This is a genomic window from Pseudomonas sp. S12(2018), from assembly GCF_024355235.1.
GTDB lineage: Bacteria > Pseudomonadota > Gammaproteobacteria > Pseudomonadales > Pseudomonadaceae > Aquipseudomonas > Aquipseudomonas palmensis.
The window spans coordinates 47,637-90,608 of record NZ_QLAD01000013.1; the positions used below are offsets into that span (position 1 = coordinate 47,637).

At 66.6% G+C, this 42,972-nt stretch carries 31 protein-coding genes; 20 read left to right on the forward strand and 11 right to left on the reverse strand.

Annotated features, from left to right (window positions below):
- Window positions 1-439: 439 nt before the first annotated feature.
- A complete protein-coding gene (gene pbpC / locus DN388_RS24300) occupies window positions 440-2,782 on the reverse strand; it encodes a peptidoglycan glycosyltransferase PbpC (RefSeq protein WP_255002560.1) in 2,343 nt (780 codons plus the stop codon).
- A 104-nt stretch (window positions 2,783-2,886) separates the two neighbouring features.
- On the opposite strand from pbpC, the gene DN388_RS24305 reads away from it, so the two are divergent.
- A complete protein-coding gene (locus tag DN388_RS24305) occupies window positions 2,887-3,180 on the forward strand; it encodes a hypothetical protein (protein WP_043860925.1) in 294 nt (97 codons plus the stop codon).
- Between the two features lie 80 nt (window positions 3,181-3,260).
- Here DN388_RS24305 and DN388_RS24310 read toward each other — a convergent pair whose 3' ends face one another.
- Window positions 3,261-8,210, reverse strand: coding sequence for an alpha-2-macroglobulin (locus DN388_RS24310; RefSeq protein ID WP_054916713.1), 4,950 nt, complete (start codon window positions 8,208-8,210; stop codon window positions 3,261-3,263).
- Window positions 8,211-8,357: 147 nt separating this feature from the next.
- Between DN388_RS24310 and DN388_RS24315 the strand changes: the two genes are divergently transcribed.
- Window positions 8,358-9,698 (forward strand): MATE family efflux transporter, encoded by a 1,341-nt coding sequence (locus DN388_RS24315; RefSeq protein ID WP_054916714.1) that lies wholly within the window; start codon window positions 8,358-8,360, stop codon window positions 9,696-9,698.
- A 100-nt stretch (window positions 9,699-9,798) separates the two neighbouring features.
- Here the strand turns inward: DN388_RS24315 and speA are convergent, their stop codons facing one another.
- The 4 genes from speA to DN388_RS24335 all read right to left on the reverse strand — a co-directional run bounded on the left by speA (window position 9,799) and on the right by DN388_RS24335 (window position 14,037).
- Window positions 9,799-11,712, reverse strand: coding sequence for an arginine decarboxylase (gene speA, locus DN388_RS24320; protein ID WP_043860454.1), 1,914 nt, complete (start codon window positions 11,710-11,712; stop codon window positions 9,799-9,801).
- Between the two features lie 149 nt (window positions 11,713-11,861).
- Entirely contained in the window at window positions 11,862-12,233 is a 372-nt protein-coding gene (locus DN388_RS24325) for a translation initiation factor Sui1 (protein WP_043860455.1), read from the reverse strand.
- A gap of 194 nt (window positions 12,234-12,427) precedes the next feature.
- Window positions 12,428-12,964 carry an NUDIX hydrolase gene (locus DN388_RS24330; RefSeq protein WP_255002564.1) on the reverse strand — a complete coding sequence of 179 codons (537 nt, stop codon included), beginning with the start codon at window positions 12,962-12,964 and terminating at the stop codon, window positions 12,428-12,430.
- Entirely contained in the window at window positions 12,964-14,037 is a 1,074-nt protein-coding gene (locus DN388_RS24335; RefSeq protein ID WP_043860457.1) for a DUF2333 family protein, read from the reverse strand. The genes DN388_RS24330 and DN388_RS24335 overlap by 1 nt, the downstream gene beginning before the upstream one ends.
- 278 nt (window positions 14,038-14,315) lie before the next feature.
- Between DN388_RS24335 and DN388_RS24340 the strand changes: the two genes are divergently transcribed.
- The 6 genes from DN388_RS24340 (at window position 14,316) to accC (ending at window position 22,537) form a co-directional block, all read left to right on the forward strand.
- Complete coding sequence (locus tag DN388_RS24340; protein ID WP_043860458.1) at window positions 14,316-15,932, forward strand: PleD family two-component system response regulator; 1,617 nt, start codon at window positions 14,316-14,318, stop codon at window positions 15,930-15,932.
- Window positions 15,933-16,095: 163 nt separating this feature from the next.
- Window positions 16,096-18,057: a methyl-accepting chemotaxis protein gene (locus DN388_RS24345; protein ID WP_255002573.1), complete on the forward strand. Its 1,962-nt coding sequence runs from the start codon at window positions 16,096-16,098 to the stop codon at window positions 18,055-18,057.
- Window positions 18,058-18,222: 165 nt separating this feature from the next.
- Window positions 18,223-19,989 carry a protein-disulfide reductase DsbD gene (locus DN388_RS24350; protein ID WP_255002577.1) on the forward strand — a complete coding sequence of 589 codons (1,767 nt, stop codon included), beginning with the start codon at window positions 18,223-18,225 and terminating at the stop codon, window positions 19,987-19,989.
- A 172-nt stretch (window positions 19,990-20,161) separates the two neighbouring features.
- Window positions 20,162-20,614 carry a type II 3-dehydroquinate dehydratase gene (gene aroQ, locus DN388_RS24355; RefSeq protein WP_043860461.1) on the forward strand — a complete coding sequence of 151 codons (453 nt, stop codon included), beginning with the start codon at window positions 20,162-20,164 and terminating at the stop codon, window positions 20,612-20,614.
- A 91-nt stretch (window positions 20,615-20,705) separates the two neighbouring features.
- Window positions 20,706-21,164, forward strand: a complete 459-nt coding sequence (accB, locus tag DN388_RS24360; protein WP_043860462.1) for an acetyl-CoA carboxylase biotin carboxyl carrier protein — start codon at window positions 20,706-20,708, stop codon at window positions 21,162-21,164.
- Window positions 21,165-21,181: 17 nt separating this feature from the next.
- Window positions 21,182-22,537 (forward strand): acetyl-CoA carboxylase biotin carboxylase subunit, encoded by a 1,356-nt coding sequence (gene accC / locus DN388_RS24365; RefSeq protein ID WP_043860463.1) that lies wholly within the window; start codon window positions 21,182-21,184, stop codon window positions 22,535-22,537.
- 162 nt (window positions 22,538-22,699) lie between these two features.
- Here the strand turns inward: accC and DN388_RS24370 are convergent, their stop codons facing one another.
- Window positions 22,700-24,565 (reverse strand): sigma-54-dependent Fis family transcriptional regulator, encoded by a 1,866-nt coding sequence (locus tag DN388_RS24370; RefSeq protein WP_255002589.1) that lies wholly within the window; start codon window positions 24,563-24,565, stop codon window positions 22,700-22,702.
- A gap of 268 nt (window positions 24,566-24,833) precedes the next feature.
- Between DN388_RS24370 and DN388_RS24375 the strand changes: the two genes are divergently transcribed.
- The 12 genes from DN388_RS24375 (at window position 24,834) to DN388_RS24430 (ending at window position 39,740) form a co-directional block, all read left to right on the forward strand.
- Window positions 24,834-25,892, forward strand: coding sequence for an ATP-NAD kinase family protein (locus DN388_RS24375; RefSeq protein ID WP_255002593.1), 1,059 nt, complete (start codon window positions 24,834-24,836; stop codon window positions 25,890-25,892).
- A gap of 22 nt (window positions 25,893-25,914) precedes the next feature.
- The gene (locus DN388_RS24380) at window positions 25,915-26,892 is read left to right on the forward strand and encodes a thiamine pyrophosphate-dependent dehydrogenase E1 component subunit alpha (RefSeq protein ID WP_043860466.1); all 978 of its coding nucleotides are present in this window, start codon (window positions 25,915-25,917) and stop codon (window positions 26,890-26,892) included.
- Window positions 26,893-26,931: 39 nt separating this feature from the next.
- Entirely contained in the window at window positions 26,932-27,951 is a 1,020-nt protein-coding gene (locus tag DN388_RS24385; RefSeq protein WP_255002600.1) for an alpha-ketoacid dehydrogenase subunit beta, read from the forward strand.
- Window positions 27,948-29,054, forward strand: coding sequence for an acetoin dehydrogenase dihydrolipoyllysine-residue acetyltransferase subunit (locus DN388_RS24390; protein ID WP_116052632.1), 1,107 nt, complete (start codon window positions 27,948-27,950; stop codon window positions 29,052-29,054). The genes DN388_RS24385 and DN388_RS24390 overlap by 4 nt, the downstream gene beginning before the upstream one ends.
- 224 nt (window positions 29,055-29,278) lie before the next feature.
- A complete protein-coding gene (prmA, locus tag DN388_RS24395; protein ID WP_043860469.1) occupies window positions 29,279-30,157 on the forward strand; it encodes a 50S ribosomal protein L11 methyltransferase in 879 nt (292 codons plus the stop codon).
- A 40-nt stretch (window positions 30,158-30,197) separates the two neighbouring features.
- On the forward strand, window positions 30,198-31,529 hold the full coding sequence (locus tag DN388_RS24400) for a DUF3426 domain-containing protein (protein ID WP_255002617.1): 1,332 nt from the start codon (window positions 30,198-30,200) through the stop codon (window positions 31,527-31,529).
- 207 nt (window positions 31,530-31,736) lie between these two features.
- Window positions 31,737-32,750 (forward strand): tRNA dihydrouridine synthase DusB, encoded by a 1,014-nt coding sequence (dusB, locus tag DN388_RS24405; RefSeq protein ID WP_043860471.1) that lies wholly within the window; start codon window positions 31,737-31,739, stop codon window positions 32,748-32,750.
- Window positions 32,747-33,067, forward strand: a complete 321-nt coding sequence (gene fis / locus DN388_RS24410; RefSeq protein WP_003186237.1) for a DNA-binding transcriptional regulator Fis — start codon at window positions 32,747-32,749, stop codon at window positions 33,065-33,067. Before dusB ends, fis begins: the two co-directional genes overlap by 4 nt.
- Window positions 33,068-33,149: 82 nt before the next feature.
- Entirely contained in the window at window positions 33,150-34,757 is a 1,608-nt protein-coding gene (gene purH, locus DN388_RS24415; RefSeq protein WP_255002647.1) for a bifunctional phosphoribosylaminoimidazolecarboxamide formyltransferase/IMP cyclohydrolase, read from the forward strand.
- Window positions 34,758-34,938: 181 nt separating this feature from the next.
- The gene (gene purD, locus DN388_RS24420) at window positions 34,939-36,234 is read left to right on the forward strand and encodes a phosphoribosylamine--glycine ligase (protein WP_043860473.1); all 1,296 of its coding nucleotides are present in this window, start codon (window positions 34,939-34,941) and stop codon (window positions 36,232-36,234) included.
- A 92-nt stretch (window positions 36,235-36,326) separates the two neighbouring features.
- The gene (locus tag DN388_RS24425) at window positions 36,327-39,104 is read left to right on the forward strand and encodes a hybrid sensor histidine kinase/response regulator (RefSeq protein WP_043860474.1); all 2,778 of its coding nucleotides are present in this window, start codon (window positions 36,327-36,329) and stop codon (window positions 39,102-39,104) included.
- Window positions 39,105-39,143: 39 nt separating this feature from the next.
- Window positions 39,144-39,740 (forward strand): MarC family protein, encoded by a 597-nt coding sequence (locus DN388_RS24430; protein WP_043860475.1) that lies wholly within the window; start codon window positions 39,144-39,146, stop codon window positions 39,738-39,740.
- Window positions 39,741-39,743: 3 nt separating this feature from the next.
- On the opposite strand, the gene DN388_RS24435 is transcribed toward DN388_RS24430, so the two are convergent.
- The 4 genes from DN388_RS24435 to cobJ form a co-directional block, all read right to left on the reverse strand.
- Window positions 39,744-40,397 carry a hypothetical protein gene (locus tag DN388_RS24435; protein WP_043860476.1) on the reverse strand — a complete coding sequence of 218 codons (654 nt, stop codon included), beginning with the start codon at window positions 40,395-40,397 and terminating at the stop codon, window positions 39,744-39,746.
- Window positions 40,384-41,109: a hypothetical protein gene (locus tag DN388_RS24440; RefSeq protein ID WP_255002667.1), complete on the reverse strand. Its 726-nt coding sequence runs from the start codon at window positions 41,107-41,109 to the stop codon at window positions 40,384-40,386. The genes DN388_RS24435 and DN388_RS24440 overlap by 14 nt, the downstream gene beginning before the upstream one ends.
- A 55-nt stretch (window positions 41,110-41,164) precedes the next feature.
- Window positions 41,165-41,956: a hypothetical protein gene (locus DN388_RS24445; protein ID WP_043860478.1), complete on the reverse strand. Its 792-nt coding sequence runs from the start codon at window positions 41,954-41,956 to the stop codon at window positions 41,165-41,167.
- 128 nt (window positions 41,957-42,084) lie between these two features.
- Window positions 42,085-42,972, reverse strand: an 888-nt coding sequence (cobJ, locus tag DN388_RS24450) for a precorrin-3B C(17)-methyltransferase (protein WP_255002668.1), incomplete at its 5' end; no start/stop codon positions are given.

A 42,972-nucleotide genomic window follows, 5' to 3' on the forward strand; every position in this document is an offset into this window, starting at 1 on the left:
ACCTGTGCCGCCACCACCGTCAGTACCGCCGCCGGTACCGCCACCACCACTGCCGCCATCGGTACCCGAATCGGGTGTGGAACTGCTTACGTGACTCTTGTGACCGCCACCGCCGCTGCTGCAACCGGCCAGGCTCACGGTCAAGATCAACATCACTGCCGTACTTGCTTTGATCCACGCTTGAGTTTTCATGGCGACTCCCTGCTACTGCTGCCGCTGCTTTTATAGGTGTGAAGCACCGGGTTTCCGGCCACTCCACGTCCGTTGCAGCTATCTGAGCGCGCAGGCGCAAGGGGAACAATTCTGAGCTTGGTATTAACCCGATATATACAGTCGCAGCACCAGCAAAAGCCCTTTTTCTTCAGGCACTTGAAAGCAAGGGGAAGGTGCTTTGGCAGCCCTTCCCCTTTCGCGTTATATCCATCTTACGGGTGCGCGGTCAGTCGTTGACCTGGAACTCGACCCGCGCGGTCTGCCCGCTGGCATCCAGCACGCTGAGCTCGTAGCGCCCCACCTCCTCCAGGTTCACGGCCAGCGCCGCCTGGGCTGTGGTCTCGCCCAGGGGTGCGCCGTTGAGGAACCACCAGCGCTGGCCTTCGCCACCCAGCGCCGAAACGCTCAGGTGCAGGGCATCGCGGCTGGTGGCGGGACGACGCAACTGGTCGCCCGGGCGTATCCCCACCACCGACAACGGCGCGGCACTGGCCGGTACCTGCGGCGGGCAGTTCGGGTCGATGGCCGGCAAACGCGCCTCGCGCCGCTCCAGGCGCGGCAACCACGGGTCCAGTGGTGCCGGCCACAGCGCGATGTCGCGCGGCGCGGCCCCCGCACAGGCTGCATCCACCCGCAGGCCCCGGGCATTCACCCACACCTTCTCCAGCAGGCCGACACCCAGGGGCTGGTCCTGCGCGAGCAGGGTCGGCGGCGTGGTGTTGTCCAGGGTCCAGGCAAAGCGCTGGCGCCGGCAGTTGGGGTCGGTGCGTGCCATCGGCTGGCCCAGCGGCCAGCAGATCGCGGCCACCCCGACGTTGCCCGGCACTGCCGGCACCGGGGCGGCAATGCCGCGCTGGCTGTCGCGGTTGCTCAGCACGTCATGCACCTGCAGCATCAGCGGCGCGGCCGAGGCCAGGCCGAACTGCCCCGGCACCGGGGTGCCGTCGGGGCGGCCGATCCAGATGCCGATCAGGTAGCGCGGCCCCACGCCGATCGACCAGGCATCGCGAAAGCCGTAGCTGGTGCCGGTCTTCCAGGCCAGCTGCGGGCGCTGCACCAGTTCGGCGTGCGGGTCGCGGTCGGGACGCGCCTGGCCACTGAGGATGCGCCGGATGATCCACGCCGAGCCCGGCGACAGCAGCCGGCGCTCGACCAGCGGCGCATCCGGTTGCAGGCGCAGCGGCGCGCTCATGCCGTCGCGGGCGAACGCACTGTAGCCACTGACCAGGTCTTCGAGGCGGCTGCCGGCGCCGCCCAGGATCAGCGACAGGTTCGGCTCGGCCGCCGTCGGCAGGCTCAGCGGCATGCCGCCCATGCGCATCTGCGCGGCAAAGCGCTTGGGCCCGTAGGCTTCGAGCAACTGCACCGCCGGCAGGTTGAGCGACAACGCCAATGCCGAGCTGGCCGCCACCGGGCCACTGAAACCCATCGAGAAATTGCCGGGGCGATAGTCGCCATAGCGGCGTGGCACATCCTGCAGCAACGACTCCGAATGGATCAGGCCGTCATCCATGGCCATGCCGTACAGGAACGGCTTGAGGGTCGAGCCCGGCGAACGCAGGGCAGTGATCATGTCGACGTGGCCGAAACGGCGCTCATCGCCAAGGTCCACCGACCCCAGGTAGGCGCGCACTGCCATGGTCTGCGACTCCACCACCAGGATCGCCGCCGAAGTGCGCTCGGGCAGGCGTGCGCGCCAGCCCAGCAGCAGGTCTTCCAGGCGCCGTTGCAGCGCAGCGTCGAGGGTGGTGTGGATCAGCGGCGGGCTGTCGGCACGGTTCAGCCGGCGAGCCAGCAGCGGAGCCAACGCCGGCTCCTGGCGTGGTGCCAGCAGCAGCGGTTCTTCCTGCGCTTCGGCGATGCGCTGCTGCGGCCACACCTGGTACTCGCCCAGGCGTTGCAGCACCTTGTCCCGGGCCAGGCGCGCGCGCTCCGGGTGGCGGTCGGGGCGCAGACGGCTGGGCGCCTGGGGCAGAACCGCCAGCAGCGCGGCCTCGGCCGGGGTCAGTTGCAAGGGCGACTTGCCCAGGTACGCCCAGCTGGCTGCCGCCACACCCTGCAGGGTGCCGCCGAACGGTGCGCGGTTGAGGTACAGCTCCAGGATCTGGCGTTTGGACAGGTGCCATTCCAGCTGCGCGGTGCGCCACACCTGGCGCAATTTGCCCGGCAGCGTGCGCGAGTGCGGGTCGAGCAGGCGCGCCACCTGCATCGACAGCGTGCTGCCGCCCGACAGCACGCGCCCGCCCGTGAGGTTCTGCCAGGCGGCACGGCCCAGGGCCAGCGGGTTGACCCCGGGGTGCCGGTAGAACCAGCGGTCCTCGTAAGTGAGCAAGGCTTCGAGGTAGTAAGGCGACACCTGATCGAGGGTGACCGGGTAGCGCCACACGCCCTCGGCATCGGCAAAGCGCCACAGCGGCGTGCCGTCTTCGGCCAGCACCACCCGCGCCAGATCGTCGGCCGGCATCGGCAATGGCCACAGGCGATCAGCCAGCCACAGCAACAGCACGCAGACAAAGGCGGCGCACAGCAGCCGGGCGATGCGCGAGCGGGGTCGGGCTAAGCTGAACATCAGGCGCGGACACCTTTTTGCATGGGTGAGGAACCGAGCCGGCAGGATGATGGCCAAAGCTCTGGGCACGGCGACTGCGCCGTAGCGTCGATCAGGAAGCGATTATGCATGTAGAAGGTTTTTTCGAATGGCTGGGGCAAGCGCTTGGCGCGGTGATCCGCTTCGTGGTGGATGCCCTGAGCGGGTTGTTCAATCTGCTGGCCAATGCCGGCGGCAACTTCATCGACGGCCTGGCACGCACACTGGGCATGGACACCTCGCTGGTCAGCATCCTGATGCTGGTGATCGGCCTGCTGTTGCTGTACTCGGCGGTGCGCGCGTTCATGCGCGCCTCGATCATCATGGGGATCATCTGGCTGATGCTGGGGTTGTGGGTGTTGAGCTGGGTGGTGCGGTGACAGCATCGCGGGTCAAGCCCGCTCCCACAGGGATTACTGCGACCCTTGTGGGAGCGGGCTTGACCCGCGATGGGGCCTGACTAGCGCCCCAGAATCACCATGTCACCCGGGCTTTCGCCCACCGCCTGCCAGTTGGGCCGGTACATCGACTCCACCTGCACCGGCGGCACGCGGTAGGTGCCCGGCGTGACCGCACGGGCCAGGTACAGCAGGTGCGTCACGCCGTACGGGTCGACGTTCATCGCCGCCACGTAGCGGTCATCGCGAAACTCCTGGTGCACCACGTTGGCGTTCTGCATTGCTTCACGCCATTCCTTCACTGCACTGCTGGCGTTGTCCAGGCTGGCGGCACTTTGCGCCAGGTTCTGGTTTTCCAGCTCCAGGCCCGCCGGCAGCAGGTCGACGATCAGCGCGTCCGGCACCCGCTCGTTGGCGCGGATACCAATGTGCACCAGCACCAGGTCGCCACTCTTGAGCGACTTGATGTTCAGTGCCCGGCCATTCATGCCCAGGTACTCGCGGTAGATGCTCATGTTGGTGCCCACCGCACGGGGTGCGAAGCGCGGGTAACCCGACACGGTCAACTGCTGGTACACGGTCTTGTCGCTGGTGTTGGTCACGGTCAGCGGCGAGGCCAGCAACGGCCCCTCCAGCTTGAGCCCGGCCTGGGTCGGGCCCAGGTCGCGCAGCTCGCCCGCGCTGTCCAGGCGTGCACTCCAGCGGCCTTCAGGCTGCTTGAGCATGCCACGCCCGGCCATGAACAGCGCATTGCGTTCCTGGGTGGACAGGTACGAGCTGCTGGCCATCTTGTCCGACAGCTCGAACAGGCGCTGGTCGAGCTGGTCGGTGGCCAGCTTGTTCTCTTCGAGCAGGGCCAGGATCAGCGCCTCGTCACGTACCGGGCTGCCATAGTCGCTCAGCCACACGTCCTGACGCTTGACCGCCAGGCCCGCCTGCAGGGCCTGCGCCGAGCGCGGCTTGTCGCCCATCTTGTCCAGTGCGATCGACAGCTGTACCAGCGGCAGGCCCGAGCGTGCATCGGCGCGGCGCTCGAACAGGCTGCGCAGGGCACCCAGCGGGGCCTGCTGGGTACGCGCCAGCACCAGCGCCGCATACGCCTGTACTGCGAAGCGGCTGTGCTCGGCGTTGCTGGTGTAGTACGGCTCGATCAGGTTGCGTTCCTGCAGGTAGCGCAGCAGGCGTTCGTTGGCCTTTTTCAGCGCCTCGGGCGGCACCGCGTAGCCTTGCTCGCGAGCACGCTGCAGGAAGTCGGTGACGTAGGCGGTCAGCCAGTACTCCTCGCTGTCGTCCGCGCTCCACAGGCCGAAGCTGCCGTTGTAGCGCTGCATGCCGAGCAGGTGCTCGATGCCCATCTCGATCTTGCGCTGGCGCACCTTGGGCTCTTCACCCTTGATGCCCAGGCGCTTGAGCGTCTCGGCATCGGCGTACAGCGACGGGTACAGCCCGCTGGTGGTCTGCTCCAGGCAGCCATAGGGGTAGGCCTCGAGGGCACGGATCTGCTCGGCGATGTTCAGCGGCGGGCGGCTCGACAGCGACAGCATCGCCTCCAGGCCCTGGGGTTCGAACGCGGCCAGGTCCTCGGCGGGCAAGGTCCATGGCTGGTCCTTGAGCGCGGCGCGGTAGTGCCTGAGCTGCGCCGGGTAGGCCGGGCGAATGCCCAGGGTCCACTCGCGGGTGAAGGCGGTGTTCGGTTCGCCAGGCAGCACCAGGCCGCTGACCTGCACCTTGACCTTGCCCTGGCCCAGGCCACCCACGGCCTGCACGCCCAGCAGCGAGGTCACGCGCTGGCCGTCACGCAGGCTCAGTGGCTGCTCGGACGGGGTCAGCAGGTTCAACTGGCCCTCGGTGGTCACCTTGACCGTGAACTTCTGCGCCTTACCCGACAGGTTGGACAGGTCCAGCGCCAGCTCGGTACGGTCGCCGCCGGCCAGAAAACGCGGGGCCGACAGTTCGGCGATCAGCGGCGCGGCGACCACGGTCTTGGCCTCGGCCATGCCGAAGCGCTCGTCGGTCCAGGCCTGGGCCATCACCCGAAGCTCGCCGTTGAAGTCGGGGATGTCCACCGTCGCCTGACCTTCGCCCTTGGCGTCCAGGGTCACCGGGGCGCTCTGCAGGGCCACGATGGTCACGCTGGTGCTGGGACGCTTGCCGCCCTTGGCCATGGCCGCGTCACCGCCGAATGCCAGGCTGGCCAGGCGGCCCTGCCCGGCTTCGATCAGCTGGCCGTAGATATCCAGCTGGTCGGCGCCGTAGGCCTTGCGGCCGAACATGCCGGTGAACGGGTCGGGGGTGGCGTAGCTGGTGATGTTGAGAATGCCCACGTCCACCGCGGCCAGCAGCACCTGCACCTGCTTGGGGATGCTGCCATCGGCATTGCGCGCCTGCACCTTGACGGTGAGCGGCTGCTTGGGACGCATCTTTTCCGGGGCCTTGAGGGTCAGCGCCAGCTTGCGTTCGGCGCGATCCAGCGGCAGGTGCAGCACGCCCACGGCACGTTTTGGCGTGGCATTGGCCTTGCGCTCGCCGGGGCGGATCACCAGGGCGCTGACGTACAGGTCGTGGCGGGCCCATTTGGGGTCGAGCTTGACCGCGTAGGTCTTGCCCTCGGCAGGCACGTCGATTTCTTCCCACCACAGCGGGCCGTCATTGCCCTCGACGATCAGGTAACCCTTGCCGGCAGCCGGCGGGGTCACGGTGATCTGCGCGGTGGCGCCATCGGCGTAGGCCGGCTTGTCCAGCGCCAGCTTGACCTGGTCGGGGCGCACGGCGCCGCCGTCGGTGTTGTCCTGGGCACGCCAGCCAGCCCAGAAGCGCACGCTGCTGGTCACGCCGGTGCTCGGGTCTTCGACCTCGACACGGTACGGGCCCCATTCCACCGGGAAGCTCAGCTTGGCAGTGCTGCCGGCCTTGATGCTGACCGGCTGCTCGGACTGCAGCAGGAATTTCTCGTTGTAGTTGTAATCCCAGCCGTCACTGGAGGAATAGTTCCAGTAGTAGTCGCGGCGCTCCTGAATCAGGCGCACCTTGAGGTTGTCGGCGGCCAGCTTGTGGCCGTCACGGTCGGCCATCAGCAGTTCGAACTCGACCGGGGTGTTGCCGTCGACCTCTTCGCCGTCGAACAGCCCACGCAGGCCGGGCATGCGCTCGGCCGGCCAGATCGGCTGCTCCAGGCGCCGGGTGATCGGCCGGCCACCGGACTCCTGCAGGCTGGCCTGCACGCTCAGTTGCAGCGGCGAATGCGCCTCGGACCAGCGACTTTCGATCTGCAGCGTGGCATCGCCCGACGCGTCCAGGGTGGTTTCGTCCAGTTCCAGGTCGTGGCTCAGGTCTTCCTCGGTGATCGAGCCGAACTGGTAGCCCGGCAAGGCCGGCACCGCTTCGCGCAGCGGGCGCACGTAGGCCTGGCCGCTGAGGCGGTTGCCCGAGGCCGGGGCGCCGTAGAGGTAGCGGCCATTGACATGGATTTCAGCGGTTTCACCCGGGCTCAGCGGGGTCGCGCTGCCCTTGAGTTCCAGGGCCAGGCGCTCGGGCATGAAGTCTTCGACAAGGAACTCGAACACCTGCTTCTTGCCGCCGCCCAGGTCGAACACCAGTTGCCAGCGCCCGGTCGGGGCTTCGCTGGCCAGTTGCAACTGGTACTGGTAGAAACCATTGGCATCGGCCTCCCACACGAACTTGCGGCTGACCTGTTCATCCGGACGACGCACCTCGACACTGACCGGCTGGGCTTTCACCGGCTTGCCGTCCTGGTCGCGCAGCAGGCCGTTGAGCAGCACGGTTTCACCCGGGCGATAGAGGTCGCGCGGGCCGAACACGAAAAACTGCAGCGGGTTGGCCTGCGGCCCGGTCAGCGCGAATTCGGAGAGGTCGAGCGCGGCGCTGTTCAGGCGCAGCAAGGTGGTGTGCACGCCCTGCTTGGCCAGCAGTACGTCGGCCTTGGGCGGCATCGGCAATTGCGCATGGCCATCGCCGTCGGTCTTGGCCTGGGCCAGCAGCTTGCCTTCGCGGTCGAGCAGTTCGAGGTTGACCCCGTCCAGGGCCTTGCCGCCGTCCAGCGCCTGGGTGAACACGTCCAGGCGGTTGGTGTAGCGATGCGCCGACAGCCCGATGTCACTCAGGGTGAACAGGGTGGCCGGCTGCGAATAGTTGTAGCGGCCCGAGGCGCGCATCACCGCCAGGTACACCCCAGGTTCCTGCAACGGCTTGATCCCGGCAATCGGTAGCAACAGGGTTTCGCGGGTGTTGCGCACCGGGTTCAGGTCGAAGCGGCCGGCATACACCAGGTCGGCCTTGCTCAACAGCTCTTCGGAGTTGTAGTACTCGAGCGAGGTGTTGCGGCCCCAGCTGGCCAGGAAGCTGGACATCGACTCGGGCTTGATGCGGAAGAACTCGACGTCCACCTTGTCGATGTTCAGCGCGATCACCGGCAGGCCTTCGGCCAGGCGCGTGGGCAGCAGCGAGCCGCGGCTGGCGAAGCCCACGGTGGGCTGCATGTCGCGGGTTTCGAGGCGGCTGACGTATTCGCTGGGGAGCTTCTTGCCGTTCACCCCGAGCAGGCCGGCATCCACGGTCAGCACCAGCTTGCGCTGCGGCTCCAGGTGACGCAGGCGCAGCTCCATCTGGTTTTCGCTGAGCTCCCACGCGCCGTCGAGCTTGCCCCGGGTGGTGTCCACCAGGTGCACGCGCTCGGCAAGGTTCTGGTCCTTGTCCAGCGGCACCGAGAAGGTCACCGACAAGGCGCTGGCACCGTCGACCTGCACTTCGGAAACGTCTACCACCGTCAGCTCGCGACCGGCGTAGCGCTCGCCCAGGCTCGCCTGGGTGGGCGCCGGGGTCGCCGCCGGGGCCGGTGCAGCTGCGGGCGCGGCCGGTTCGGCGGGGGCCGGCGCCGGGGCTACCGGGGCGGCCTGTTCCGTTGGCGCGGGGGCCGGGGCCGGTTTATCAGTAGACGAGTCGCAAGCACTGAGCAGCGCCATGGCGCACGCCAGCCACAATCCTTTGTTGAGCATGGAGGGTAACTCTTCCGGTAGCAGGGTCTGAGACGAGCACTATATAGCAAGCTCGCGGGCATCGCTGATCGAGGCGCCCGGCGTGAGACAGCGTTCACCAGTTTTAGTGCCGGGGGCGGCTACAATGCCGGTTCTCAAGGAGCCTGCATGTCCCGACTACTCAGCGACTGGCGCGACCGCCCGACCCACCACAGGGTCTGGGCGCTGGCCGCGCCGATGATTCTTTCCAACATTTCCGTGCCCATGGTGGCGCTGGTGGACAGCGCCGTGATCGGCCACCTGCCCCACGCGCACCAGCTCGGCGCCGTGGCGGTGGGCGCCAGCCTGTATACCTTCCTGGCGTTTCTGATGGGCTTCCTGCGCATGGGCTCCACCGGCTTTGCCGCCCAGGCGGCCGGACGCGCCGACGGCGCCGCGCTGCGCCAGGTGCTGGTGCAGGGGCTGCTGCTGGCGTTGCTGTTCGCCGTGCTGCTAGGGGCACTGGCGATTCCCTTCAGCCACCTGGCACTGGGCCTGATGCAACCGAGTGCCGCGCTGCAGGAAAACACCCTGGCGTTCTTCCACACGCGCTTGCTCGGCCTGCCGGCAGCGCTGGCCAGCTTTGCCCTGGTGGGGTGGTTTCTGGGTACGCAGAACGCCCGTGCCCCGCTGGCGATCCTGCTGACCACCAACCTGCTCAACATCGTGCTCAACCTGTGGTTCGTGCTGGGGCTGGACTGGGGTGTGCTGGGCTCGGCGCGGGCGTCGGTGATCGCCGAATGGTCGGCCGCACTGCTCGGCCTGGCGCTCACGCGCCCGGCCCTGCGCGCCTACCCCGGGCAGGTGGCCTGGGCGCTGCTCAGGCGCTGGCAGAGCTGGCGCCCGCTGCTGAGCGTGAACCGCGACATCTTCATTCGCAGCCTGGCGTTGCAGGGGGTGTTCTTCCTGATCACCGTGCAGGGTGCGCGCCTGGGCGAAGCGACGGTGGCGGCCAATGCGCTGCTGCTCAACGGCCTGCTGCTGACCGCGTATGCACTGGACGGCCTGGCGCATGCGGTGGAGGCACTGTGCGGGCATGCGATCGGCGCCGGGGACCGCGGCGCATTGCGCCGTTCGATGACGGTGGCGTGTGGCTGGTCGTTGATCGTCAGCCTGGGGTTTGCCGGGGTGTTCCTGCTGGGCGGGCACTGGTTCATCCAGTTGCAGACGGATATCCCCAGCGTGCGCGAGACGGCGTTCGAGTACCTGCCATACCTGGCGCTGTTGCCACTGGTGGCGGTGTGGAGCTACCTGCTCGACGGGTTGTTCATCGGCGCGACAAGGGCACGGGAGATGCGCAACGGCATGCTGCTGAGCGTGGCGATAGCACTGCCGTTCGCCTATGCGGCCAGCGGGCTGGGCAACCACGGGCTGTGGCTGGGCTTTCTGCTGTTCATGGGGCTGCGGGCGGTGACGCTGGGGGTGATGGGGTGGCGGTTGCAGCGGCGTGACGGGTGGTTTGTGGTGTAAGTGCCGGCCCTATCGCGGGTCAAGCCCGCTCCCACAGGTACTGCATCAGCTTCAAGGATGATGAAAAACCTGTGGGAGCGGGCTTGACCCGCGATTACGGTCAGGAGGACAGGTAGGACGAGCGGGTCAGCCCAAGGCGCAAGGCATCCAGGAACTGGGTACGCTCACGCGCCGTGATCTTCGCGCTGGCGCATTTGTCGCGGTAGTGGGTCATCAGCTCTTCGGGCGACAGGTGCACGTAGCGCAGCATGTCCTCGATGGTGTCGTGGGTCTCGATGCCGGCGTGGTACACGCTGCCGTTGGGGTTCTGGTAGATGTTCACCGAGTCGGTGTCACCGAACAGGTTGTGCATGTCCCCGAGGATTTCCTGGTACGCGCCCACCAGGAAGATCCCCAGCAGGTAGTCCTCGCCCTCGTTGATGGCGTGTACCGGCAGGCTGGTCTCGATGCTCTGCTCGTCGACGTACTGGTTGATCTTGCCGTCCGAGTCGCAGGTCAGGTCCTGCAGCACCGCACGGCGCAGCGGCTCTTCGCCCAGGCGATGCAGCGGCAGGATCGGCAACACCTGGCCGATGGCCCAGGTGTCGGGCAGGCTCTGGAACACCGAGAAGTTGCAGATGTACTTGTCGGCCAGCTTGTCGTTGAGTTCGTCCAGCACCTGGCGGTGCGAGCGCTGGCGCGCCTTGAGCGAGTTGTGCAACCGGCGGCACACGGCAAAGTAGCACTGCTCGGCCAGGGCCTTCTGCGCGAGGGTGATCTTGCCGTCGGCGTATTGCGCGGCCACGTCGCTCATGTAGTGGGTGGCACGCCAGTAGGTCTCGGTGACCATCTCGATGTCGGTCGGGCCCAGCAGGTCGGCCAGCCACTGCACGGTTTCGGGCAGGCTCTGCTTGTCCTCGATCTCGGGTACTTCGTCGTTGTGCTTCTCGACGTCGGTTACCTGCACCACCAGCATCGCGTGGTGCGCGGTCAGCGCGCGGCCGCTCTCGGAGAAGATGTGCGGGTGCGGCAGGCCCTGCGCGTCGCAGAACTCCTTGAGCATGCCCACCACCACGCCGGCGTAGTCGTCCATGTCGTAGTTGATCGAGCTGGCATTGCGCGAGTGGGTGCCGTCGTAGTCCACGCCCAGGCCGCCGCCCACGTCGATGTGGTCCACTGGCAGGCCCAGCGCACGCAGCTCGCCGTAGTAGCGGATGGCTTCCTTGAAGCCGTGCTGGTAGTCCGCCAGGTTGGCGATCTGCGAGCCCATGTGAAAGTGCAGCAGGCGAATGCCCTGGTCCAGGCCGGCATCGCGAAAGCGCTGCACTACCGAAATCAGCTGCGCAGCCGACAGGCCGAACTTGGACTTCTCGCCGCCGGTATCGGCCCACTTGCTCGAAGCCAGCGACGACAGGCGCACGCGCAGGCCGACCTGCGGCTTGACCTTGAGGTCGGCGGCTTCCTCGATCACCAGTGCCACTTCGGATTCTTTCTCGATCACGATGAACACGTTGTGACCCAGTTTCTGCCCCATCAGCGCCAGGCGGATGAACTCGCGGTCCTTGTAGCCGTTGCAGACGATGGTGCCGCCCTTGGGCGCCAGCGCCAGCACCGCCAGCAACTCGGGCTTGGAACCGGCCTCAAGGCCGATGGACACGTTCTGCGTGGCGATGATGTTCTCCACCACCGCTTCCTGCTGGTTGACCTTGATCGGGTACAGCGCGGTGTACTGGCTCTGGTACTCCAGGCGCGCGATGTTGGCGTCGAATGCGCCGGTCAGCTGGCGCACGCGGTGTTGCAGGATGTCGGGGAAACGTACCAGCAGCGGCAGCGACAGGCCGCTCTGGCGCAGCTCGTCGACCTGCTCGTACAGGTCGATCGGCGCACTGTCCGGCCCGTTGGGGCGTACTTCGACGCGCCCGGCCTCGTTGATCGCGAAGTAACCCGCGCCCCAATGGCGAATGCCGTAAACACTGCGGCTGTCGGCCACGGTCCATTGGCTGCCATCGTCTTTGCGTGTGCGTCGTACGGACATCGAAGTCCCCTATAAAGAAAGTCGTGAACACCGGCCAGGGCGTGCTGGCCAGTGTAGAAAATGAAGATGACGATTCTCCCTGTTCAGGCATAGACCCCTGCCCAGGGAACGAGTTTAGAAGTGCTGCAGGAAAAACCTCGCAGCGGCCATCAGCCGCCGGACTTTTTCGCCTTGAAGCCTTGCTTGATCAGCTCGGCCAGCAACAACTCGACGTGGTCGCCCTGGATCTCGATGACGCCGTCTTTCAACGCGCCGCCCGTACCACAACGCCGCTTGAGCGTGGTGGCCAGTTCCTTGAGTTGATCCAGGGGGAGCGGTACGCCACTGATGGTGGTCACCGTCTTGCCGCCACGGCCTTTGCTTTCACGACGCACACGGGCAATGCCGTCGCCTTCGGGGATGAGTGTCTGCTTGCAGATGCAGGCATCGACGGGTTTGCTGCAGTCCGGGCAATGCCGGCCTGCATCGGTGGAGAACACCAGGCCACCGAGGGCGGCGAATGATGCGGCTTTCTTGGCCACTTTTGATCCTCTGCGTTGAGGACAAAAACTGGTCGATGCCCCGGGGCGAGGTACCGACCGCGAAGCCCCACTCTGGCAGGGGCAGCGCACCTGCCGCGGCAAGCCGTGGCAGGGTGAAAAGGCCGCGCAGTGTAACCACAATTGCGCCGAATGCTAAGTGCAAAACTGCGCCATTTTGCTTGGCTTTCGCGACGTCAGCCGCGCCGCGCCACGAAACGGTTCAGCGCCGCCAGCGAGTCGGGGCAATAGGGGGTAGTCAGGCTGTCGTCCAGGGCTGCCTGCAAGGGCATGAAGCGGGCCTGGCTGACCTCCTCGGGCTGCAGGCGCAAAGGCCCGTCCCAGACCGCCGAGAACACCGCGCACCAGAGCCGGTTGCCAGGCTGGTCGAAGAAGAAGCGCTCGTGGAAGCTCAGCGACACGCCGCTCACCCCCAGCTCCTCGGCCAGCTCGCGCGCGGCGCAGCGCTCGTAGCTTTCGTGCTCGTCGACCATGCCGCCGGCGGCCACATCCCAGTAGCCGGGGTAGATCGCCTTGCTCAGGGTACGCTGGTGCACGCACAGCTCGCCGGCACTGTTGAACAGCAGGATGTAGGTGCCCCGCCCGATCAGCCCCTGCTCGCGCAGCTCGGCCCGCGGCTTGGCGCCGAGCAGGTTGTCCTGCTCGTCGACCCAGGCGATGCGCTCGGCATCCGAGGCGGCGCGGTGCGCCGCCTCGCTCTGGCTGAACAGCATCAGCCCTGGGACAGCAGCTGGCGCAGGTCGATCACTGCGGCGTTGGCACGGGAAATGTAGTTGGCCATCACCAGCGAGTGGTTGGCCCACATGCCGAAGCCGCTGCCGTTGAGTACCATCGGGCTCCACAGCGGCTCCTGCGAGGCTTCCAGCTCACGGATGATCTGGCGCACGCTGACGGTGGCGTTCTTCTTGGCCAGCACGTCGGCGAAGTCGACCTCGATGGCGCGCAGCAGGTGCGACAGCGCCCAGGCCTGGCCACGGGCTTCATAGAACACGTTGTCGATCTGCAGCCACGGCGTCTCGACCACTTCCTCGTCCAGCTGCGGCACCTGGCCCGGCACCACCGATTCGGTCTTGAGGGTGGTGTTGAGCTTGACCCGGCCCACGCTGGCCGACAGGCGCTGGGACAGCGAGCCCAGGCGCGTGGCCACGTCGCCCAGCCAGTTGTTGAGGTTGTCGGCACGGGTATAGAACAGCGCGCCCTGCTGGTCTGGCGAAGCCAGGCGCTTCTGGTAGCGGTTCAGCGAATTGATGCCTTCCTGGTACTCCGACTCGCTCGACGGCAGGATCCAGCTCTTGTTGTCGAAGTTGAAGCGCGGCTCGGCCTTGGCAAGATCGGCGTCTTCGGCCGACTGCGACTGCGAACGGGCGAAGTCCTTGCGCAGGGCACGGCTGAGGTCACGTACCTGCACCAGCACGCCATATTCCCAGCTGGGCATGTTGTCCATCCACAGGCCCGGCGGGAAGCGGTCGTTGGAGATGTAGCCGCCTGGCTTGTCGAGCAGGGTGGCAACCACGGTCTTGAGGGTTTCGACGGTGGTGTAGCCGACGACCATCTGCTGGCCATTGCGCTCGGCGGCGGCCTGGGCGTTCTGCTGCACCGGGAACAGGTCGGGCTCCTGGCTCCAGTACCAGCCCAGGGCGATGGTCACCAGCAGGTACAGACCGATCAGGGTGCCCAGCGCCCGGCTGAACAACAGCCCGCCAAAGTAGCTGCGGGTGCCCGAGCCACGGGCGTCCACCCGCTCGCGTGCCTCGGCTTTGCCTGTACGGTTTTTCCAGTCCAGCATGGCGTTGTCCTTTCTGTCAGGTCGTGTCCAGGGTTCGACCGCGCGGCCCCCGCTTCGTGCCCACGCCGGCCAGCATTGTGTGCCAGCGTGCGCGGCCGGGGCGCCAGCCAAGCCTGCACTATAAATCAAGCGCGCCGCTTCGCATAAGTGACTAACGGGTCAGGAAAGGAATTTAGCGCCACCCCAGTTAATTGATGCAGCACACTCGATTGCCGGAAAAGTGGTGCTAGCATAGAGCCATCACTCGAATTGCCTCACCCCTTACAAGTAGTCAGGACATGACCGAGCCAGAAGACCCGAATCGTGCGCGCCTCAAGCAACACTTTGCCCAGCGGGTCATTCACCAGGCCCGGCAAATTCTCGAGATCTGGCAGCGCCTGCAGCGCAGCGAGTGGACCAGTTGCGACCTGAGCGAGCTGGGCGAGGCCAACCTGCGCCTGCAGCGCTACGCCGAACGCTTCGAGCAGCCCGAGCACAGCCTGCTGGCCGATGCCATCGGCCAGACCCTGGCGGCGGTGGAGGCCAACAGCGCGCGCCTGAGCAGCAGCCTGATCAACGAACTCAACCGCCTGATGCAGCGCCTGTCGCGTACCGGGCTGCGCCAGGGCGACCAGCTCGAGCGCACCCCGCTGCCGCCGCTGCGCAAGCCCATCTACGTGATGCTGCAGGACCACGAGCGCGCCGAGCGCCTGGCCAAGCAGCTGGAGTTCTTCGGCCTGGGGGTCGAGCCGCTGTACAGCCCCGAGGCGTTCCAGGCCTCGATGGCCGAGCGCCTGCCGGCGGCGATCGTCATGGATGTCGACTTCGGCGGCCAGGGCCAGGGCCTGCAGCTGGCTGCCCAGGCCCAGCAGGGCCTGGAGCAGCGCGTGCCGCTGCTGTTCTTCAGCCTGCACGAAACCGACACCCCCACCCGGCTTGCCGCGGTACGCGCCGGCGGCCAGGAATTTCTCACCGGTACCCTGGAGGCCTCCAGCCTGCTGGAAAAGGTCGAGCTGCTCACCAGCGTGACCCAGTACGAACCGTTCAAGGTGCTGGTGATCGACGACTCGCGGGCCCAGGCACTGCACACCGAGCGTCTGCTCAACAATGCCGGCATCGTCACCCGCACCCTCACCGATCCGATCCAGACCATGGCCGAGCTGGCCGACTTTCAGCCCGACCTGATCATCCTCGACATGTACATGCCCGCCTGCACCGGCACCGAGCTGGCCAAGGTGATCCGCCACAACGACCGCTATGTGAGCGTGCCGATCATCTACCTGTCGGCCGAGGACGACCTGGACAAGCAGCTCGATGCCATGAGCGAGGGTGGCGACGACTTCCTCACCAAGCCGATCCGTTCGCGCCACCTGATCACCACCGTGCGCAACCGTGCGGCCAGGGCGCGCAACCTCAAGGCGCGCATGGTGCGCGACAGCCTCACCGGGCTGTACAACCACACGCACATCCTGCAACTGCTCGAAGACTGCAGCTTCCGGGCGCGGCGCGAAGACCGCCCGCTGAGCTTTGCCATGCTCGACATCGACCACTTCAAGAAGGTCAACGACAGCCACGGCCACCCCATGGGCGACCGGGTGATCAAGAGCCTGGCGCTGTTTCTCAAGCAGCGCCTGCGCAAGACCGACTTCATCGGCCGTTATGGCGGCGAAGAGTTCGCCATCGTGATGCCCAACACCGACCTGCACGCGGCGCACAAGGTACTGGACGAGATTCGCCGGCGCTTTGCCGAGATCCACTACCCGGCGCAGCCGCGTGACCTGTCGTGCACCTTCAGTGCCGGGGTGGTGCAACTGAGCGACGGGCTGGATGCGCTGAGCATGGCCACCGCAGCGGACGAGGCGCTGTACCTGGCCAAGGGTGCGGGGCGCAACTGCGTACAGCGGGTCGAGGCCTGAGCCTTTTCGCCAGCAACCAGGCCCGTGTAGGAGCCGGCGTTGCCGGCGAAAGGGCCACCATATAGCCACTTTATTTCGCAACACCCCTGCCATCGTCATAACCACGTCATAAAAACGCAATAACTTCAGGCACTTGCCATCCCGCCGTTGGTAGAGCCCGCTCATGCGCCTGAAGTTGCTGACCAATCTGAACACCCTGCTGCTGGTAACCGTGTGCCTGGCCCTGGGGGCGACCCTGTGGTGGTCGCAACGTGCCCTGGAACAGCCCTACCTGTTGATGGAGCGTTACCTGGCGCTGTCCCAGCAGTTCCAGAACCAGGTGGCCCGCAACACCCAGGATTACCTGAACAGTGGCGATGCCCTGCGCCACGCCACTGCCCTGCAGAGCACCCAGGACCTGCAACAGGAACTGGCCCAGCTGCCCGATGAGCTGGCCGCGCAACTGCGCCCCAGCCTCGACACCCTGCAGGCATTCACCGCCAATGAGCTGCTGGCCGCCGGCAAGCTCGCTGGCGACCCCCAGGCCCTGTTGCTGCAGGCCGAACGCGAACTGGGCGCCAACCTCGAACAGCTCGCCCGCTACGCCCACGACAGCGGCCACCCCGAGGCGGCGCACTACCAGTCGGCACTGCTGGAAGCCAGCCTGCACCTGGGCCGCCTGTCGCTGGCGCGTGACAAGCTGGTGAGCAGCGGGCGCAGCGAGCTGGCCGACGAGGTGGAGCGCGAACTGCAACTGATCATCACCCAGGCCAAAGCCCTCGACGCCCTGCCATTGCTGGGCGTGACCGCGGCGGTGGAATCCGGCGCCGACGACTTCGCCGCGATGATGGGCCTGCAGAGCGAGGCCACCACCAGCGCCGAAGACGTCGGCGTGGCCCTCAAGCGCGAGCTGGGCAGTTTGCTGGCGCGCTACCCGGCAGAACTGCAGCGCACCCGCGCGCAGATCGAGCGCCGTACCGAACTGGCCACCACCACCCAGGCGCGCATGGCCGCCGTGCAGCAGGCCATCGCCGACCTGGAACCGGGGGTGCGCGCGCAGCATGGGCAGATCCAGGGCGAAGTGCGGGTGATCCAGGGCCTGATGATCGGGTTGATCCTGCTGATCGCCCTGCTCATCGACACCTTGCAGCGGCGCCTGGCGCGGGTGCTGGGCAACCTGGCGCCGGCGCTCTCGCAGTGGGCCGGCGGCGACTTCAGCCAGGCCATTGCGCTGGGGCGCAGCAACCGCGAAATGCACGACATCCAGGACTCGCTCAACCGCCTGCGTGCCTACCTGGTAGACCTGGTGGGCACCATCCGCAGCAACGCCGAGCAGGTGGCCGGCAGCAGCCACGCCCTGGCCGGCATGAGCAGCGCGCTGCACGACGGCGCCGAGCGCCAGGCTGGCGACACCGCGCAGATCCGCGATGCGCTGGGCGAACTGGAGGCCACCATCACCCAGGTGGCCGGCGATGCCAGCCAGGCCGCCGACGCCAGCCGCCACGCGGGGCTGGCGGTGGAACAGGGCCAGGCGGTGATCGGCCAGAGCCTGAGCGGGCTGCGCCTGCTGGTGGACGAGGTGCAGGGCAATGCACAGATGATCGAGGGCCTGGCCCAGGAGTCGGCGACCATTGGCGGCGTGCTCACGGTGATCCGCTCGATTGCCGAACAGACCAACCTGCTGGCCCTGAATGCGGCCATCGAGGCGGCAAGGGCCGGCGAGATGGGCCGCGGCTTTGCCGTGGTGGCCGAGGAGGTGCGTTCGCTGGCCCAGCGCACCACCGGAGCCACCGGCGAAATCCAGACCCTGATCGCGCGCCTGCAGCAGGCGGCACGCGATTCGGTGGAAGGCATGCGCGCGCAACTGGAGCACGCCGAGGCCACTGCCCAGCAGGCGCAGTCTGCCGATGGAGCGCTGGACGAGATTGTCGCGGCGATCCAGACCATTGCGCAGACCGCCGTACGCATCGCCGACGTGACCGCGCAGCAGAGCGGTGCGGTGAGCGAGATTCGCGACCATAGCGAACGGATCCACGAACTGGGCGCGGACAACCTGGAGCGCATTGGCGAGGGGCGCGAGCAGGGTGAGCATCTGCTGCGCCTGGGCGGGGAGCTGAACACCGCCGTGCAGGCGTTCCGGGTCTGATCCAGGGGACTCTCGCGGGTCAAGCCCGCTCCCACAGGTATGCATCCTGATTGAGCCAGATGCATTGTCTGTGGGAGCGGGCTTGACCCGCGATGGGTTCAACTCGATTGCTCCTGCTCAAACTCCGTTATCATTGCCCCCACGTTCCCCCCAGCGAGACCGCTCATGCGTCGCCTGCTTTGCCTCCTGCTTCTGGTCCTGGCCCTGCCCGCCATGGGCGCCGGGCTGCTCGACAACCGCCCCAGCGCCACCCTCGGCGCACCGGGCCTGAACAACAGCGCCGACTTCCTGCCCGTGCGCGAAGCCTTCAAGCTCAACCTGATCCAGGGCGACGCCCAGGCCATCAAGCTGCGCTTCGTCACCACCGAGGGTTACTACCTCTATCGCCACCGCTTCCAGTTCCGTACCGAACCTGCCGACATCGCCCTGGGCACCGCGCAGCTACCTGCCGGCGAGGCCAAGCACGACGAGTACTTCGGCGACGTCGAGGTGTACCACGGCATCCTCGACATCGACCTGCCACGCACTGCCGACCAGCGCCCCTTCACCCTGGTGGTGAGCTATCAGGGCTGCGCCGACAAGGGCCTGTGCTACCCGCCGGAAACCGAGCGCCTGAGCATCGACGGCGTCGGCGCCGCGTCCACCGCCGCCGCCCCGGCCAGCAACGCCTGGGGCTGGAAGGAAATGCTGCTGTTCTTTCTTGCCGGCGTCGGCCTGACCTTCACCCCGTGCGTGCTGCCGATGCTGCCGATCCTTTCCGGGGTGGTGCTGCGTGGCCAGGTCGGCGGCGGTCGCGGCCTGGCCCTGTCGCTGGCCTACGTGCTGCCGATGGCCGCCTGCTTCGCCCTGCTCGGCGCGCTGATGGGCCTGTTCGGCGCCCAGCTCAACTTGCAGGCACGCCTGCAATCGGCCTGGGTGCTGGTGCCCTTCGCGGCATTCTTCGTGGTATTCGCCCTGGCCATGTTCGGCCTGTTCGAACTGAAGCTGCCGCAGTTCATCAGCAGCCGCCTGGACCGCGTGGCCGGGCAGACCAAGGGCGGCTCGCTGCTGGGCGCCGCCGTACTCGGGGTGGTTTCCAGCCTGCTGGTCTCGCCCTGCGTGTCGGCGCCACTGGCCGGTGCGCTGCTATATATAAGCGCCAGCGGCGATGCCATCGGCGGGGCGCTGAAACTCTTCGCGCTGGGCCTGGGCATGGGCGCGCCGCTGCTGCTAGTGGCCACCGGCGGTGCGGCCTGGCTGCCCAAAAGCGGGCCGTGGCTGGTCACGGTGAAGAACGCCATCGGCGTGCTGCTGCTGGGCCTGGCCATCGGCCTGCTCAGCCGCGTGCTGCCCGGCCCGCTCACCCTGCTGCTGATCGGCCTGCTGGCAGCCGGCGTGGCGCTGTTCCTCGGCGCCCTGGAGTTCGGCGTGAAGACCACCGGCCAGCGCCTGGCGCAGCTGCTCGGCCTGTTGCTGCTGGCCTACGCGCTGGCCTGCTGGTACGGCGCCTTCAGTGGCCAGGCCGACCCGCTGCGGCCACTCCCCGCCCCCGCCAGCCCCCCCTCGGCCGCACCGGTCAGCGCCTGGCAGACGGTGAACACCCCCGCCGCCCTGGATGGCCTGCTGGCCGAAGCCAGGGCGGCCGGGCAACCGCTGCTGCTGGACTGGTACGCCGACTGGTGCATCAGTTGCAAGGTGATCGAGCATGACGTACTCGGCGATCCGGCCGTGCAGGCGCAACTGCAGGGCTACCGCCTGGTACGGTTCGACATCACCCAAAGCAACACCGAGCAACGCGCGCTGCTGGACCGCTACCAGCTGTTCGGCCCGCCGGGCTTCCTGGTGTTTGCCGCGAACGGCAGCGAAAAAACCGACAGCAGGGTGATAGGCGAGGTAAAAGCCGGCGAATTTGCCGAACACCTGGCGCGCATTCGCAGCGAAGTGGGTCTATAACTGCTGGGGCCGCTTGAAAAGCGCCACGGATGACCGAAATTGGCAAGATAGTCATAAATTTCGCGCGAATCTCGGTCATCGTGCTGGCTATTGCAGGTAACTGGACAGTGCTCGGCAGTTTGCGGCATAGTCGCCGCGCTACGTTTTTGCCCGACAATAAAAGGAACCGCAGATGGCAACGCTACTGGTGCTGCATGGCCCCAACCTGAACCTGCTAGGCACCCGCGAACCGGGCGTCTACGGGGCCGTGACCCTGGCCCAGATCAACCAGGACCTGGAGCAGCGTGCACGCGCCGCCGGCCACCATCTGCAATACCTGCAAAGCAATGCCGAGTACGAACTGATCGATCGCATCCACGCCGCACGCAACGAAGGGGTGGACTTCATCCTGATCAATCCGGCGGCTTTCACGCACACAAGCGTCGCATTACGTGACGCATTGCTGGCGGTGAGCATCCCATTCATCGAAGTGCATCTGTCCAACGTGCACAAGCGCGAGCCGTTTCGCCACCACTCCTACTTTTCAGACGTCGCCGTAGGGGTGATCTGCGGCCTGGGCGCCACCGGCTATCGCCTGGCCCTGGAGTCCGCCCTGGAACACCTGGCAGCGCACGCCAAACCCTGAATAACCGAAGCCTGGCCGCAGGCCGGGCCGTGTACGAACGTTAACATTCACGTTTATACGACCCTGACCGACCCTTGGGAGTTGATGATTAATGGATATCCGTAAAGTCAAGAAACTGATCGAACTGCTGGAAGAGTCTGGCATCGACGAGCTGGAGATCAAGGAAGGCGAAGAGTCCGTCCGTATCAGCCGCCACAGCAAGACCCCGGCCCAGCAGTACTACGCGCCAGCCCCCATGGCTGCCGCACCGGCCGCCGCCCCTGTGGCCGCCGCTGCCCCGGCTGCCGCCGAAGCGCCAGCCGCGCCGAAGCTCAACGGCACCGTGGCCCGCTCGCCAATGGTCGGTACCTTCTACCGCAAAGCCTCGCCTACCTCGCCTGCCTTCGTCGAAGTCGGCCAGACCGTGAAGAAAGGCGACACCCTGTGCATCGTCGAAGCCATGAAAATGATGAACCACATCGAAGCTGAAACCAGCGGTGTGATCGAATCCATTCTGGTAGAAGACGGCCAGCCGGTTGAGTACGACCAGCCGCTGTTCACCATCGTTTGAACCGCGGAGAACCAACGATGCCAGCCAAGTTGGAAAAAGTCCTGATCGCCAACCGCGGGGAAATTGCCCTGCGGATCCTGCGCGCCTGCAAAGAGATGGGCATCAAGACCGTCGCCGTGCACTCCACCGCCGACCGCGAGCTGATGCACCTGGGCCTGGCCGACGAATCGGTATGCATTGGCCCGGCTTCGGCCACCCACTCCTACCTGCACATCCCGGCGATCATCGCAGCCGCTGAAGTGACCGGCGCCACCGCCATTCACCCAGGCTACGGTTTCCTCGCGGAAAACGCCGATTTCGCCGAGCAGGTCGAGAACTCCGGCTTCGCCTTCATCGGCCCCAAGGCCGACACCATCCGCCTGATGGGCGACAAGGTGTCGGCCAAGGACGCGATGATCAAGGCCGGCGTACCGACCGTTCCGGGTTCCGACGGCCCGCTGCCGGAAGACGAGGAAGAAGCCCTGCGCATCGGCCGTGAAGTCGGCTACCCGGTGATCATCAAGGCCGCCGGTGGCGGTGGTGGTCGCGGCATGCGCGTGGTGCACAAGGAAGAGGACCTGATCGCCTCGGCCAAGCTGACCCGCAGCGAAGCCGGCGCCGCCTTCGGCAACCCGATGGTGTACCTGGAGAAGTTCCTGACCAACCCGCGTCACGTGGAAGTCCAGGTACTGTCCGACGGCCAGGGCAACGCCGTGCACCTGGGTGACCGCGACTGCTCGCTGCAGCGCCGCCACCAGAAGGTACTGGAAGAAGCGCCAGCCCCGGGTATCGACGAAAAGGCCCGCCAGGAAGTCTTCGCCCGCTGCGTCAAGGCGTGCATCGACATCGGCTACCGTGGTGCCGGCACCTTCGAGTTCCTCTACGAGAACGGCGCGTTCTACTTCATCGAAATGAACACCCGTGTTCAGGTGGAGCACCCGGTTTCGGAGATGGTCACCGGTATCGACATCGTCAAGGAGATGCTCAGCATCGCCGCTGGCAACAAGCTGTCGTTCACCCAGGATGACGTGGTGATTCGCGGTCACTCGCTGGAGTGCCGGATCAACGCCGAAGACCCGAAGAAGTTCATTCCGAGCCCGGGTACCGTCAAGCATTTCCACGCACCGGGCGGCAACGGCGTTCGCGTCGATTCGCACCTGTACAGTGGCTATGCGGTACCGCCGAACTACGACTCGCTGATCGGCAAGCTGATCACCTACGGCAAGGACCGTGACGAAGCCATGGCGCGCATGCGCAATGCGCTGGACGAGATCGTCGTCGACGGCATCAAGACCAACATCCCGCTGCACCGCGAACTGGTGCGCGATGAAGGTTTCTGCAAAGGTGGCGTGAACATTCACTACCTGGAACACAAGCTCGCCAACGACGAGTGATGCAGGTGTGATGTGAAAAAGACCCCGGCCTGGTGCCGGGGTCTTTTTTTTGGACTGCGGTACGCCCATCGCGGGTCAAGCCCGCTCCCACAGGAACGCCATTGATCTCAGGATCACCGCTGTACCGGTGGGAGCGGGCTTGACCCGCGATGAATGCGCCGCCTAGTCCCGCCCCATGCGCGGCATCTCGATGCCATGCGCATGCACCCGCCGGTACAAGGTGGCCCGCGAAATACCCAGCGCCTTGGCCGCCTCCCCCGGTTTCCAGCGATGGCGTACCAGCGCCTCCAGCAGCACCTGGCGCTGCGGGCTCATGCTGGCCTGCACCTCGCCCTGCACCTGCGCCCCGCGCACATCCGCCGGCAGGTCCTGCAACTGCAGCGTGCCAGCGGCACACACCGCGCAGGCGTAACGCAGCACCTGGCGCAACTGGCGCAGGTTACCCGGCCAGCGATACCCCAGCAGGCACTCCAGCGCTGCCTCGCTCAAGCCCACGTCCACCCCGCAACCGGCTGCCTCCTCGGCCAGCAAGCGGTTGATCAAGGCCAGCCGGTCACTGCGCTCGCGCAGCGGCGGCAGCTCGAAGCGCGCATTGGCCAGGCGAAAGTACAGGTCTTCGCGAAAGCGCCCGTCGGCCACCCGCGCCGCCAGGTCGCGGTGCGTGGCGCAGATCACCTGGATATCCACACGCTCGCGCCTGGCCGCACCCAGCGGCGCCACCTCGCCTTCGGCCAGCACCCGCAGCAGGCGGGTCTGCAAGGCCAGCGGCATGTCGCCGATCTCGTCGAGAAACAGCGTGCCGCCATCGGCCTGCTGCAGCAGCCCGCGCATGCCCTTGCTGGAGGCCCCGGTAAACGCCCCGGCCACATAGCCGAACAGCTCGCTCTCGATCAGGCTCTCGGGAATCGCCGCGCAGTTGAGCGCCACGAACGGCTTGCCGGCCCGCGCGCTGCGTTCATGCAGCTGGCGCGCGAACACCTCCTTGCCCGCACCGGTCTCGCCCACCACCAGCACCGCCAGGTTGCAGTTCTTGACCCGCACCGCCAGGCGCAGGCTTTCCTCCACCCGTGCATCCACCCCGCCCGGCACCGGCACCACCCGCGCCGGACGCTGTGGCGAGCTGACCCGCACATGCAGCGCATCGCCATCGGCGCTCCAGCTCAGGCGCTGGGCCGACTCGTCGGTCACCGCGCGCAACTGGTCCAGGTCGAACAGCTGGCCGATATGCGCCGGCAGCTCGCCGTAGCGCGAGAGCAATGCCGAGCGCGCCAGGCTGTTGAGCGCCTGCAGGCGTCCGTCGGCATCCCAGGCCAGCAGAAAGTCCGGCTGGCTGTCCACATACCCCGGCGCGCTGTGCGCCCGCAGCACCCAATGCGCCTGGGCGTTGTGCATGAAAAACGCGTTCTCGATCTCCCGCGCGGTCTGCACCACCAGTTGGCGGATCAGGTGCTGGCTGCGCCGGTCGTCCGGCGACTGCAGTGCCGACACGTCGACCACCCCCAGCAGCTTGCCCTGCGGGTCGAACACCGGCGCCGCCGAGCAGGTCAGGCCGATGAACGCGGCGCGAAAGTGATCGCGCTTGTGCACCGTGACCGGCACCTGGCTGGTCAGTACCGCCGCCACCCCGCAGGTGCCCTCCTCGCCTTCCGACCAGCAGGTGCCCAGGTACAGGCCGGCCTTGCGGCAGTCGTTGCGCAGCGCGGCGTCGACGCGATAGTCGATGGTGCGACCCTGCGCGTCGGTCAGCAGCACGCAGTAGTCGGCACCGCGCACCCGCTCGTGCAGGCGCGCCACCGCATCGCTGGCAATGCGCATGAACAGCTCGGCGCGTTCGCGGCATTCGTTGAGCAGGGTTTGCGACAGGATGCGCGGCCCTTGCTGCGAGGAAGGGTCGAGGCGGTGCTGCTCCATCGAGCGGCGCCAGGAGTCGAGGATCAACGGCGGTACCGGCGCCTGGGGCTGGCGGTCGGCATTCTTGAGCACACGGCTGACACAGTCGACGTGGGCTCTGGAGTTCGCGGCAAGCATGGGGCCTCCGGTTCTCGTGTTCTTGTCGTTATGCGGCCCATTAAGCGCCGTTTGCCAGGCCCCGACAAGCACCGCCTGGGCAAGCGGCGCCGTGAGACGCAGCGTCTCGGCGTCTCGCCGCGGCGCTGCCCGCACTGCAACGCAGCGTCTTGCCGACGCCCCGCGAGTACGCCCCTGCAATGCTGCGCAAAGGCTCTGGGTCAAGCCTTTCACCCAACCTGGCACCACCCTTGCTCCAACCCTGGTACACAAGAACCAGAGGTGCGCCATGAGCCATCCCGCCCCCACCGTGGGCATCATCGTCAACCCGGCCTCGGGCCGCGACCTGCGCAGGCTTACCGCCAGCGCCGGCCTGTACTCCAGCACCGACAAGGCCTCGGCCGTGCAACGCTTGCTGGCCGCCTTCGCCGCCACCGGCATCCAGCGCGTGCTGCTGCCGCCGGACATGACCGGCATCGCCGCCGCCGTGCTCAAGGCCAGCAACGGCCCACAGGCCGCCGGCCAGCGCTGGCCGCAACTGGACATCCTCGACATGCCGCTGCGCCAGACCGTGGAGGACACCCGCCTGGCCGCGCGCCAGATGCTCGCCCGCGGGGTCGCACTGATCGCCGTGCTCGGCGGCGACGGCACCCACAAGGCGGTGGCCGCCGAGGTCGGCGACATTCCGCTGCTGACCCTTTCCACCGGTACCAACAACGCCTTCCCCGAATTGCGCGAGGCCACCAGCGCCGGGCTGGCCGGCGGGCTGTTCGCCGCCGGGCGCATCCCGGCCCAGGTGGGCCTGCGCCGCAACAAGCGCCTGCTGGTGCGCGACCCGGCGCGGGAGCTGTGCGAATGGGCGCTGGTGGAAGTCGCGGTGTCGCCGCAGCGCTTCATCGGCGCCCGCGCCCTGAGCCGCGCCGAAGACCTTGCCGAAGTCTTCGCCACCTTCGCCGAACCCCACGCCATCGGCCTCTCGGCGCTGTGCGGGCTGTGGTGCCCGGTGTCGCGCCACGCCGCCGAAGGGGCCTGGGTGCGTCTTAACGGCCAGGCCGAACAGGCGCTGCTGGCGCCGCTGGCCCCCGGCCTGGTGCAAGGCTGCGGCATCACGGCCGCCGGCCCGCTGGCACCGGGCGTCGCCTACTCCCTGAGCCTGTCCAGCGGCACCCTGGCGCTGGACGGCGAGCGCGAGATCGAGTTCAGCGAGCACGACCGCCCCACCGTCACCCTCGACGCCCACGGCCCCCTGAGCATCGACGTGGAGGCCGTACTGGCCTTCGCCGCCCGCCATCGCCTGCTGGCGGTAGGCCGCGAACACCCGCAACACCCTGCGCACCCTCAGTGCTGAGACAACCCTGGAGAACAACAAGATGTCCACTCACCTGAACACCGAGCAACTCCTGCATGCCTACCGGGTCATGCGCACCATCCGCGCCTTCGAAGAGCGCCTGCACATCGAGTTCGCCACCGGCGAGATCCCAGGCTTCGTGCACCTGTATGCCGGCGAAGAGGCGTCGGCCGCCGGGGTCATGGCGCACCTGCGCGACAGCGACTGCATCGCCTCCAACCACCGCGGCCACGGCCACTGCATCGCCAAGGGCGTGGACGTGCACGGCATGATGGCCGAGATCTACGGCAAGAAGACCGGCGTGTGCGGCGGCAAGGGCGGCTCGATGCATATCGCCGACCTGGAAAAGGGCATGCTCGGCGCCAACGGCATCGTCGGCGCCGGCGCGCCCCTGGTGGCCGGCGCTGCCCTGGCGGCCAAGCTCAAGGGCACCGATGACGTGGCCGTGGTGTTCTTCGGCGACGGCGGCTCCAACGAGGGTGCGGTGTTCGAGGCCATGAACCTGGCCGCGATCATGAACCTGCCGTGCATCTTCGTGGCCGAGAACAACGGCTACGCCGAGGCCACCGCCTCCAACTGGTCGGTGGCGTGCGACCACATCGCCGACCGCGCCGCCGGCTTCGGCATGCCCGGGGTGACCATCGACGGCTACGACTTCTTTGCCGTGCACGAGGCGGCCGGCGCCGCCATCGAGCGTGCCCGCAGCGGCCAGGGCCCGTCGCTGGTGGAGGTCAAGCTGACCCGCTACTACGGCCACTTCGAAGGCGACGCGCAAACCTACCGCGCCCCGGACGAGGTGAAGAACCTGCGCGAAACCCGCGACTGCCTGATGCAGTTCCGCCAGCGCACCACCCGCGCCGGGCTGCTCGGCGACGCCCAGCTGGACCTAGTGGATGCCCAGGTCGAGGACCTGATCGAAGACGCCGTGCGCCGCGCCAAGTCCGACCCCAAGCCCCAGCCTGCCGACCTGCTCAGCGACGTGTACGTCGCCTACCCCTGAGCACGCTGCCCTTACAACAAGAACAATCGGAGAATCATCATGGCGAGAAAAATCAGCTACCAGCAGGCCATCAACGAAGCCCTGGCCCAGGAAATGCGCCGCGACCCCACGGTGTTCATCATTGGCGAGGACGTCGCCGGCGGTGCCGGTGCACCGGGCGAGAATGACGCCTGGGGCGGTGTGCTCGGCGTCACCAAGGGCCTTTACGGGCAGTTCCCCGGCCGCGTGCTGGACGCGCCGCTATCGGAAATCGGCTATGTGGGCGCAGCGGTCGGCGCCGCCACCCAGGGCCTGCGCCCGGTGTGCGAACTGATGTTCGTCGACTTTGCCGGCTGCTGCCTGGACCAGATCCTCAACCAGGCAGCCAAGTTTCGCTACATGTACGGCGGCAAGGCGGTCACCCCGCTGGTGATGCGCACCATGGTCGGCGCCGGCCTGCGCGCCGCCGCCCAGCACTCGCAGATGCTCACCTCGCTGTGGACCCACATCCCGGGCCTGAAGGTGGTGTGCCCGTCGTCGCCGTATGACGCCAAGGGCCTGCTGATCCAAGCGATCCGCGACAACGACCCGGTGATCTTCTGCGAGCACAAGCTGCTCTACAGCCTGCAGGGCGAAGTGCCGGAAGAGGTCTACACCGTGCCGTTCGGCGAGGCCAACTTCTTGCGTGACGGCGACGACATCACCCTGGTGACCTACGGGCGCATGGTCCACCTGGCCATGGAGGCGGCGGCCAACCTGGCGCGCCAGGGCATCGACTGCGAGGTGCTCGACCTGCGCACCACCAGCCCGATGGATGAAGACAGCATTCTCGAAAGCGTGGAAAAGACCGGCCGCCTGGTGGTGATCGACGAAGCCAACCCGCGCTGCTCGATGGCCACCGACATCAGTGCGCTGGTGGCGCAGAAAGCCTTCGGCGCACTCAAGGGCCCGATCGAGATGGTCACTGCGCCGCACACCCCGGTGCCGTTCTCCGACGCGCTGGAAGACCTCTACATCCCCACCGCCGCCAAGATCGAGGCTGCCGTGCACACAGTGATGAAAGAGAGGAACGCGGCATGAGCCAGATCCATACCCTGACCATGCCCAAGTGGGGCCTGTCGATGACCGAGGGGCGCATCGACACCTGGCTCAAGCAGGAAGGCGAGCACATCAGCAAGGGCGACGAGGTGCTGGACGTGGAGACCGACAAGATCTCCAGCAGCGTCGAGGCCCCGTTCAGCGGCGTGCTGCGCCGTCAGATCGCCAGGCCCGACGAGACCCTGGCAGTGGGGGCGCTGCTGGCCGTGGTGGTCGAGGGCGAGGCCAGCGACGCGCAGATCGATGCGGTGGTGCAGCGCTTTCAGGCCGAGTTCGTGCCCGGTGACAGCGCCGAGCAGGACAGCGGCCCGGCGCCGCAGAAAGTCGAGCTGGACGGGCACCGGGTGCGCTACTTCGACCTCGGCGAAGGCGGTACGCCGCTGGTGTTGATCCACGGCTTCTGCGGCGACCTGAACAACTGGATGTTCAACCACCCGGCGCTGGCCGCCGAGCGCCGGGTGATCGCCCTCGACCTGCCCGGGCATGGCGAGTCGGGCAAGCACCTGCAACGCGGCGACCTGGATGAGCTGAGCCAGAGCGTGCTGGCCCTGCTCGATCACCTGGACCTGGGGCGCGTGCACCTGGCCGGGCACTCCATGGGTGGTGCGGTGGCCTTGAACCTGGCGCGGCTGGCACCTGCGCGGGTGCAGTCGCTGAGCCTGATCGCCAGCGCCGGGCTGGGGCGCGAGATCAATGGCGGCTACCTGCAGGGCATCGTTGCGGCGGCCAACCGCAACGCCCTGAAGCCGCAGATGACGCAGCTGTTCTCCGACCCCGGGCTGGTGACCCGGCAGATGCTCGAGGACATGCTCAGGTTCAAGCGCCTGGAGGGGGTGGACGAGGCCCTGCGACAACTGGCCGACGCACTGGCCAGCGACGGCGTGCAACGTCACGATCTGCGCCCGGTGGTGGCGCAGCAGCCGACGCTGGTGCTGTGGGGCAGCGATGACGCGATCATCCCGGCCACCCATGTGGACGGCCTGCCAGCCGAGGTGGCGATACTGCCGGGCCAGGGGCACATGGTGCAGTTGGAAGCGGCCGAGCAGGTCAATGCGCGGCTGCTGGCGTTTTTGCGCGGGCACTGACCAGCACCGGTTTGTGTCTCGAGGGCTGCTCTGCAGCCCGATCGCGGGTCAAGCCCGCTCCCACAGGGATCACTGCCGTCTCTGTGGGAGCGGGCTTGACCCGCGATCACGCCAGTACAGACACTGCAGCGCCCCCGATACAAACCCCTCGCACTCAAGTAAACTGGCGCGCTTCGCGCAGTCCCCAGCGGCTGCCCTCCACGAATTACCCAAAGGTGCCCGCCATGCCCTGGCTGCAAGTACGTCTGGCCATCAGCCCGGAACAAGCCGAAACCTACGAAGATGCCCTGCTCGAAGTCGGCGCCGTCTCCGTCACCTTCATGGACGCCGAAGACCAGCCGATCTTCGAACCGGACCTCAACACCACCCCGCTGTGGTCGCACACCCACCTGCTGGCCCTGTTCGAAGCCGACGCCGAACCCGAGGCAGTGTTTGCCCACCTGCAACTGCTGACCGGGGCCGCCCTGCCCGAGCACCAGGCCGAAGTGATCGAAGACCAGGACTGGGAACGCAGCTGGATGGACAACTTCCAGCCCATGCGCTTCGGCCAGCGCCTGTGGATCGTGCCCAGCTGGCACGCCGCCCCCGAGCCGGACGCCGTCAACCTGCTGCTCGACCCGGGCCTGGCGTTCGGCACGGGCACCCACCCGACCACCGCCCTGTGCCTGGAATGGCTCGACGGCCAGGACCTGAACGGCACTGAAGTACTCGACTTCGGCTGCGGCTCGGGCATCCTCGCCATCGCCGCGCTGCTGCTGGGCGCACGCAAGGCGGTGGGCACCGACATCGACGTGCAGGCCATCGAGGCCTCGCGCGACAATGCCGGGCGCAACGGCATCGCCGACGCGCTGTTCGACCTGTACCTGCCCCAGGACATGCCGGCCATGCAGGCCGACGTGCTGGTAGCCAACATCCTCGCCGGCCCGCTGGTCTCGCTGGCCCCGCAGCTGTCCGGCCTGGTACGCCCCGGCGGCCTGCTGGCGCTGTCGGGCATCCTCGCCGAACAGGGCGATGAAGTGGCCGCCGCCTACGCCAAGGACTTCGACCTGGACCCGATCGCCGTGCGCGATGGCTGGGTACGCATCAGTGGTCGCCGGCGCTAACTGCGCCTAGACTACAACTCTGCACAACCCGGACCGCCGCATGACCGACAGTTTCGTCACCCAGTGCCCGCATTGCCAGACCAGCTTTCGCGTCAGCCACACTCAATTGAGTGTGGCCCGCGGGGTAGTGCGCTGCGGCAATTGCCTGCAGGTATTCAACGCCGCCAAGCAGCTGCTGGAGCAGAGTGCAGCGCAACAGGCGCTGCAGGTGGCCCCCGCGCTGCCGCCGGCAATGCCGTTGCCTGCGCCGGTGGCCGAACCCGAACATGCACCGCAGCCAGCGCCGCCGGCCGCCGCGCCGATCAGCCAGCGCGAATGGACGGCCAGCGCGCTGGACGTCGACCTCGACCAACTGGACCTCGACCAGGAACTCGCCCGCCTGGAGCAACGCGAAATCCAGCCGATCAGCGAGTTCAAGCGCAGCCAGGCCGAAGACTTCGACCTGGCGCCACGCCGCGAGGACAGCCTCAGCGCCCAGCGCGACGGCCCGGACGACACCTCGTACACCGACAGCCTGTTCAGCAGCCCCGCCGACGAACGCGAAACCCAGGCAACGCCGCAGCCGCCGCTGGTCGACGAACCCGTCCCGGCTGTCGTGGCGCTGCCGGGCGAGCGCACCGAACCCTCGCTGTCGCTGGACCTGGACGGCCTGGATGACGAGCCCCCGCTGCGCGAGCAGCCCCTCCACGACCCCGACGTGGTGGCCGAGCACCTGTCGGCACGCGACCCGGGCGATGAGCCCGACGCGCCGGACCCGGCGCTCGACGACGCCCCGAATACCCGCCACGAACCCGACCTTGGCCCGATGGCCGCACGCTCGCCGCGCAAGCCGGCGCTGGTCGACATCGTCGACGACCCGCTGCAGCTCGACTGGCAGAAGCCGCGCAGCCACTGGGGCCGGCGCCTGCTGTGGGCGTTGCTGACTCTGTTGGCTGGCGCGGCACTGGCTGGCCAGTACATTGCCTATCACTTCGACGAACTGGCCCGCCAGGACCAGTACCGCCCCTGGTTCCAGCAGCTGTGCCCGCAACTGGGCTGCGAAGTGCCTTCCAAGGTCGACATCGCCCGCATCAAGAGCAGCAACCTGGTGGTCCGCAGCCACCCGGACTTTGCCGGCGCGTTGATCGTGGACGCGATCATCTACAATCGTGCGCCCTTCTCGCAGCCATTCCCGCTGCTGGAGCTGCGGTTTGCCGACCTCAACGGCCAACTGATCGCCAGCCGTCGCTTCAAGCCCGGCGAGTACCTGAGCGGCGAGCTGGCCGGCAAGGCCGAAATGCCCAGCCAGACCCCGATCCACATCGCCCTGGACATCCTCGATCCGGGCCCGAAGGCGGTCAACTACAGCCTGAGCTTCCGCTCGCCGGAGTAAACCCAGCGACCAGCGGCAAGCTTCAGGCGGCAAGAGAAAAGCGCGGTATCACGCCACTCCTGCTTTTGGCTGGGGCTTGAAGCTTGTCGCTTGCCGCTCAAACTGTTCATATTTTATCCAGATCGACCTTTATCCGGTCACCGAGAGCGGGTATCATGCCCACCCTTTTTCGAACTCTAAGATCGGCCCCCACAACAGGGAACTCCTATGTCGGCGGTACGCATCGGCCCATACACACTGCAGAACGCCCTGATCCTTGCCCCGATGGCCGGGGTCACGGACCAGCCTTTTCGTCAGCTGTGCCGACGAATGGGCGCAGGCCTGGTGGTGTCCGAAATGGTCAGCAGCGACATGAGCCTGTGGAACAGCCGCAAGTCGCGCCTGCGCATGATTCACGATGGCGATCCCGAGCCCCGCTCGGTGCAGATCGCCGGCGGTGACGCGCAGATGCTCGCGGCCGCAGCCCGGGCCAATGTCGAGGCCGGCGCGCAGATCATCGATATCAACATGGGCTGCCCGGCAAAAAAAGTCTGCAACAAAGCTGCAGGCTCTGCTTTATTGAAGGATGAAGTGCTGGTCAACGAGATCCTCCAGGCGGTGGTCGCCGCCGTGGACGTACCCGTTACCCTCAAGATCCGCACCGGCTGGGACCGGGACAACAAGAATGGCCTGACCGTGGCGAAGATCGCCGAGCAGGCAGGCATTCAGGCACTGGCCGTACATGGCCGCACCCGTGCCGACCTGTACACCGGCGACGCCGAGTACGACACCATCGCCGCCATCAAGCAGGCGGTGTCGATACCGGTATTTGCCAATGGCGACATCACGTCGCCGCAAAAGGCCCGACAGGTGCTCGACGCCACCGGCGCCGACGGCCTGCTGATCGGCCGCGCCGCCCAGGGGCGGCCGTGGATCTTTCGCGAGGTCGAGCACTACCTGCGCACCGGCGAGCTGTTGCCGGCACCGCAGTTGGCTGAAGTGGAACGAATTCTGCTGGAGCACCTGGCCGCGCTGCACGCCTTCTATGGCGATGTGATGGGTGTGCGTATCGCCCGCAAGCATGTGGGCTGGTACCTGGCAACGTTACCGGGCGCCAGGGAGTTTCGCGCCCGCTTCAATGGTTTGGAAGAAACACACGCGCAGTGCGCCGACGTTCGCGAGTTTTTCCGCGAACGTGAACAGAGCCTTGAGACAGAGGACGGACAAGGGGTGGCCGCATGACGATGATGACCGAGACTTTAGTGAGTGGAACAACGCCCGTGAGCGACAACGTCAACCTGAAACAGCACCTGAACACCCCGAGCGAAGAGGGCCAGACCCTTCGCGGGAGCGTGGAGAAGGCGCTGCACAACTACTTTGCGCACCTCGAGGGCGCTGCTGTCACGGACGTGTACAACCTGGTGCTCTCTGAAGTCGAGGCACCCTTGCTCGAAAGCGTGATGAACTACGTCAAGGGCAACCAGACCAAGGCCAGCGAGCTGCTGGGGCTCAACCGGGGCACCTTGCGCAAGAAGCTCAAGCAGTACGATCTGCTGTAACAACGAATCCACACCAGAAAAGGCGGCTCCCATTCGATGAGGTCGCCTTTTTTGCTGACTCCACCGCGTTATGGAATCTGAAATGACCGACCAGACTACCCGCCTGCCGATCCGCCGCGCCTTGATCAGCGTTTCCGACAAGACCGGAATCCTCGAATTCGCCCGTGAGCTGCAACAGCTCGGCGTCGAGATCCTGTCCACCGGTGGCACCTTCAAGTTGCTCCAGGACAATGGCGTCGCCGCGGTGGAAGTTGCCGACTACACCGGCTTTGCCGAAATGATGGACGGCCGGGTCAAGACCCTGCACCCCAAGATCCACGGTGGCATCCTCGGCCGTCGCGGTACCGATGACGCCATCATGGCCGAGCACGGGATCAAGCCGATCGACCTGGTCGCCGTCAACCTGTACCCCTTCGAAGCCACCATCTCCAAGCCGGGCTGCGACCTGCCGACCGCCATCGAGAACATCGACATCGGCGGCCCGACCATGGTTCGCTCGGCGGCCAAGAACCACAAGGACGTGGCCATCGTGGTCAACGCCAGCGACTACGGCCAGGTACTCGAGAGCCTCAAGGCCGGTGGCCTGACCTACGCCCAGCGCTTCGACCTGATGCTCAAGGCGTTCGAGCACACCGCCGCCTACGACGGCATGATCGCCAACTACATGGGCACCGTGAACCAGTCGGCCGACACCCTGAGCACCGAAGACCGCAGCCAGTTCCCGCGCACCTTCAACAGCCAGTTCATCAAGGCCCAGGAAATGCGCTACGGCGAGAACCCGCACCAGAGCGCGGCGTTCTACGTCGAGGCCAAGCCGAGCGAGGCCGGCATCGCCACCGCCACCCAGCTGCAGGGCAAGGAGCTGTCGTACAACAACGTGGCCGACACCGACGCCGCGCTGGAATGCGTCAAGAGCTTCGTCAAGCCGGCCTGCGTGATCGTCAAGCACGCCAACCCGTGCGGCGTGGCCGTCAGCCCGGACGCCGAGGGCGGCATCCGCCAGGCCTACGAGCTGGCCTACGCCACCGATACCGAATCAGCCTTCGGCGGCATCATCGCGTTCAACCGCGAGCTGGATGCCGAAACCGCCAAGGCCATCGTCGAGCGTCAGTTCGTCGAAGTGATCATCGCCCCGAGCGTGAGCGAAGAAGCCCGCGCCGTGGTGGCCGCCAAGGCCAACGTGCGCCTGCTGGCGTGCGGCCAGTGGTCGGCCGAGCGTGCCGCTGCCTGGGACTACAAGCGCGTCACCGGCGGCCTGCTGGTACAGAGCCGCGACATCGGCATGATCACCGAGGGCGACCTGAAGGTGGTGACCAAGCGTGCGCCGACCGAGCAGGAAATCCACGACCTGATCTTCGCCTGGAAAGTGGCCAAGTACGTCAAGTCCAACGCCATCGTCTACGCCAAGAACCGCCAGACCATCGGTGTCGGCGCCGGCCAGATGAGCCGCGTGAACTCGGCGCGCATTGCCGCGATCAAGGCCGAGCATGCCGGCCTGCAGGTACAGGGTGCGGTCATGGCCTCGGATGCGTTCTTCCCGTTCCGCGACGGTATCGACAATGCGGCCAAGGTGGGTATCACTGCGGTGATCCAGCCGGGCGGTTCGATGCGTGATGCCGAGGTGATTGCCGCGGCCGACGAAGCCGGCATTGCCATGGTCTTCACCGGCATGCGCCACTTCCGTCACTGACCAACAGAAAAGGTGCAGACATATCCCTGTGGGAGCGGGCTTGACCCGCGATGCGAGCGACGCGGTACTTCCTGATCGCGTGGCCCCCATCGCGGGTCAAGCCCGCTCCCACAGGACCTCGCTCTTGCAATGACCTGCACAGAACAGCACTCATCCGAATTAGCGTCATCGAGGTTTTGACATGAACGTTTTGATCATCGGTAGCGGCGGCCGCGAACACGCCCTTGCCTGGAAAGTTGCCCAGGACCCTCGCGTCGAGACTGTCTTCGTCGCCCCCGGCAACGCCGGCACCGCCACCGAAGCCAAGTGCAAGAACGTCGACATCGACGTCACCGCCCTGGACCAACTGGCCGACTTCGCCGAGAAGAACGTCGCCCTGACCATCGTCGGCCCCGAGGGCCCGTTGGTGGCCGGCGTGGTCGACCTGTTCCGCAGCCGCGGCCTGGACTGCTTCGGCCCCACCAAGGGCGCGGCGCAGCTGGAAGGCTCCAAGGCCTTCACCAAGGACTTTCTGGCCCGTCACAAGATCCCGACCGCCGACTACCAGAACTTCACCGAAGTGGAGCCGGCCCTGGCCTACCTGCGCGAAAAAGGCGCACCGATCGTGATCAAGGCCGACGGCCTGGCCGCGGGCAAGGGCGTGATCGTCGCCATGACCCTGGCTGAAGCCGAGGACGCGGTACGCGACATGCTCGCCGGCAATGCCTTCGGCGACGCCGGTTCGCGCGTGGTCATCGAAGAGTTCCTCGACGGCGAGGAAGCCAGCTTCATCGTCATGGTCGACGGGCAGAACGTGCTGCCGATGGCCACCAGCCAGGACCACAAGCGCGTCGGCAACGCCGACACCGGCCCCAACACCGGCGGTATGGGCGCCTACTCGCCAGCCCCGGTGGTCACCGCCGAGGTCCACCAGCGCGTGATGGACCAGGTGATCTGGCCGACCGTCAACGGCATGGCAGCCGAAGGCAACGTGTACACCGGCTTCCTGTATGCCGGGCTGATGATCGACAAGGCCGGCAACCCCAAGGTCATCGAGTTCAACTGCCGCTTCGGCGACCCGGAAACCCAGCCGGTGATGCTGCGCCTGGAATCGAGCCTGGTGCTGCTGATCGAAGCGGCGTTCGCCAAGGCCCTGAACAAGGTCGAAGCGCAGTGGAACCCGCAGCCGAGCCTGGGCGTTGTACTGGCCGCCGGCGGCTACCCGGGCGACTACGCCAAGGGCGCACCGATCAGCGGCCTGGACGCCGCAGCCAAGCTCACCGGCAAGGTGTTCCATGCCGGTACCGCCCTCAAGGACGGCCAGGTGGTCACCAGCGGTGGTCGCGTACTGTGTGCCACTGCCCTGGGTGAGACCGTCGAAGCCGCGCAGCAGCAGGCCTACCGCCTGGCCGCCGAAATCGAGTGGGACGGCAGTTTCTACCGCACCGACATCGGCTACCGCGCCATCGCCCGTGAACGTGGCGAGCACCAGGAGTAAGCTGACACGGCAAGGCTCCAAAGGGGCCTTGCCTTCGGCTTGGCACGCCGCGCATAGTTGCAAACCGGCATTTGGCTAGGAAGGGATATCTCGTGCGTTGGCTCAGGATTGCCATTGGACTCACCGTCAGCCTGCTGACTCTGCTCTGCCTGTTCCCGGCCACGGCCGATTCGGGCAGTGGGTGGTCGGTATTGCTCGACGATCAGGCCAACCTGCAACTGAGCGACATCCGTTCCGAGCGTTACCGTAACCAGTTCAGTCCCATCGAGCTCAACCAGCTCGATGCCGCCGAGCCCCAGCAGGCGCTCTGGCTGCATTACCACCTGCCCCCACACCAGCCCGAACAGGTACTGCGCCTGTTCGCCCCGGACCTGTCGCACCTGAACCTGTATGTGGTCGACGGCGCCCGGCTGATCGAGCAGTCCCACAACGGCCGCCCGGACACCAACGGCCCGGTGAGCCTGACCACCAACGATCACCTGCTGGCGGTGCCGAGCAGCGACCAGGCCCAGGACCTCTACCTGCGGCTGGTCTCCGAGCACCAGCTGCGGCCCGGCATCAGCCTGATGCCCGCCGTGAGCGCCGCCGCCGACCAGCGCCAGCCACTGCTGTTCGGGTTGCTGTTCGGCTGCATGGGCATGCTGATCCTGCACAACCTGGTGCGCTTCGGCTATTCGCGCTCCACCAGCAGCCTGTGGCTGGCCGGCTACCACAGCCTGATGCTGCTCAGCGCGCTGATCCTGCTCAACCTGAGCGGGCCGTGGAACCTCTGGCAGACCTCGCAGACCCCGGCCGCCTACCTCACTGCCCTGCTCGCCAGCCTCTGCGGGCTGGCCTTCACCCTGCGCTTCTTCGCCCCCCTGCAGCAGCCGCGCCTGGCCCGCCTGCTGCAAGGCGAGATCCTGCTGATCGCCATCGGCGGCCTGTTGCTGCTGTTCGTCGACACCTTGCCGTTGAACCTGGCCACCTACGCGCTGGTGGCCCTGGCCAGCCTGAGCATGCTGATCACGGCCGTTTGCCACTGGGTGCGCGGCTTCGCCCCGGCGCGCCTGTTCAGCCTGGCCATGCTGGTGTTCAACCTGGGCTGCCTGGTGGTGCTGCCGGCGCTGCTGGGCCTTACCCGCACCCCCACCGAATGGCTGCTGTTCATCCTGCTGGGGTTCACCGCCTTCACCGGCCTTCTGCTTAACATGGCCCTGGGCGAGCGCCTGCGCAGCATCAGCGAGGCGCGCTTCAGCGCCAGCCGCGAGCTGGCCGCCAGCACCGCCGAAATCAACGCCAAGGCAGAGTTTCTGGCACGCATCAGCCACGAGATCCGCACCCCGATGAACGGTGTGCTGGGCATGACCGAACTGCTGCTGGGCACCCCGCTGTCGGTCAAGCAGCGCGACTATGTGCAGACCATCCACAGTGCCGGCAACGAGCTGCTGACCCTGATCAACGAGATCCTCGACATCTCCAAGCTGGAGTCCGGCCAGATCGAGCTGGATGACGTGCAGTTCGACCTCAACGCCCTGATCGAGGACTGCCTGAGCATCTTCAGGGCCAAGGCCGAACAGCAGAACATCGAACTGATCAGCTTCACCCAGCCGCAGGTGCCGCGGGTCATCAGCGGTGACCCCACGCGCCTGCGCCAGGCCCTGCTGAGCCTGCTGGAAAACGCCCTGAAAAAGACCGAGCAGGGCGAGATCCTGCTGGTGGTGGCACTGGACCAGCGCGGCAGCAGCCCGCGCCTGCGCCTGGCCGTGCAGGACAGCGGCGAACCGATCCCGCCCAGCGAGCGCGAGGCACTGCTGCAGGCCGAGTTGCACAGCGAGCACGTGCTGTCGAGCAACAAGCTCGGTGGCCTGCTGGGCCTGGTGATCGCCAAGCAACTGATCGCCCTGATGCAGGGCGAGTTCGGCATCAAGACCAGCCACAACCAGGGCAACACCCTGTGGATGACCCTGCCGCTGGACCCGCAGCGCCTCGAACAGCCCGCCGCCGACCTCGACGGCCCGCTGCGCGATGCCCGGGTGCTGGTGGTGGACGACAACGACACCTGCCGCAAGGTGCTGGTGCAGCAGTGCAGCGCCTGGGGCATGAACGTGAGCGCCGTGCCCTCGGGCAAGGAAGCCCTGGCCCTGCTGCGCACCAAGGCGCACCTGCGCGACTACTTCGATGCCGTGCTGCTCGACCAGAACATGCCCGGCATGACCGGCATGCAACTGGCCGCCAAGATCAAGGAAGATCCGAGCCTGAACCACGACATCCTGATCATCATGCTCACCGGCATCACCAATGCGCCGAGCAAGGTCATCGCCCGCAACGCCGGGGTCAAGCGCATCCTGGCCAAGCCCGTGGCCGGCTACACCCTCAAGACCACCCTGGCCGAAGAACTGGCCCAGCGCAGCAAGGGCCAGATGCTCGGCATGCAGCCGCCCAGCCTGGCCACCCCGCTGGACGTGCCCGCCGACTTCCGCATCCTGGTGGCCGAAGACAACAACATCTCCACCAAGGTGATCCGCGGCATGCTCGGCAAGCTCAACCTGGAGCCCGACACCGCCAGCAACGGCGAGGAAGCCCTGCAGGCCATGAAGGCGCAGCGCTACGACCTGGTGCTGATGGACTGCGAGATGCCGGTGCTGGACGGCTTCTCGGCCACCCAGCAGCTGCGCGCCTGGGAGGCGGTCAGCCTGCGCCCGCGCACGCCGGTGGTGGCGCTGACCGCGCACATCCTGGCCGAGCACAAGGAGCGCGCACGCCAGGCCGGCATGGACGGGCACATGGCCAAGCCGGTGGAGCTGTCGCAACTGCGCGAACTGATCGAATACTGGGTGGCCCACCGCAAGCCCCACGAGCAGCCCGACAACGCGCCCGTCCCCCACTGATACACTTGCCCAACGCCCCCTTTGCCGCGAGCCCACGCCATGCTCCATGAGTTGTTCAGCGTCTACCTGAAGATGCTCGTGCTCTACAGCCCGTTCTTCGTCCTGTCCTGCTTCATCAGCCTGACCCGCGGCCACTCCAGCAAGGAGCGCAAGCAGCTGGCCTGGCGCGTGGCGCTGGCGGTACTGATCGCCAGCGTGCTGCTGTACCTGTTCGGGCGGGCAATCTTCGGCATCTTCGGCATCACCCCCGACGCGTTTCGCATCGGCGCCGGCAGCGTGCTGTTCATCTCGGCGCTGGGCATGGCCCAGGGCAAGTCGGCGGTCAACACCGACAACGTGCAGCAGGACGTGACCATCGTGCCGTTGACCATCCCGCTGACCGTCGGCCCCGGCACCATCGGTGCGCTGCTGGTGATGGGCGTCAGCCAGCCGCACTGGGACGACAAGCTGCTGGCCATCGTGAGTATCGCCCTGGCCAGCTTCACCGTTGGCCTGGTGCTGTTTCTGTCGCACCGCATCGAACGGCTGCTTGGCGACCAGGGCCTGCAGATCGTCAGCCGGCTGATGGGCCTGTTCGTGTGCGCCCTGGCGGCGCAGATCATCTTCACCGGGATCAAGGGCTACCTGGTGCTCTAGCCCCTACCGGTCCTGGAAGAAACCTTCCGAGAGTGCCCGGGTCTGGGCCAGTACGAACGTGCGATGGCTCGCGTACGCCTGGCGATCGAACAGGTAGCAGCCACCATGGGGCGTCAGGGTCACGTAGCGCCGGTAGGTATCGGTCAGAAAGCCGTGTTCGACGTCCACTTCAAAGCGCATCACCAGCCCGCAGAAACACAGCATGGGCTGGTTGCGTCGATCGGTGAAACAGGGCGTGACCTTGCAGTGCATGGCCTTCTCCACGTCGCGCCTGGGCATGGCCGAAGACTCGAAGTGGCGCCGGGCCTTGGTCTCCAGGTCGAGGTCGCGCAGCGACTGGCTGATCACCTGGTGAAACAGCACCTCGGCGTCCCGCTGTACCACCGTGACCTCGAAGGCACGCACCTGCGCCAGGTCGTGGGCAGCCGTGGACACCGACGACAGAAAGCTGATCAGGCGGCAACCATGCCGCAGCAGGCAGGCATGGTGGAACTCATTCCAGGCCTGCGGCGAGGCATGCTGACCAACCGCTTTGCTGGCGTACATCTCGGCGTACACCATCAGGTCCATCATGTCCTGCATGTCGGCAGGGTCCATGCCCTCACCGAACGACACCCGGTTGTCGCCGATCACCTGCGAACGTTCAGTGGAGGTCATGGATGCCCCCTTGCAGCGAGCAGTCGGCCTTGGCCTTGGCCTGCGGCACCACCCGCCTGAGCACAACGGCATCGTCCTCCAGGGCTGCCACCGTCATGTCGCGCAGTCGCGCATAGCGCGCAACCGACAACTGCTTGTGGCTGTAGAAGAACAGCGCGTCGCCCGGGCTGTCGACCCCGCAGAACGTCTGGTGCAGAAAGTCCTGCTGAAGCGGCACCACCAGCGCCAGGCTCACAAACAGGCTGAACACCTGGTCTGGCGCAGTACACGCACTGAGCTGGAAGTTGATCGCCGTGCGCTGGCTGGCCTGGCTGTGCGCGAGCACCTGGGCACGAAACAGCTGGCGCGCCGGGTGCTCGTAGGCCAGTTCGCAAATCTGCTCCAGCATGCCGGTCATCTGCCGCACGATGGCCGCAGGCAACTTCTTCTTCAGGTGCCTGGTCACCAGCGCGACGATGCTCAGGTCATCCAGGCCGGCGAACCTGGACACATCGGACTGCACGGTCTGGGTGCTCCACATGAGCTGGCCCAGGCCGTCCACATTGCGCTTGAACCAGGCCCGGGGGTTGGCGGTGACCAGGCCGTCCTGGTTGGCCGACACCTGCGCCAGCAAGTGGGAGTTCAATACATCATCCCTGTCCGGTGCGCTCAACCCGCCGGGAAATGAAATCAGCTGCGCACCATTGACCCATGTCTCGTACTGCATTGCCATGCCTCGACTCCTTGAGGATAGCGGCACCGGCGCCTTGACACCGGTGCCGGTAGAATTACTTCTTCTTGATTTTCCTGAAGAAGTTATCCGAGGAAATACCCATGTAGTCGTGGATGTCGTCTTTGTTGCGCTGATAGACACGTTCGTTCCAGTTGACCATGGTGGCCACCTGAGTGATGTCCATGGTTTCGTTGTCCCACTTCCAGAACAGTGCGCCGCCCTTGTCGGTACGCTTGTTGTATTCAAGCCCGATGAACAGTGTCACGGCTTCGCCGTTATCCGTTTCAAGGCACGGCAGAATGCGGCAGCTGTCCTTGCTCGCGCCGGTGCTGTTGTTGTTGAACAGGGTGATCATGTCCTCGTCGCCCTTGAGCTTGTCGAGGGCCCTGGAAACCAGCGGGATCATGGCGGCTGCGTTGCCACCGGCCACCGAGGCGACGATTTCCAATACAACGCTGTCCATGGTGATGTCGCGCTTGCTGGTGTTGTAGCTCTGACGGTCCGAACTGGTCATGAACCAGCCGGCGTGCAGCATGGCCTCCCGGTAGGCTGCCAGCCATTGCAGGGGCTGCTCCTGGATACTGCCCGAGGTGTTGGCCACCATCTCGGCGAACAGGGTGGCGTCCTTGGCCATCTGGCGCTTGTCCGCCGACAGCTTGTCGGCAAAGGTCAGAATCGTCGGGCCTTCGCTGGTCATCAGTGCCACTTCGCCCGTTTCGTCATCGAGCCCTTCACTGGCCAGCAGCCCGCGCATGGACAGCGGCGAATGCTGAAGATCCGGTACTTCCAGGTTGCTGAAGAATTCAGCGCTTTTTTCCGCGCAGGGAAACACAGTCGAGTTATCCATAACATCATCCTTGTTCAGTTTTGGTTTGCCGCGGCACAGCCAGGCCACTGCAAACTATCACCGGGCCTGCATGAAAAAAGGTGCGCCCGTTTCCAGGCGCACCTTTCTTTCCCTACGAGACCCTGTGGCTATCCAGGGCGGCCGGCGCCATACCAACGCGGCGTGTACACCCACTCGCCACCGTCGGCACGCGCGAAGGCGCAGGTGGTGGACGACCCCACCAGCACCATGGTGCGCATGTCCACCTGCTCTGGCGTCAGCTCGCCCAGGGTCAGGGTGCGCAGGGTCTGGCCGGGGCGGCCGATGTCACGGCCCAGCACCACCGGGGTGGCTGGCGTTCGGTGCTGGCGCACGATCTCCAGGGCACGCCCCAGCTGCCAGGGCCGCGAGCGCGAGATCGGGTTGTAGAAGGCCAGCGCCAGGTCGGCCTGGCAGGCGAGGTCCAGGCGTTTCTCGATGATGTCCCAGGGCTTGAGGTTGTCCGACAGCGACAGCACGCAGAAGTCATGCCCCAGCGGCGCACCGGCCTGCGCGGCGGTGGCCAGCGAGGCCGAGACGCCCGGCAGCATCTGCAGCTCGACGCTGTGCCACTGCGGGTCCGTCGACTCGTGCAAGGCTTCGAGCACCGCCGCTGCCATGGCGAACACGCCCGGGTCGCCCGACGATACCACCACCACCGAGCGGCCTTGCGCGGCCAGCTCGAAGGCATGCCGTGCGCGCTGCATTTCTTCGCGGTTGTCGGTGCAGTGCAGCACCTGATCGGCGCGGAACGGGCCGGCCATACGCACATAGGTTTCATAACCCAGCACGTCATTGGCGCGTGCCAGCTCGGCCTTGACCGCCGGCACCATCAGGTCGGCGGCGCCCGGGCCCAGGCCGATCACCGCCAGGCGGCCACGGGCGCGCCCGATCCGTTGCGGGTCGATCGGCTGGCCGGCCACCGCAATCGCCACGCCCTCGCCTGCGCACTGCGGCGCCAGCAACTGCGGCCAGGCCTGCGCGGCCAGCTCGGCAAC

Coding starts and splice junctions, on each gene's coding strand:
- DN388_RS24315 (WP_054916714.1), top strand. CDS start 8,358: ATGTCCCGACTACTCAGCGACTGGCGCGACCGCCCGACCCACCACAGG.
- DN388_RS24435 (WP_043860476.1), bottom strand. CDS start 40,397: ATGACCTCCACTGAACGTTCGCAGGTGATCGGCGACAACCGGGTGTCG.
- DN388_RS24345 (WP_255002573.1), top strand. CDS start 16,096: ATGCGCCTGAAGTTGCTGACCAATCTGAACACCCTGCTGCTGGTAACC.
- DN388_RS24380 (WP_043860466.1), top strand. CDS start 25,915: ATGTCCACTCACCTGAACACCGAGCAACTCCTGCATGCCTACCGGGTC.
- purH (WP_255002647.1), top strand. CDS start 33,150: ATGACCGACCAGACTACCCGCCTGCCGATCCGCCGCGCCTTGATCAGC.
- DN388_RS24430 (WP_043860475.1), top strand. CDS start 39,144: ATGCTCCATGAGTTGTTCAGCGTCTACCTGAAGATGCTCGTGCTCTAC.
- fis (WP_003186237.1), top strand. CDS start 32,747: ATGACGATGATGACCGAGACTTTAGTGAGTGGAACAACGCCCGTGAGC.
- DN388_RS24335 (WP_043860457.1), bottom strand. CDS start 14,037: ATGCTGGACTGGAAAAACCGTACAGGCAAAGCCGAGGCACGCGAGCGG.
- DN388_RS24370 (WP_255002589.1), bottom strand. CDS start 24,565: ATGCTTGCCGCGAACTCCAGAGCCCACGTCGACTGTGTCAGCCGTGTG.
- DN388_RS24310 (WP_054916713.1), bottom strand. CDS start 8,210: ATGCTCAACAAAGGATTGTGGCTGGCGTGCGCCATGGCGCTGCTCAGT.
- purD (WP_043860473.1), top strand. CDS start 34,939: ATGAACGTTTTGATCATCGGTAGCGGCGGCCGCGAACACGCCCTTGCC.
- accC (WP_043860463.1), top strand. CDS start 21,182: ATGCCAGCCAAGTTGGAAAAAGTCCTGATCGCCAACCGCGGGGAAATT.
- aroQ (WP_043860461.1), top strand. CDS start 20,162: ATGGCAACGCTACTGGTGCTGCATGGCCCCAACCTGAACCTGCTAGGC.
- DN388_RS24340 (WP_043860458.1), top strand. CDS start 14,316: ATGACCGAGCCAGAAGACCCGAATCGTGCGCGCCTCAAGCAACACTTT.
- pbpC (WP_255002560.1), bottom strand. CDS start 2,782: ATGTTCAGCTTAGCCCGACCCCGCTCGCGCATCGCCCGGCTGCTGTGC.
- DN388_RS24400 (WP_255002617.1), top strand. CDS start 30,198: ATGACCGACAGTTTCGTCACCCAGTGCCCGCATTGCCAGACCAGCTTT.
- DN388_RS24305 (WP_043860925.1), top strand. CDS start 2,887: ATGCATGTAGAAGGTTTTTTCGAATGGCTGGGGCAAGCGCTTGGCGCG.
- DN388_RS24330 (WP_255002564.1), bottom strand. CDS start 12,964: ATGCTGTTCAGCCAGAGCGAGGCGGCGCACCGCGCCGCCTCGGATGCC.
- prmA (WP_043860469.1), top strand. CDS start 29,279: ATGCCCTGGCTGCAAGTACGTCTGGCCATCAGCCCGGAACAAGCCGAA.
- DN388_RS24440 (WP_255002667.1), bottom strand. CDS start 41,109: ATGGCAATGCAGTACGAGACATGGGTCAATGGTGCGCAGCTGATTTCA.
- DN388_RS24445 (WP_043860478.1), bottom strand. CDS start 41,956: ATGGATAACTCGACTGTGTTTCCCTGCGCGGAAAAAAGCGCTGAATTC.
- DN388_RS24350 (WP_255002577.1), top strand. CDS start 18,223: ATGCGTCGCCTGCTTTGCCTCCTGCTTCTGGTCCTGGCCCTGCCCGCC.
- speA (WP_043860454.1), bottom strand. CDS start 11,712: ATGTCCGTACGACGCACACGCAAAGACGATGGCAGCCAATGGACCGTG.
- accB (WP_043860462.1), top strand. CDS start 20,706: ATGGATATCCGTAAAGTCAAGAAACTGATCGAACTGCTGGAAGAGTCT.
- DN388_RS24390 (WP_116052632.1), top strand. CDS start 27,948: ATGAGCCAGATCCATACCCTGACCATGCCCAAGTGGGGCCTGTCGATG.
- dusB (WP_043860471.1), top strand. CDS start 31,737: ATGTCGGCGGTACGCATCGGCCCATACACACTGCAGAACGCCCTGATC.
- DN388_RS24375 (WP_255002593.1), top strand. CDS start 24,834: ATGAGCCATCCCGCCCCCACCGTGGGCATCATCGTCAACCCGGCCTCG.
- DN388_RS24385 (WP_255002600.1), top strand. CDS start 26,932: ATGGCGAGAAAAATCAGCTACCAGCAGGCCATCAACGAAGCCCTGGCC.